This window comes from Leptothrix toolikensis (SeqCode), from assembly GCF_057922285.1.
Genome location: NZ_JBYSVC010000011.1, coordinates 1 through 47,560, shown reverse-complemented (window position 1 = coordinate 47,560; position 47,560 = coordinate 1). Strand labels below are relative to the sequence as shown.

Annotated in this window: 52 protein-coding genes and 1 tRNA gene; 38 read left to right on the top strand and 15 right to left on the bottom strand. The window is 58.3% G+C overall.

The annotated features are described in order from the left end of the window. Positions 1-165 precede the first annotated feature (165 nt). The 3 genes from AC3VI7_RS03355 to AC3VI7_RS03345 form a co-directional block, all read right to left on the bottom strand. Positions 166-360, bottom strand: coding sequence for a hypothetical protein (locus tag AC3VI7_RS03355; RefSeq protein WP_489669115.1), 195 nt, complete (start codon positions 358-360; stop codon positions 166-168). Between the two features lie 76 nt (positions 361-436). Beyond that, positions 437-1,189 (bottom strand): hypothetical protein, encoded by a 753-nt coding sequence (locus tag AC3VI7_RS03350; RefSeq protein WP_489671391.1) that lies wholly within the window; start codon positions 1,187-1,189, stop codon positions 437-439. Then, positions 1,189-1,971, bottom strand: a complete 783-nt coding sequence (locus AC3VI7_RS03345; RefSeq protein ID WP_489669113.1) for an exodeoxyribonuclease III — start codon at positions 1,969-1,971, stop codon at positions 1,189-1,191. Before AC3VI7_RS03345 ends, AC3VI7_RS03350 begins: the two co-directional genes overlap by 1 nt. A 16-nt stretch (positions 1,972-1,987) precedes the next feature. Here AC3VI7_RS03345 and pyrE point away from each other — a divergent pair, with 16 nt between their 5' ends. From pyrE to AC3VI7_RS03330, 3 genes are all read left to right on the top strand, one after another. Beyond that, the gene (gene pyrE / locus AC3VI7_RS03340) at positions 1,988-2,680 is read left to right on the top strand and encodes an orotate phosphoribosyltransferase (RefSeq protein ID WP_489669112.1); all 693 of its coding nucleotides are present in this window, start codon (positions 1,988-1,990) and stop codon (positions 2,678-2,680) included. 20 nt (positions 2,681-2,700) lie between these two features. Further along, positions 2,701-3,363 carry a DUF4124 domain-containing protein gene (locus tag AC3VI7_RS03335; protein ID WP_489669111.1) on the top strand — a complete coding sequence of 221 codons (663 nt, stop codon included), beginning with the start codon at positions 2,701-2,703 and terminating at the stop codon, positions 3,361-3,363. Between the two features lie 120 nt (positions 3,364-3,483). Beyond that, positions 3,484-4,362 carry a MetQ/NlpA family ABC transporter substrate-binding protein gene (locus AC3VI7_RS03330; protein WP_489671265.1) on the top strand — a complete coding sequence of 293 codons (879 nt, stop codon included), beginning with the start codon at positions 3,484-3,486 and terminating at the stop codon, positions 4,360-4,362. Position 4,363: 1 nt separating this feature from the next. Here AC3VI7_RS03330 and AC3VI7_RS03325 read toward each other — a convergent pair. From AC3VI7_RS03325 to rquA, 3 genes are all read right to left on the bottom strand, one after another. Further along, positions 4,364-4,440, bottom strand: a tRNA-Arg gene (locus tag AC3VI7_RS03325). Further along, entirely contained in the window at positions 4,431-5,270 is an 840-nt protein-coding gene (locus tag AC3VI7_RS03320; protein ID WP_489669109.1) for a M90 family metallopeptidase, read from the bottom strand. Before AC3VI7_RS03320 ends, AC3VI7_RS03325 begins: the two co-directional genes overlap by 10 nt. Positions 5,271-5,287: 17 nt before the next feature. Beyond that, complete coding sequence (rquA, locus tag AC3VI7_RS03315) at positions 5,288-6,007, bottom strand: rhodoquinone biosynthesis methyltransferase RquA (RefSeq protein ID WP_489669108.1); 720 nt, start codon at positions 6,005-6,007, stop codon at positions 5,288-5,290. A 142-nt stretch (positions 6,008-6,149) separates the two neighbouring features. On the opposite strand from rquA, the gene AC3VI7_RS03310 reads away from it, so the two are divergent. From AC3VI7_RS03310 to AC3VI7_RS03295, 4 genes are read left to right on the top strand one after another with little or no spacing between them, the layout of a single operon-like run. Then, the gene (locus AC3VI7_RS03310) at positions 6,150-7,169 is read left to right on the top strand and encodes a sulfate ABC transporter substrate-binding protein (RefSeq protein WP_489669107.1); all 1,020 of its coding nucleotides are present in this window, start codon (positions 6,150-6,152) and stop codon (positions 7,167-7,169) included. Between the two features lie 30 nt (positions 7,170-7,199). Continuing rightward, positions 7,200-8,033 carry a sulfate ABC transporter permease subunit CysT gene (gene cysT, locus AC3VI7_RS03305; RefSeq protein WP_489669106.1) on the top strand — a complete coding sequence of 278 codons (834 nt, stop codon included), beginning with the start codon at positions 7,200-7,202 and terminating at the stop codon, positions 8,031-8,033. Between the two features lie 48 nt (positions 8,034-8,081). Continuing rightward, positions 8,082-8,984: a sulfate ABC transporter permease subunit CysW gene (cysW, locus tag AC3VI7_RS03300; protein WP_489669120.1), complete on the top strand. Its 903-nt coding sequence runs from the start codon at positions 8,082-8,084 to the stop codon at positions 8,982-8,984. 18 nt (positions 8,985-9,002) lie between these two features. Then, positions 9,003-10,085 (top strand): sulfate/molybdate ABC transporter ATP-binding protein, encoded by a 1,083-nt coding sequence (locus tag AC3VI7_RS03295; RefSeq protein ID WP_489669105.1) that lies wholly within the window; start codon positions 9,003-9,005, stop codon positions 10,083-10,085. A gap of 1 nt (position 10,086) precedes the next feature. On the opposite strand, the gene AC3VI7_RS03290 is transcribed toward AC3VI7_RS03295, so the two are convergent. Both AC3VI7_RS03290 and AC3VI7_RS03285 read right to left on the bottom strand, forming a co-directional pair. Next, positions 10,087-11,433, bottom strand: coding sequence for a sensor histidine kinase (locus tag AC3VI7_RS03290; protein WP_489669104.1), 1,347 nt, complete (start codon positions 11,431-11,433; stop codon positions 10,087-10,089). 1 nt (position 11,434) lies between these two features. Next, positions 11,435-12,088, bottom strand: a complete 654-nt coding sequence (locus tag AC3VI7_RS03285; RefSeq protein ID WP_489669103.1) for a response regulator transcription factor — start codon at positions 12,086-12,088, stop codon at positions 11,435-11,437. A gap of 181 nt (positions 12,089-12,269) precedes the next feature. On the opposite strand from AC3VI7_RS03285, the gene AC3VI7_RS03280 reads away from it, so the two are divergent. The 9 genes from AC3VI7_RS03280 to AC3VI7_RS03240 all read left to right on the top strand — a co-directional run bounded on the left by AC3VI7_RS03280 (position 12,270) and on the right by AC3VI7_RS03240 (position 22,933). Beyond that, entirely contained in the window at positions 12,270-13,415 is a 1,146-nt protein-coding gene (locus AC3VI7_RS03280) for an efflux RND transporter periplasmic adaptor subunit (protein WP_489669102.1), read from the top strand. Positions 13,416-13,425: 10 nt separating this feature from the next. Continuing rightward, positions 13,426-16,545: an efflux RND transporter permease subunit gene (locus AC3VI7_RS03275; RefSeq protein ID WP_489669101.1), complete on the top strand. Its 3,120-nt coding sequence runs from the start codon at positions 13,426-13,428 to the stop codon at positions 16,543-16,545. After that, complete coding sequence (locus AC3VI7_RS03270) at positions 16,542-16,877, top strand: DUF3240 family protein (protein ID WP_489669100.1); 336 nt, start codon at positions 16,542-16,544, stop codon at positions 16,875-16,877. Before AC3VI7_RS03275 ends, AC3VI7_RS03270 begins: the two co-directional genes overlap by 4 nt. Continuing rightward, positions 16,874-18,133 carry a TolC family protein gene (locus tag AC3VI7_RS03265; RefSeq protein ID WP_489669099.1) on the top strand — a complete coding sequence of 420 codons (1,260 nt, stop codon included), beginning with the start codon at positions 16,874-16,876 and terminating at the stop codon, positions 18,131-18,133. Before AC3VI7_RS03270 ends, AC3VI7_RS03265 begins: the two co-directional genes overlap by 4 nt. 321 nt (positions 18,134-18,454) lie before the next feature. After that, on the top strand, positions 18,455-19,105 hold the full coding sequence (locus AC3VI7_RS03260) for a CAP domain-containing protein (RefSeq protein ID WP_489669098.1): 651 nt from the start codon (positions 18,455-18,457) through the stop codon (positions 19,103-19,105). 221 nt (positions 19,106-19,326) lie between these two features. Continuing rightward, complete coding sequence (locus AC3VI7_RS03255) at positions 19,327-20,472, top strand: Re/Si-specific NAD(P)(+) transhydrogenase subunit alpha (protein WP_489669097.1); 1,146 nt, start codon at positions 19,327-19,329, stop codon at positions 20,470-20,472. 12 nt (positions 20,473-20,484) lie between these two features. Further along, positions 20,485-20,808, top strand: coding sequence for an NAD(P) transhydrogenase subunit alpha part 2 (locus AC3VI7_RS03250; protein WP_489669096.1), 324 nt, complete (start codon positions 20,485-20,487; stop codon positions 20,806-20,808). Further along, positions 20,808-22,235: an NAD(P)(+) transhydrogenase (Re/Si-specific) subunit beta gene (locus tag AC3VI7_RS03245; protein WP_489669095.1), complete on the top strand. Its 1,428-nt coding sequence runs from the start codon at positions 20,808-20,810 to the stop codon at positions 22,233-22,235. Before AC3VI7_RS03250 ends, AC3VI7_RS03245 begins: the two co-directional genes overlap by 1 nt. 152 nt (positions 22,236-22,387) lie before the next feature. Continuing rightward, a complete protein-coding gene (locus tag AC3VI7_RS03240; RefSeq protein ID WP_489669094.1) occupies positions 22,388-22,933 on the top strand; it encodes a hypothetical protein in 546 nt (181 codons plus the stop codon). On the opposite strand, the gene metW is transcribed toward AC3VI7_RS03240, so the two are convergent. Next, a complete protein-coding gene (metW, locus tag AC3VI7_RS03235; protein WP_489669093.1) occupies positions 22,922-23,527 on the bottom strand; it encodes a methionine biosynthesis protein MetW in 606 nt (201 codons plus the stop codon). The two genes, AC3VI7_RS03240 and metW, sit on opposite strands and share 12 nt — an antisense overlap. 1 nt (position 23,528) lies before the next feature. Then, the gene (gene metX / locus AC3VI7_RS03230; RefSeq protein WP_489669092.1) at positions 23,529-24,665 is read right to left on the bottom strand and encodes a homoserine O-succinyltransferase MetX; all 1,137 of its coding nucleotides are present in this window, start codon (positions 24,663-24,665) and stop codon (positions 23,529-23,531) included. A 164-nt stretch (positions 24,666-24,829) separates the two neighbouring features. On the opposite strand from metX, the gene corA reads away from it, so the two are divergent. Genes corA through AC3VI7_RS03215 form a run of 3 tightly spaced genes read left to right on the top strand, consistent with a single transcriptional unit; the run spans position 24,830 to position 26,979 of the window. Next, positions 24,830-25,792, top strand: coding sequence for a magnesium/cobalt transporter CorA (gene corA, locus AC3VI7_RS03225; protein ID WP_489669091.1), 963 nt, complete (start codon positions 24,830-24,832; stop codon positions 25,790-25,792). A gap of 28 nt (positions 25,793-25,820) precedes the next feature. After that, positions 25,821-26,714 carry an NUDIX hydrolase gene (locus AC3VI7_RS03220; protein WP_489669090.1) on the top strand — a complete coding sequence of 298 codons (894 nt, stop codon included), beginning with the start codon at positions 25,821-25,823 and terminating at the stop codon, positions 26,712-26,714. Beyond that, the gene (locus AC3VI7_RS03215; RefSeq protein WP_489669089.1) at positions 26,707-26,979 is read left to right on the top strand and encodes a hypothetical protein; all 273 of its coding nucleotides are present in this window, start codon (positions 26,707-26,709) and stop codon (positions 26,977-26,979) included. Before AC3VI7_RS03220 ends, AC3VI7_RS03215 begins: the two co-directional genes overlap by 8 nt. 26 nt (positions 26,980-27,005) lie before the next feature. Here the strand turns inward: AC3VI7_RS03215 and AC3VI7_RS03210 are convergent, their stop codons facing one another. Then, positions 27,006-27,881: an NYN domain-containing protein gene (locus AC3VI7_RS03210; RefSeq protein WP_489669088.1), complete on the bottom strand. Its 876-nt coding sequence runs from the start codon at positions 27,879-27,881 to the stop codon at positions 27,006-27,008. 243 nt (positions 27,882-28,124) lie between these two features. Between AC3VI7_RS03210 and hpf the strand changes: the two genes are divergently transcribed. From hpf to hprK, 3 genes are all read left to right on the top strand, one after another. Then, a complete protein-coding gene (hpf, locus tag AC3VI7_RS03205) occupies positions 28,125-28,469 on the top strand; it encodes a ribosome hibernation-promoting factor, HPF/YfiA family (RefSeq protein WP_489669087.1) in 345 nt (114 codons plus the stop codon). Between the two features lie 169 nt (positions 28,470-28,638). Then, positions 28,639-29,109 carry a PTS sugar transporter subunit IIA gene (locus AC3VI7_RS03200; RefSeq protein WP_489669086.1) on the top strand — a complete coding sequence of 157 codons (471 nt, stop codon included), beginning with the start codon at positions 28,639-28,641 and terminating at the stop codon, positions 29,107-29,109. Continuing rightward, positions 29,106-30,065: an HPr(Ser) kinase/phosphatase gene (gene hprK, locus AC3VI7_RS03195; RefSeq protein WP_489669085.1), complete on the top strand. Its 960-nt coding sequence runs from the start codon at positions 29,106-29,108 to the stop codon at positions 30,063-30,065. The genes AC3VI7_RS03200 and hprK overlap by 4 nt, the downstream gene beginning before the upstream one ends. Here hprK and fur read toward each other — a convergent pair. Further along, the gene (gene fur, locus AC3VI7_RS03190; protein ID WP_489669084.1) at positions 30,037-30,522 is read right to left on the bottom strand and encodes a ferric iron uptake transcriptional regulator; all 486 of its coding nucleotides are present in this window, start codon (positions 30,520-30,522) and stop codon (positions 30,037-30,039) included. The genes hprK and fur overlap by 29 nt on opposite strands. 133 nt (positions 30,523-30,655) lie before the next feature. Between fur and AC3VI7_RS03185 the strand changes: the two genes are divergently transcribed. The 10 genes from AC3VI7_RS03185 to AC3VI7_RS03140 are packed head-to-tail and all read left to right on the top strand — an operon-like array spanning position 30,656 to position 38,968. Continuing rightward, entirely contained in the window at positions 30,656-31,210 is a 555-nt protein-coding gene (locus AC3VI7_RS03185; RefSeq protein ID WP_489669119.1) for an outer membrane protein assembly factor BamE, read from the top strand. Then, positions 31,207-32,016 carry a 4-hydroxy-tetrahydrodipicolinate reductase gene (dapB, locus tag AC3VI7_RS03180; RefSeq protein ID WP_489669083.1) on the top strand — a complete coding sequence of 270 codons (810 nt, stop codon included), beginning with the start codon at positions 31,207-31,209 and terminating at the stop codon, positions 32,014-32,016. Before AC3VI7_RS03185 ends, dapB begins: the two co-directional genes overlap by 4 nt. Before the next feature lie 26 nt (positions 32,017-32,042). Then, a complete protein-coding gene (locus AC3VI7_RS03175; protein ID WP_489669082.1) occupies positions 32,043-32,705 on the top strand; it encodes a MotA/TolQ/ExbB proton channel family protein in 663 nt (220 codons plus the stop codon). Next, the gene (locus AC3VI7_RS03170; RefSeq protein ID WP_009453154.1) at positions 32,686-33,126 is read left to right on the top strand and encodes an ExbD/TolR family protein; all 441 of its coding nucleotides are present in this window, start codon (positions 32,686-32,688) and stop codon (positions 33,124-33,126) included. Before AC3VI7_RS03175 ends, AC3VI7_RS03170 begins: the two co-directional genes overlap by 20 nt. Before the next feature lie 38 nt (positions 33,127-33,164). After that, complete coding sequence (leuS, locus tag AC3VI7_RS03165) at positions 33,165-35,852, top strand: leucine--tRNA ligase (RefSeq protein WP_489669118.1); 2,688 nt, start codon at positions 33,165-33,167, stop codon at positions 35,850-35,852. Positions 35,853-35,860: 8 nt separating this feature from the next. Then, the gene (locus AC3VI7_RS03160; protein ID WP_489669117.1) at positions 35,861-36,388 is read left to right on the top strand and encodes an LPS-assembly lipoprotein LptE; all 528 of its coding nucleotides are present in this window, start codon (positions 35,861-35,863) and stop codon (positions 36,386-36,388) included. Then, positions 36,372-37,454, top strand: coding sequence for a DNA polymerase III subunit delta (holA, locus tag AC3VI7_RS03155; RefSeq protein ID WP_489669081.1), 1,083 nt, complete (start codon positions 36,372-36,374; stop codon positions 37,452-37,454). The genes AC3VI7_RS03160 and holA overlap by 17 nt, the downstream gene beginning before the upstream one ends. Further along, positions 37,451-37,990 (top strand): phosphatidylglycerophosphatase A family protein, encoded by a 540-nt coding sequence (locus AC3VI7_RS03150; protein WP_489669080.1) that lies wholly within the window; start codon positions 37,451-37,453, stop codon positions 37,988-37,990. The genes holA and AC3VI7_RS03150 overlap by 4 nt, the downstream gene beginning before the upstream one ends. Next, positions 37,987-38,475 carry a CinA family protein gene (locus AC3VI7_RS03145; protein WP_489671266.1) on the top strand — a complete coding sequence of 163 codons (489 nt, stop codon included), beginning with the start codon at positions 37,987-37,989 and terminating at the stop codon, positions 38,473-38,475. The genes AC3VI7_RS03150 and AC3VI7_RS03145 overlap by 4 nt, the downstream gene beginning before the upstream one ends. 40 nt (positions 38,476-38,515) lie before the next feature. Next, positions 38,516-38,968 carry a four-helix bundle copper-binding protein gene (locus AC3VI7_RS03140; protein WP_489669078.1) on the top strand — a complete coding sequence of 151 codons (453 nt, stop codon included), beginning with the start codon at positions 38,516-38,518 and terminating at the stop codon, positions 38,966-38,968. A gap of 9 nt (positions 38,969-38,977) precedes the next feature. On the opposite strand, the gene AC3VI7_RS03135 is transcribed toward AC3VI7_RS03140, so the two are convergent. Further along, positions 38,978-39,148 (bottom strand): DUF2256 domain-containing protein, encoded by a 171-nt coding sequence (locus AC3VI7_RS03135; RefSeq protein ID WP_489669077.1) that lies wholly within the window; start codon positions 39,146-39,148, stop codon positions 38,978-38,980. Positions 39,149-39,166: 18 nt separating this feature from the next. Continuing rightward, complete coding sequence (thiL, locus tag AC3VI7_RS03130) at positions 39,167-40,162, bottom strand: thiamine-phosphate kinase (RefSeq protein ID WP_489669076.1); 996 nt, start codon at positions 40,160-40,162, stop codon at positions 39,167-39,169. A gap of 100 nt (positions 40,163-40,262) precedes the next feature. Between thiL and AC3VI7_RS03125 the strand changes: the two genes are divergently transcribed. The 3 genes from AC3VI7_RS03125 to AC3VI7_RS03115 all read left to right on the top strand — a co-directional run bounded on the left by AC3VI7_RS03125 (position 40,263) and on the right by AC3VI7_RS03115 (position 43,505). After that, positions 40,263-42,557: an NADP-dependent malic enzyme gene (locus AC3VI7_RS03125; RefSeq protein ID WP_489669075.1), complete on the top strand. Its 2,295-nt coding sequence runs from the start codon at positions 40,263-40,265 to the stop codon at positions 42,555-42,557. Positions 42,558-42,660: 103 nt separating this feature from the next. Further along, positions 42,661-43,074 carry a guanyl-specific ribonuclease gene (locus AC3VI7_RS03120; protein ID WP_489669074.1) on the top strand — a complete coding sequence of 138 codons (414 nt, stop codon included), beginning with the start codon at positions 42,661-42,663 and terminating at the stop codon, positions 43,072-43,074. 35 nt (positions 43,075-43,109) lie between these two features. Next, a complete protein-coding gene (locus tag AC3VI7_RS03115) occupies positions 43,110-43,505 on the top strand; it encodes a barstar family protein (protein ID WP_489669116.1) in 396 nt (131 codons plus the stop codon). A gap of 287 nt (positions 43,506-43,792) precedes the next feature. On the opposite strand, the gene AC3VI7_RS03110 is transcribed toward AC3VI7_RS03115, so the two are convergent. Beyond that, positions 43,793-44,092, bottom strand: a complete 300-nt coding sequence (locus tag AC3VI7_RS03110; RefSeq protein ID WP_489671390.1) for a hypothetical protein — start codon at positions 44,090-44,092, stop codon at positions 43,793-43,795. 48 nt (positions 44,093-44,140) lie between these two features. Here AC3VI7_RS03110 and AC3VI7_RS03105 point away from each other — a divergent pair, with 48 nt between their 5' ends. The 3 genes from AC3VI7_RS03105 to AC3VI7_RS03095 form a co-directional block, all read left to right on the top strand. Beyond that, positions 44,141-44,662, top strand: a complete 522-nt coding sequence (locus AC3VI7_RS03105; protein WP_489671389.1) for a hypothetical protein — start codon at positions 44,141-44,143, stop codon at positions 44,660-44,662. Positions 44,663-44,730: 68 nt separating this feature from the next. Beyond that, positions 44,731-46,623, top strand: a complete 1,893-nt coding sequence (locus AC3VI7_RS03100) for a cytochrome C (RefSeq protein WP_489671388.1) — start codon at positions 44,731-44,733, stop codon at positions 46,621-46,623. Between the two features lie 746 nt (positions 46,624-47,369). Next, a partial coding sequence (locus tag AC3VI7_RS03095) for a hypothetical protein (protein ID WP_489669071.1) occupies positions 47,370-47,560 on the top strand: 191 nt, incomplete at its 3' end.

Genomic DNA, 47,560 nt, shown 5'->3' with positions numbered 1-47,560 from the left:
GTGAAACATCTCAGCGCCGATGATAGTGTGCATTCGCATGTGAAAGTAGGTCATCGTCAGGCACCCCTCTCCAAGATCCAAGAAGAAACACCCAAAGCCCTCCCTGTGAGGGCTTTGGGCTTTTTGCGGTGTGGATTTGATGCGGTTGAGCCATGAAATGCTCATTCATCGCTGCGAATCGGTAAATTCCGAACAAAAAAGCGTCTGCATCAATTCGGGGGGCAGATCGTGCTCCGTGATCTCCAGGCCCTCCACCCATTGCTGTTGATCTGCGATGGATAGCGTAGTTGGTACGTAGGTTTGCTGCATTGATGGCTGTGATGTCGCCGACCTTGGCAGGCTGTACAGTGACTGGCCCATGGGCTACTCCTTCGCTGGCTTCGACACAGTGATTTTTGCCAGTCTTGTGATCAAAAGCTACCCACCTTTGGGTGGGTCATGGGGGTGTCGTACCAAAAGTTGCATCAAAGTCTTTGGGGGCGACGTACTGCAAAAGATCGCGACCTTTTGCATTCAACGAAATAACCACTCCTTTTGAGGGGAATTTCCATTCAACTAAATCTGCGTTGATGTTTTGTCGATAACCATCATTGCCAAAACGTGTCTGAATAACAGACTCATCAAGTTTTGCACCAGGTATGTACGTTAAACCTACGATTACGGCGTGTCGAGCAATCATCATATCTTCTGATGATAAGGAATCGAGATGCGCACCCGTGTCAGATTTTTGATGTCTGACACTACGCTCTCGCCATGCACCTAAATCTTCTGCCCGAGTTTTTACACTGATAATCAGTCGACCACTCAAAAACTGAGTGCGCATGGGTTCTACATAGGCCTCTAGAGCGCTACTTGGTGGTGGTATAGCCGCTGATGTTTCATTGGGCACAGCCAAGGGTGTGACGATGGCAATTTGTAATGATTCACCCATCTGGTCTATGGCGTCACCCAACGTCGATTGACCCAGCGTGATGCCGAAAACACGCGAAAAACCACCGTTCACAGGATCTACTTCCCACGGCATGCCTGTTTTTGCTATTTTTGTATTTGGATCTCGACTGCCAAATGTCATGGTAAGAATCAGGGTGCCACTGATGATGATCAGTGTTGCGGCAAGAGCTCTGAATAACATAGATTGAAAAATGATTTTTATCATGATGGATATGTTTTTTTGTTTATTTATATGCATTACACCGAAAAGTCATAATCGGTGATAACTGGGGCATGATCACTGAACATCTGATCAGTGTAAACACGACTTGTTGTTGCTGTTGAGCCAATAATCGGGGTTGAAATTTGATAGTCAATTCTCCAGCCTACATTATTTTTACGAGCTTGACCACGCTGACTCCACCAAGTATATTGCTCTTTGGTTGGGTATAAAGATCTGTAGACATCTATGAGCCCAAGTGGGCCAAATAGATGATCCATCCAGGCTCGTTCTTCGGGTAAAAAGCCACTGTTTTTAGTATTGCCTTTCCAATTTTTAATGTCAATATTCTGATGGGCGATATTGATATCACCCATCAGAATAAATTCTCGCTCTGATTTCATCTGCACTAAAATGGGTAAGATGCTATTCAAAAAACGCCATTTGGCTTGTTGCCGTTCCTCACCGGAGGAGCCACTTGGAAAGTATGCACTCACAAACGATAGTTTTCTGGAAAGGGTATCGAATCGCGCTTCCAGCCAGCGACCCTCGGCATCAAACTCCGCATCACCAAAGCCTAAGCGAAGGTCACTAGGCTCATGTATGGAATACAGACCGACGCCGGCATATCCCTTCTTTTGAGCGCAGTGGAAGTAGCCCTTCATTCCTCCAAGCGTGTCAAATCGCGTCGATATGTCACTCGGTTGGGCACGAATCTCTTGGACGCCCATACAATCTGGCCTGACGGATTCGACCCATTCAGCTAAACCTTTGCTAGAAGCTGATCGGATGCCGTTGAGATTCAAACTGATTAAACGCACTCTGTAGTTTCCTGAAATGACCGTCAATAATTTGCCAACGCACCGTGATAGCCTAGCACTGGATTTCGTGACATTTGCAGTGTCCTCCGGCGTCTTGCGATTTGGTCAGTTCAAGACCAAGGCTGGGCGGACATCGCCGTATTTTTTCAATGCTGGCTTGTTTGATGACGGTGCCAAGTTGGGGCGTTTGGCGGGATTTTATGCACGTCGTCTTCTAGAGTCGGGTGTGGCGTTCGACATGATCTTTGGTCCCGCCTACAAGGGCATCACTTTGGCCTCGGCGGTGGCCGTCGAGTTGGCGCGTTTAGGCGTCAATGTGCCTTATGCCTACAACCGCAAGGAAGCCAAAGATCATGGTGAAGGCGGTACGTTGGTGGGTGCGCCTATGCGTGGTCGGGTTCTGATCATCGACGATGTCATCTCGGCGGGGACCTCGGTGCGTGAGTCGATCACCTTGATTCAAGCCACAGGAGCTCAGCCCTGTGCCGTCTCGATTGCCCTTGATCGACAAGAGACCGCCTGTTTGGCTGGGGTGGATGGCACACAATCAGCCGTGCAATCCGTGCAAAACGAACTCGGATTGCCGGTCATCGCTATCGTGACCCTGACGGATTTGTTGCAGTATCTGGCCCAGCAGAGTGACCCTGCTCTTGCTGCTTACCTTCCCTTGGTGGAGGCGTACCGTGAACGCTATGGAGTGCATGGGTGAAAGGTTCAAGACACGTTGAAATGAAGCTGCGTCCTGTTTGGATGCTGGTGTGTGCTTGGGTGCTTCCAGCCATGGCGGTCGCACAGAGCAACATTTTTACGTGTACCGACAGCAAGGGCCGACGTGTCACCTCAGATCGGCCGATTGCTGAATGCACTGATCGTGAGCAAAGAGTCCTCAACAGTGATGGCTCGACCCGTCAAGTGGTGGGTCCGACTCAAACTGCCGAAGAAAAAGCGATTGCCGATGAAGTACAACGGCGTCGCCAAGCCTTGGAGACCGCCCGCAAGGATGCGATTCGGCATGATCGAAACCTGCTCAATCGCTACGCCAATGAGCGAGCCCATCAAAAAGCCCGCGAAGGCGCACTTGAGACGATGCGCAAGGTTTTGAAATCGAGCGAAGCACGCTTGGCTGAACTTGAGCGTGAGCGCAAGACCTTGCAAGATGAGGCGGAGTTCTACAAAGGCCGGGAGTTGCCTGCCAAGTTGACGGGGCGATTTGATTACAACCAATCAGCGGCCGAAGCCCAGCGCACCTTGGTGCAAAACCATCGTGCCGAAGTCAGTCGCATTGATGCCATCTATGACGATGAGTTGGCACGGCTGCGCAAACTCTGGGCCGGCGCTCAGCCAGGCTCCATGCCCTTGCCTTCCACGGCAGCATCTGCGGGTTTTCCATAATAGATGGTCAGAATGTGAAATGCATGGCATGTCGTTGTAACGGTTGAAAGGCCTGAGCAAGGGCGGTCGATTCCAGTACATGGGTGCGCTGAGCTTCGCTACGGAGCGCAAGTGCAGTTGATGTCACGAAAGGAATCCATGCAGTACTTCCGTCGTTCGATGGTGTGGGTCACCCTGATCTTGGGGGTGTGTGCCGGTGTTGGTGTACAGGCCCAAGAACAAGAGTTTGTTGATGCCATCTTGGGGGATCAGTCGGTTCAGGCTCGTTCACCCAGCCAGCGTAATGCCGCTAAAAAAGAACTGGTGATTGGCGTCACCAGCAATGCCTACGGTGATCAGATCAGCATGGGCATTCGACCCGTCCTTGAGAAGCGTGGCTATAAGGTGAAAGTGGTCGAATTGACCCAGCCGAATTCAGCCTTGGCGCAAGGCACGTTGGATGCCAATGTTTTCCAGAACGAGGCCCAACTCAGCCGTGTCTTGGCTGATGGCAAGTTGAAGTTGTCGGAAGTGATCAAGCTGCCGACGGCACCTCTTGGGATTTACAGCCGAAAAAATAAGGGCTTGGTGGATATCCGTGAAGGCGCTTCAGTGGTTATTCCTTCGGATCCTACTCACCAGGCTCGAGTCCTGCATTGGTTGTCGCAACTGGGTTGGTTGCGCCTGCGCGATGGTGCGGAGGCTACACGGGCTACCGAGCGAGATATTGCGACAAATATCAAAAAGATTCGGTTGATTCCTGCTGATGGTCCCGCCTTGGTCAAGGCTTTGGATACCGCTGACTTTGCTGTGATCGACGGTGGGGCGGGCTGGTCTGCTGGGTTGAAGCTCAGCGATGCTCTTGCACTGGATAAAACCCCGGCGGCTCAACAAATCGTGCTTGTCGTTCGCACTGAAGACAAAGACAAGCCGTGGGTCAAGGATCTGATGGAAGCTTACCGTTCGCGGGACTTCCAAGCGACGACCGAGCGTTACTTTGCTGGTTTCGTGAAGCCCTGATTGGCCTGCCCGGAGGGACTCGAACCCCCGACCTGCTGCTTAGAAGGCAGCTGCTCTATCCAGTTGAGCTACGGGCAGACAAGGGGGCGGATTGTCGCATTTGTCGCTTCGGCTGGGGCGAAGCGGTGTGGTTCTTGGTCGTAAAAGCGACTTAACAGAGCGTAGAAAGCGGGCTGCTCTTGGCGTAGAGCATGGGGCGCGACAAAGAACGCTTCGCTGGCGACGGTAAAAAACTCCTCTGGTCCTGTACAGGCGTAGGGATCCAAGAAGGTGGCCTGACCCGCCTCAAGGCGGCTTTGCAAGGCTTGGCGCGCTTGATCCAAGACCACGCGCCATCGTGCTCGCTGGGTGATATCCGGCAACTGAGGTATCCCATCCGCTTGGCCGTCGTGCATGTCGATGACATGCACCAGTTCATGAATCACGACGTTGTAGCCCTCTTTGGCGCTGGTGTGTGCATGCCACACATCGGGCCAAGATAGCATCACCGGACCATCAAGCATGGCTTCTCCGGTCAGCCATTCATCGCTTTCATGCACCACCCCGGTGGTTTCATCGACCCATATCCGGTGCGCAACGACTTCATCCGGTTGCAAGACGATGCCGATGAAACGGGCATACCAAGCCAAATCACCCTTTAAACCAAGGATGGGTACACACGCTTGGACGGCGACCGCCACAGCCATTTCATCGGTCAGCGCCATGTCCTCCGTGGTGGTGAATTCCTTGGTCGCCAGAAACAAGGCACTGAGCTCGCGCAAGCGCTGCATCTGGGCTGCGGGTCGGTAGCTGAGAAATGGGTACCGATCCAGCATCTGCTGCCACAAGAGGTCGGGAATCCAGTGGCGCTGGATCAGCTGATCTCGGTGGGCTTGCTGGCGATCCTTCCACCATTGGCGAAGATGCATAGCTTGTTGGGAGGACGTCAGTGGGGTTTGGGCGGATCGCGGTGCAATTCACACAGCTGATAAAGCCCCCCAAACCAGGTTTCATGCCGCACGACGTGGGCCGGGATATCCGCAGGCAGCCAGTGCGTCAGGGGATGACGCCACAGGTCCATGGCGAAGGGCTCCAGCTGATGCAGGATCAGTTTCATGGGGCCGTAGAGCGGGTGGATGATCCGTGGCCGGTGATAGTCCACCAGCACGATGCGTCCTCCCGGTTTAAGGACGCGCAGGGCCTCGGCCAGCGTGGCGCGCCGGACTTCTTCAGGCTGCTCGTGCAGCAAAAAGAACAGCAAGATCTGATCCATGCTGCCGCTGGCCAAGGGCATGGCGCTGCAATCGGCTTGGATCAGCTCGACCCGATCCGGGTCAGTCAGTTTGTGGCGTAGGTTCTCCAACTGAATGGGCAACACATCGACGACGGTCAAGCTGCCGTCTGGGGCGATATGTTGGGTCAGTTTGGGGGTCAGATCACCGTAAACGCAGGCCATCTGGAGTGTTTTGCCACTCAGGCTTGGCCCAAGCCATTGAAGAGCGGCATCGCGTAGATGCCCAAATTGACCCCAAAGAATCAGATTGATGAGCCAAGGCCGCTCGAAAACGGTCACGGCGCGTGGATGAACATAGGCCCAGTTGTAGACGGTGGTCAAGTACGACGGGATGGCAGCCGGTGGGCTGGATGTGTTGAGACGGATACCCATGTGGCGAGCTTAGAGCGCAAGTCTTTGGCTTGGCTTGCGTGGAGTCTTATTCGTTTTTCTCATAAGCAGAGAAAGAAAGAATCGTTCCATTTAGATAGTGAGCTTCTTAGGATGCACGCCATTGTCATGTTGAGTGTGTTGCATGTCCCAGATCGGTTTTTCTTCTCTTCGTCGGTGTGTCTTGGCCTTGGGCGCGCTTGCGCTCATGGGGATGGCTCAAGCGGGTACCACCTTGCTCAATGTCAGCTACGACGTAACGCGTGAGTTTTACAAGGACTACAACGCTGCTTTTGCCAAGCACTGGAAGACAACTTCCGGTGAAGATTTGACACTCAACCAATCGCACGGTGGCTCCAGCAAGCAAGCGCGCAGTGTGGTGGATGGCTTGGACGCGGATGTCATCACCATGAATCAAGCCAATGACATCGACATCTTGGCCGAGCGCGGTAAGTTGATTCCGCAAGACTGGGCCAAGCGCTTGCCCAACAACAGCGCGCCCACCACCTCGGTGTCGGTGATCTTGGTGCGTAAAGGCAATCCGAAAGCACTCAAAGATTGGGCGGATCTGGCCCGCAGCGGGGTTTCGGTGGTGATTCCGAACCCGAAGACCTCGGGCAACGGGCGCTATACCTATCTGGCGGCGTGGGGCAGTGTGCTCAAGAGCGGCGGCCATGCCGCCCAAGCGCGTGATCTGGTGACCAAGATTTTTGCCAACGTGCCGGTTTTTGACGGCGGTGGACGCGCTGCAACAACGACCTTTGCGCAACGCGGTATCGGTGACGCTCTGGTGACTTTTGAGAGCGAAGTGGACCTGATTTTGGGTGAGTTTGGCCGGGACTTTGAGGTCATCTACCCCAAGAGCACCGTGCTGGCCGAGAACCCCGTGAGCGTGGTTGATAAGGTGGTGGATCGCAAGGGCACACGCAAACAAGCCGAGGCCTATTTGAACTACCTCTGGTCCGACGCGGGCCAAGAGATCGCGGCCAAGCATCATTTGCGGCCGCGCAACGACAAGGTGCTGGCCAAACACGCCGCCGAGTTCCCGAAGCTGATCACGTTCACGGTGGACGAACTCTTTGGTGGCTGGAAGAAGGCCCAGAAGGAACACTTCGACGATGGCGGCCTCTATGACCAAGTGATCGCTGCGGCCAAGGCGCGCTGAGCTGCTTGCGTGTTCTACAGAGGGGTTGCGATGTTTTTCACCCGAACGCTGCTCAAGCGCCATACCGTTTTGCCGGGCTTTGATCTGGCCCTTGGGTTCACGCTGCTCTATGTGAGCCTGATCGTGTTGTTGCCGCTGTCGGCGGCCTTTCTCAAAACCTTCACCCTGACATGGGCGCAGTTCTGGGATGCGGTCACATCACCCCGGGTGATGGCTTCTTATCGGCTTACCTTCGGGGCGTCTTTGGTGGCCGCCCTGATCAATGCCTTTTTTGGTCTGATCGTGACGTGGGTGTTGGTGCGCTATCGCTTCTTCGGTCGCCGCTTTGTGGATGCGCTGGTTGATCTGCCGTTTGCTTTGCCCACAGCGGTAGCGGGCATTGCCCTGACTGCGATTTACGCCCAGAACGGTTGGATCGGTCAGTGGTTGCCGTTCAAGGTCAGCTTTACCCCGGTGGGGGTGTTTGTGGCCTTGGTGTTCATCGGTTTTCCCTTTGTGGTGCGTACCTTGCAGCCCGTTTTGGAAGACGTGAACCGTGAGCTTGAAGAGGCTGCGGCCACTTTGGGCGCGACCCGCTGGCAAACCTTTCGCCACGTGATCTTTCCGGTGCTCACACCGGCCTTGCTGACCGGCTTTGCCTTGGCGTTTGCACGCGCGCTGGGCGAGTACGGTTCGGTGATTTTCATCGCCGGCAACATGCCCATGGTCAGCGAGATCACGCCGCTTTTGATCATCACCAAGCTGGAGCAGTACGACGTGGCCGGTGCGACGGCGATTGCGGTGGTGATGTTGATCACTGCGTTTACGTTGCTGCTCTTCATCAATATGTTGCAAGCTTGGGCGCGCAAGCGTCAAGGCATGTAAGAGGCTGCTGCCATGTCATCTGCGGTCATGAACCCGCCCCCGATCCCGATGGATGCTTACCCGGATTTGCCCCCTTCCGCTGTCCAAGGTGTGGCCCCGCCCCATCGTGTTAATGCCACGGCCGAGCCGGTCTGGGTGCGTCGCAGCCTGATCGCGGTGGCCTTGTTGTTCATGGGTCTGTTTTTGTTCGTACCTTTGGCCACGGTGTTCATCGAAGCCTTCAAGAAAGGGCTTGGTGTTTATTGGGCGGCAATTTCCGATCCGGATGCCTTGTCAGCCCTCAAGTTGACCCTGATCGCGGCAGCGATTGCTGTGCCGCTCAATCTGGTGTTCGGGGTTGCGGCGGCTTGGACGATTGCCAAGTTTGAGTTCCGGGGAAAAAGCGTGTTGCTCACCTTGATCGACTTGCCGTTTTCGGTCAGCCCGGTGATCTCGGGGCTGATTTATGTGCTGGTCTTTGGTCTGCAAGGCTGGTTGGGTGAATCGCTGCGGGACCACGATCTGAAGGTGATTTTTGCCGTCCCTGGCATCGTCTTGGCCACCGTGTTTGTGACCTTCCCCTTTGTGGCGCGCGAGCTGATTCCGCTCATGCAAGTGCAAGGCTTGGAACAAGAAGAAGCCGCGCGGGTGCTGGGAGCCAGTGGTTGGCAGATCTTCAGCCGGGTCACGCTGCCCAACATCCGGTGGGCGCTGCTTTATGGCGTGATCTTGTGCAATGCCCGTGCCTTTGGTGAGTTTGGGGCCGTGAGCGTGGTTTCAGGCCACATTCGGGGCGAGACCAACACCCTGCCGCTGCACATCGAGATCCTCTACAACGAATACCAATTTGCCGCCGCCTTTGCGGTGGCCTCGCTGCTGGCCGTGCTGGCCTTGGTGACCTTGGTGCTGAAGTACGCCGTCGAGCAGCACGTCAAGGCCCAGATGCGTAGCGCATCGTCCGATCCAGCTTGATTTGCGGAAAGACCCATCATGAGCATCCAGATTCGTAACCTCGTCAAGCGCTTCGGCTCCCTAGCGGTCTGCGACAACCTCAATCTTGATTTGCCGGCGGGTGAGTTGGTCGCTTTGCTGGGCCCCTCGGGCTCGGGCAAGACCACTTTGCTGCGCATGATCGCGGGGCTGGAGCGCCCGGACTCGGGCAGCGTGCTGTTTCACGGCGAGGACGCCACTTTTGCCGATGTGCGCGAGCGCAACGTGGGCTTTGTGTTTCAGCACTACGCCCTGTTCGGCCACATGACGATCTTCGAGAACGTCGCTTTTGGCCTGCGTGTGCGGCCCAAGGACACCCGCCCGAGTGAGGTGCAGATTCGGGCCAAGGTCAACGATTTGCTCAAACTGGTGCAGCTTGACTGGATCGCTGACCGCTACCCGCACCAGCTCTCCGGTGGTCAGCGTCAGCGGATCGCTCTGGCTAGAGCGCTGGCGGTTGAACCGAAGGTGTTGTTGCTCGACGAGCCCTTCGGCGCGTTGGATGCCAAGGTGCGCAAAGAACTGCGCCGCTGGCTGCGCCGCCTGCACGACGAGATGCACGTCACCAGCGTGTTCGTCACCCACGATCAAGAAGAAGCCATGGAAGTGGCGGATCGCATCGTGGTGATGAACCAAGGTCGCATCGAGCAGCAAGGCAGCCCCGACGAGGTCTATGACCGCCCGGCCACGCCGTTTGTCTTGCAGTTTTTGGGCGATGTGAACCTGTTCCACGGTCGGCGCGACCATGCTCCAGGCCTGAGTGCGAGCGCCACGGACCCCTCCGCCGTGAGCTATGTGCGGCCGCACGAGTTGGATGTGGTGACCCAAGCCGGCCCAGATACGTGGGAAGTGACCTTGGCCCATGTGTTGACGGTCGGACCCAACACCCGGTTGGAGTTCCGCCGGCGTGACGACGAAAGCTTGGTCGATGTCGAGCTGTCACGCGATGCTTGGACGGCGCTGCGGGAGCGCTTGGGCTTGCGACCGGGTAGCCAAGCGCATCTGCGTCCGCGCCGCGTCACGCGTTTTGGGGCCGCCGAAGCTTGCTCCGAGTTTCTCGAAGACCCGGCGGCGGCGATCTGAATCAGGGGCTCGGGGCGGCGACGTCCTTGAGCTGAATCAGCACGGTGAATCCGGCCCCTGGGGTGGATTCAACCCTTGCCCGCCCACCGTGGGCCCTGGCCACCAAATCCGTCAAGGTCAGCCCCAGGCCGATAAGGGGGTAGTCCTGTCGGTCGAGCACTCCGAGCAGGTGCGCTAGGCGTTCCGCCGAAACGCCGGGGCCGTTGTCGGTGAACTTCAGGATCTTGCTGTCGGCTTCACAGCAGCAATCATTCGCGCTGCTGGCGCTATTTTCTGGGCACATCAGCGCCACGTTCATGCGGGTGGCCCCGTAACGCACGGCGTTGTCGAGGATGTTGAGCAAGGCAGCGGCCAGCAAATCCGGGTCGGCATGTACTGAGCCCGTGTTGAGCAGGGTGACTTCCAAGCCATCGACCGGGATTTGCTGAATCATGCTGGCCAGATCGACCGGCCGTGGATGTGGGTCGGTACCGGCGCGAAACATACTGAGCAAGGCCGTCACCACCCGGCGCAAGCGCTCGGTGGCTTGGCGTGCCTTGACCAAGCGGGGTTTACTTTCTGGCGAGCTTTCTTTCAGGGCGACCGCCAGTTGGGCATCAATGCCAGCCAGCGGCGTGCGCAAGGCGTGTGCGGCGTGGGCACTGAAAGCACGCTCGTTGGCCAAGCGTTGTGCCAGCCTTGTGGTGAGCTCCATCACCGCTTCACGGATCGGAATCAGCTCTTCCCGGGTTACGGCCGGTAGGGCTGCTGCCGGCAGGTGGGTGGAGGGCCCCCATTCGTAGTTGCGCAGGGTTTGTGAGAGCTCAACCACATGGTGCGTCTCATCCGCAACGCGGCGTCTCAGCCACCAAGCGGCCAGCAACCCAATCAGCAAAGCGGTGCCGGAAGCCATTGCCATGGCTCCGAAGCGCGCTGCTTCGCGTTGCTCACGACTTTGGGCCACATGCAGAATCAGCTGGCGGCTGTCCAAACGCATCGAATAGACCCGCCAGCGGGCATGAACCGCTTCATTTGAAAAACCGTTGGCACTGGCGGAACCCAGCGGTGCCGGAGGAGCCCGGTGCGAGCGCATGCGCACCAACCCTTGAGCATCGACGAGCTGCCAGATCAGGCCTTCTTCATGGGGCGGGGCGGGCAAAATCTCATCGCTCGGGTCTGTGCGATCAACGTGACGCGCCATCAAGCCAAACAAGATTTCGGCCGACTCCTGCAAGGCCCCATCCAGCAATCGATCCACCGCCGACTGCACCACCGCGCCGACCACCAAGGCGACGGCCACACACCATATCAAGGTGACGACCAAGACCGAGCGGGCTAGGCGAGAGCGAATCGACGGAAGCGCTGTCATTTCAGGTTGGGACGCGATAGCCCAAGCCGCGCACGGTTTCGATCAGCTCCTTGGTGAGCTTGCGGCGCAGGGCCGAAATGTGGACTTCGAGCACATTGCTGGTGACATCGCCATCGAAGCCATGGATCAGTTGGCTCAGATCGGCCTTGGTAACGATGCGCCCAGCGCGCAGCACCAAGGCTTCCAGCACTGCCCATTCGCGCGCTGTCAGATCAACCGCAACGTCATCAAGCCAAGATTGGCGCGCGGTGAGGCTCACTTCAACATGGCCGAAACGCCGCCGCTCCAACACGGCCGAAGCATTGCGCCGGGCCAAGGCGCGCAGCCGGGCCGAGAGTTCTTCGGGTGCAAAGGGTTTGACAAGGTAGTCATCGGCACCGCTGTCCAGGCCTTGAATCCGATCAGCAAGGCGATCCCGAGCGGTCAGCATGATGACGGGCACCGATTGGTCGGTGCGGCGCAGTGTGCGGATCCAGTCGATCCCCGTGCCGTCCGGCAAGGACCAGTCCACCAAGAGCGCATCAAAAGGCTCACCATTCATGCCTTGGACTTCGGCAAGATGGGTGAACCACTCCACCACGTGGCCCTCGCTGCGCAGGTAATCGCGCAGGCCTTCACCCAGAATCGAATCGTCTTCCAGCAGTAGCAGTCGCATGCGTTGGGGTCTCCAAGTTCGGAGGGCGATTTTCGCCTGCTGCGCTGTGTTTTAGGGTGGGTTGATCAAGCCTGTTTGGCTTTGTTCAGCCGCCTGTAAGAACTTTTAACTTAAGGTTCATATGAATAGACAATGCTGGGCAGATATTCTTGGCAGCCTTGTCAAGGTGAGGGCAGTGCAGATGAGATTCAGTGGTTTGGCCGGACGGATGATGGGTTCACGTGGGTGGCTGCGGTTGCTGGGGTATGGCGCGTTTTTGCTCGGAGTGCAAACCAGCATGGCGCAAGGCTTGAAAGCCGATGCAACGCAACTGCGCCAGCTTGGGGTCACCACGGTGGAGGTGCGGGCGGCTGCGCAGTCGGGGGTGGCGCGTTATCCGGCGCAGATCCAGATTCCCTTGGCGCAGCAGCGGGTGGTTTCGGCCCCTGTACCCGGTGGTGTGGATGCGCTGTGGGTCGTGCAAGGCCAGATGGTGCGTGCCGGCATGCCTTTGGTGCGGCTGCGTAGTCAGCAAGTGGCCGAGTGGCAGCGCGATTGGCAACAGCTCAAGGCTCAACTTGATCTGATGCAACGCACCATGGCTCGCGATGAGCAGCTCTACAGCGAAGGCCTGATTGCCTTGTCGCGCCTAGAAGCCAGCCGTGCCCAAGTCCAGCAGCAGCGTGTGTTGGTGGAAGAGCGGGGGCAAAGCCTGACCGCTGCGGGTGCCAAGCCTGAGGGCATCGGCGGTGAGCTGGTGCTCACGGCCCCGATGTCTGGACAAGTGCTCGAAGTGAGTGTCACGCCCGGGCAACGTGTGGATGCTGTCACTCCGCTGATTCGTTTGGCCTCGTCGGGTTCCTTGTGGGCCGAGTTGTCGGTGCCGGTGTCGCAGGCTGCGCAGTTGCGCTTGGGTGACCGGGTGCGCGGTATCGGTGTGGCGGTGGAAGGAACGATTGCGGCTTTCGCCCCGGCGGTTCAGGGCGGCAGCCAGACCACGGTGGTGCGCGCTGATTTGCGCGGCGCGGGTTTGCGCCAGTTGCGCGCCGGTCAGGCCATCGAACTTGAAGTGCAGCGTCATGAACCCGGGGTGGTGCAAGTCCCTGCGGGTGCCGTGATGGAAGACGCACGCGGTGCTGCGGTCTATGTGCAGCGTTCGGCGGGCCAGTTTGAACGGCGCTCGGTGCGTGTGATGGGTCGCTCGGGTGCTGATGGCTCGGTGAGTGTCAGTGGGCTGTCTGCCGGTGATCGCGTTGCGGCCACGGGTACGGCCGCACTCAAGGCGGTTGAAGGTGAGGGCTTTGGCCCTGAGGCCGTGCCGGCCGCCGCCTCTGCGGTCAAGTCTTGAGGCCCCCGCGATGCTGCATGGTTTGATTGCTTTTGCGCTGCGTCAGCGCCTCTTTGTGGGTGTGCTGACGGTGGTCTTTGCCGCCGCTGGCATGGTGGCCTACTTGGGCTTGCCCATTGACGCTTTTCCCGATGTCTCGGTGCCGCAGGTCAAGCTGATCTTGAAGGCTCCGGGCATGACGCCCGAAGAAGTTGAAGCACGTATCACGGTGCCGGTCGAGCAAGAGTTGCTGGGTATCCCCAAGCAAAAGATGCTGCGCTCGACCTCCAAGTACGCCTTGGCCGATATCACGCTCGATTTTGACGACGGCACCGATGTGTATTGGGCGCGTCAGCAGGTGAGCGAGCGCTTTGCCAATGTGCTGCGTGACTTGCCTGCGGGCACCACCGGCGGCTTGGCTCCGGTGACGACGCCCTTGGGTGAAATGTTCATGTTCACGGTCGATGGGCCGCAGCCGCTGGAGCAGCGCCGTGCCGTGCTCGACTGGGTGATTCGGCCCGCCCTGCGCCCGCTGCCAGGTGTGGCGGATGTGAATAGCTTGGGTGGACGGGTGCGCTCCTTCGAAGTGGTGCCCGATCCCGCCGCCTTGGCAGCGCGTGGCGTGTCGCTTGATCAGCTTGAAAAAGCCTTGGCGTTCAACAATCGCAACGATGGTGCCGGTCGGCTGTCACAGGGCGAAGAGGCCTTGATCGTGCGCGTCGAAGGTGCGCTGCATGGCATGGAAGACATCCGTCAGACGGTGCTGCGCAGCGATGTGGGTGGTGCTGCTGCCGGCCCCGTGGCGGGCTCAGTGGTGCGGGTTGGGGATGTGGCCGAAGTGCGTGCGGGTGAGATGACACGCTACGGTGCTGTAACCATGGACGGCCAAGGTGAAGTCGTCGAAGGTTTGGTGCTGGGTCTCAAGGGGGCCAATGCCCGTGAGGTGGTGGCGCGGGTCAAGGCTCGTTTGGTCGAATTGCAGCCGGTCTTGCCCAAGGGCATGAGCATCAAGCCGTTCTATGACCGCTCTGAGTTGGTCAATCGCGCGGTTCACACGGTGGTCAAAGCCCTGGGCGAAGCGGTGGTGCTGGTGGTGGTGCTGCTTTTGGCCTTTTTGGGCAATGTGCGTGCGGCGGTGGTCGTGGCGGCGATGCTGCCTTTGGCCGCGTTGGGCACTTTTTTGCTGATGGGTCAGTTCGGGTTGTCGGCCAATCTGATGAGCTTGGGCGGTTTGGCCATCGCCATCGGCATGCTGGTCGATGGTGCGGTGGTGATGGTGGAGAACATCGAAACCGAGCTTTCGACCGCCGCATCCTCAGGCTCGCGCATTCCCACCCTGCATCTGGTATTGCGCGCCTGCCGATCAGTCGCCACGCCGGTCGCTTCGGGGATCGCCATCATCGTGATTGTCTTTTTGCCCTTGCTGAGCCTCGAAGGCTTGGAAGGCAAGCTCTTTGCGCCGGTGGCGCTGACCATCGTTTATGCCTTGACGGTGTCGCTGGTGTTGTCCCTTACGGTGGTGCCGGTGCTGGCCTCTTGGATGTTGCAGCGCCTGCCGGCGCATGAGCCTTGGCTGATGCGCCAATGCGCCCGCATCTACGACCAGCTTTTGACCAAGGCGCTGGCGTATCCGCGCACCATGACGCTCATGGCGCTGGGTGCTTTGGTGGTCGCAGCCGCTGTGTTCATGTTTGTTGGCAAGACTTTTATGCCGACCTTGGACGAGGGCGACTTGATCATGCAGCTCGAAAAGCTGCCTTCCATCGGTTTGGATACGACCGTAACGACAGATTTGCGTATCCAGCAAGCGGTGATGGCCAAGGTGCCTGAAGTGCAGTCCATCGTGGCGCGCAGTGGCTCCGACGAGTTGGGCTTGGACCCGATGGGGCTCAATCAGACCGACACGTTCTTGGTGCTCAAACCCCGCGAGCAGTGGCGGCATCCCGACAAAGAGTGGCTGACTGAAGAGTTGCGCAAGGTCATGGAAGGTTTCCCTGGGATTGAATCAAGCTTCACCCAGCCGATCGACATGCGGGTTTCGGAGATGTTGACGGGGGTGCGTGGCGATGTCGCTATCAAGATCGTCGGCTCTGATTTGGGTGAGTTGAACCGTTTGGCCTTGGCCATCGAAGCGACCGTCAAGACGGTGAACGGGGCTACGGATACGTTCACGCTGCAAAACGGCGGGGTGCAGTACCTCAATATCAAGGTGGATCGTCTGGCTGCGGGGCGGCTTGGCTTGGCGGGTGATGAGGTGCAAGCCGATCTGCGCCGTTGGGTCGAAGGCCAGCAAGTGGGCGTGGTGCAAGAAGGTGGACGCCGTATTCCGCTGGTGGTGCGCGGCAGCGATGCGCTGCGCGCTTCGGCCGACGATCTGGCAGCGGTGCGCATCACCAACATGGCCGGGGTGGCGGTGCCTTTGTCGCAGGTGGCGCAGTTGCAGCGCTTGGATGGCCCCGTCAAAGTGGATCGCGAATTAGCGCAGCGTTACCGCGTGGTGCAAACCAATGTGCGTGGCCGTGATCTGGTGGGTTTTGTCGAGGAGATCAAGGCGTTGGTGGCGACCAAGGTGCCGCTACCGCAGGGCTACCAGATCCAGTGGGGGGGGCAGTTTGAGAATCAGCAACGCGCTGCCGCACGCTTGAGTCTGGTGGTGCCCATCGCGATTGCTCTGATCTTTTTCATCCTCTTTTCCACCTTTGGTTCGGTGCGCCAAGCCGTGTTGGTGTTGGTGAACATTCCGCTGGCCTTGGTCGGTGGGGTGCTGGCGCTGGCCTTGGCGCAGGAATATCTCTCGGTGCCGGCTTCCGTCGGGTTCATCGCCTTGCTGGGGATTGCGGTGCTCAACGGCGTGGTGCTGGTGAGCTACTTCAACGAGTTGTTGGCGCGCGGCATGCCTTTGGCACAGGTGGTGGTTGAAGGTGCGCGGCGCCGGCTGCGGCCGGTGCTCATGACGGCTTCGATCACGGCAGGGGGCTTGGTGCCGTTGCTCTTTGCCACCGGGCCGGGTTCGGAGATTCAGCGACCGTTGGCGATTGTGGTGATCGGCGGCTTGGTCTCTTCGACGCTGTTGACCCTGCTGTTGCTGCCGGTGCTGTTCCGTCGTTTTGGGGTTGAGCCGGTGCGTGTGGCTCAAGGAGATCAGGCATGAGTGCCACAACATCGTCTTCCGTGTGCTTGACCTTGGTCTTGCCTTTGACCATGCAGGATGCTGTGGTGGATTGGTTGCTGGGACATCCCGCCCTGCAAGTCGAGTTCAGCCAGCATGTGGTTTCGGCGCGCGGGCCGTGGGTTCGGCTCGCACCAGGGGAAGAAGAAGTGCAAGGCTCAGCGATGCGGGTGCAGATCCAGTTGATCGTTGAGCGCTCGCTGGCGCAGAGCATCACCGACGAGATGGAGCGTTTGTTCCGGGGGGCGGACGGTGGCTATTGGTTGACGCCCGTGGAGCGCATGGGTGCTTTTCGGCGCGAGGGACAGGTATGAAGCCGAGTGTGTGGTTGGCTTGCGCAGCTTTGGTGTGGGGCGTGGGGGGGCAGGCGATTGCAGCGGTCTCATCGGGGGCCTTGACGGGGTTGCCGCAAGAGTCGGTGCTGCGTGAGCGTTTGTTGGCAAGCCCTTCGGTGCGTTCGGCGATGGCGCTTTTGCAAGCTGAGCAGGCCACAGCCCAAGTTGAAAAGAAGTCGCCGGTAGCTTGGTCGATTTCGGGTGGCGTGGGGTATCGGACCTTCTCGGATGACCCCAATCATGCGCCGGGTGAAACCGAGCTGACCTTGCAGCGCCCTTGGCGTTCGGGCAACAAGGAGCAGGCGCAGCAACAATGGTTCGAGCAGCGTGAGCGCTGGGCCCAGGCCCAGATTCGCATGACGGCTCGGACCACGTTGCGCGACTGGTTAGACGGTTTATCGGTCTGGTTGCGCGAGGAAGGTGCCGCACGGCTATGGGTTGAGCAGTTGACCTTGTCGCGCAAGCAGGCCCAAGCGGTGGGCCGACGGCATGAATTGGGCGATGTCTCGCGTGCTGAGCGTGATCTTGCGGAGGCCGCCCAAGTGCAGGTGGAGGCACAGGCCACCCAGGCACAGGCTCGGGCCAAGGCTGCTCGGGCCCGCCTGAGCGTGCTTTTGCCGGCTTGGTCCGATGTTGATTTGGCGGCCTTGTTGAGCAGTGAGCCCCCTGCGATCCCTGCGGATGCAGCGGGTGACGGTGCGCCCCTTGAGGACAGTCTGGAGTTGCAACTGGTGCAGGCTGAAGCGGTCTCGGCGACCGCAGCGGCGCAGTTCGAGGTGACACAGCGTCGCGCTGACCCGACCGTGGGAGTGAGGGTCGGCACGGCGAAAGGGCCCGATGAAAAATTCGTCGGCCTCGTGTTCAGCGTGCCCTTGGATGGTTCGGCCCGTGAGAGTGGTGCTCAAGCAGCGGCGTACCGTGCTGCCAATGTGGCTGCACGGGTGGAGGTGGAGCGCCAACGGATCGCGGCTGATCGGGCGGCCCGAGCCATTGAGGCCGCCAACAGCGTGATCGTCTGGCGGCAGTTGACCGATGCTGCCACGCGCTTCGACGCCCATGCCCGCACCACCGAGCGCGCATGGCAACTGGGTCAAGCCGCCTTGACCGACGTGGTCGTGGCGCAGCGCTTGGCCCTTGAGCAGCGTTTGGCGGCCCAACAAGCGCGGGCCGATGCGTTGTTTCGTCATTGGTTGTGGGTGCTTGATCAGCAACCCACGCTGGCTGCGCCGATCTGAGGTCTGCACGCGGCAGGCTCTTTGTCGTCTGTGTGGTGTGTGTGGTGCATGTAAGTCGAGTATCTATGCTCGACTTACATCGACAATAAAGCGTGAAAATATAACAGTTGACGCTTATGGTCACGCTTTAGACCTATGGTTTCATATAGATCGTATGTTGCTCATAAATGACAACCAATGATATAAGCTGTCTTTATGGCTTTGCAGTGAAAACTGCCCGTGATGATAATCACACCTTCATGATAAGTGCCGTGCATACGGGCTACTCTGCGTCAACAATCCATTCGTCCCCTGGTCGAATCTTGCTGCGGAGTACTGGTCATGAATCAACCTTCGATCTCTCAAACCTCACCGGCGCGTGGCTCTTTATTTCTGATGTCTCTGTGTGGCCTCCTTTCAGCTGTTTTGCTGAGTGGCTGCGGTACGAGTCCGAAATCCCATACGCAGACGCAGACACGAGGGGAGGGCGTTGCAGAGGCTTCGCAGAGCATGCGCAATCAGCGGGTACCGATGCAGCAAACAGCAAGTAGCTCTGAATGTGGCTCGGGGAGTCCCCAGCGCGAGGCATTGATGCGCGAAATCAATCGGATTCGGTATACCGGCGCACGTTGTGGCAGCAAGGGCTCTTTTTCACCCGCAGGGGCACTGACTTGGAATGCCAAGCTCGAATCAGCATCCGCCGTGCATGCCCGCTCCATGGCCAGCTATGATTATTTCTCACATACAGGCGTGGATGGCAGCAGCGGTGGTATCCGCGCCAGAAATAGCGGTTACGACTGGTCCAAGTGGGCGGAAAATATTGGTGGTGGCCAGCAATCTATTCGTGATCTTGTGAATGATTGGGTCAAAAGTGATGGGCATTGTGCAAACTTGATGAATCCGGGTATGCGTGAAATGGGCCTTGCTTGTGTCAGGTCCAATCATGCGCATTACGACACGTATTGGGTGCTTGTCATGGGTGCAGCGCGTTGATGGGCCCCGATATATTCGTATCCATAAGCTGCCAATAAGATTTTTACATCCCTGAGTAGGCTGTGCTTATACGGGTTTGCGACAAGCTGGGTATGCATCGGTTTTCACGCGTTTGTCAGGATCCGAGGAGGGGTTATCGGTGACAATGGCGGCCTCACACGGCGCAGCGCAGCCCGTGTGTTCGTTCCCAAGTTCGCCGCGCCATAACAGAGGAGATAACCATGCACATTGGTGTGCCGCGTGAAACCGCCGCAGGTGAAACGCGTGTGGCTGTCACGCCCGAGACAGCTAAAAAACTTCAAGCCCAGGGTCACACGATCCGCATCGAATCCGGTGCGGGTGTGGCTGCCAGTGCGCCTGATGCGGCCTATGCCGCTGTCGGTGCCGAGATCACCGATGCCGCAGGTGCTGCGGGCTGTGATCTGGTGCTGCGTGTGCGCGCGCCGTCTGAAGCTGAGTTGACGCTGATGAAGCCGGGCTCCACCGTGGTGGGGATGCTCAATCCGTTTGATCGGGAAGGTCTGGAACGTATCGCTGCTGCTGGCTTGACGGGCTTTGCCCTCGAAGCCGCTCCACGGACCACGCGTGCGCAAAGCATGGATGTGCTCTCTAGCCAAGCGAACATCGCTGGCTACAAGGCCATCATCGTGGCCGCTGAGCGCTATCAACGCTTTTTCCCGATGCTCATGACCGCAGCCGGCACCGTCAAAGCGGCGCGGGTGGTGATTCTTGGCGTGGGTGTAGCTGGGTTGCAGGCCATTGCCACCGCCAAGCGTTTGGGGGCCGTGATTGAGGCTTCTGACGTGCGTCCTTCGGTGAAGGAACAGGTCGAATCGCTGGGTGCCAAGTTCATTGACGTGCCCTACGAGACCCAAGAAGAAAAAGACGCTGCCGTCGGTGTGGGCGGCTACGCCCGTCCGATGCCACCGAGCTGGTTGGCGCGTCAAAAAGTCGAAGTGGCCAAGCGTGTTGCCCAAGCCGACATCGTGGTCTCGACCGCGTTGATTCCGGGGCGGCCTGCGCCGACCTTGGTGACGGCTGAAATGGTCGCTTCGATGAAGCCGGGTTCGGTGATCATCGACTTGGCTGCGGGTCGCGGGCCGGACATGAACGGTGGTCTGACGGGCGGCAATTGTCCCCTGACCGAAGCTGGGGCGACGGTGATGCGTCATGGCGTGACCATCGTGGGCGAAACCAATCTGCCGGCCTTGGTGGCTGCGGACGCCAGCGCGCTTTATGCCCGTAACGTGCTCGACTTCCTGAAGTTGGTCTTGACCAAGGAAGGCACCCTGAGCGTCAACATGGACGACGATATCGTCGCCGCCTGCCTGATGACTCAAGGCGGCACCGTCAAGAAAGCGGCCTGAAGAGGATCCCCGATGGAAACCGTTTCCCCTACCCTGATCAATCTGATCATCTTCGTGCTGGCGATTTATGTCGGCTACCACGTCGTTTGGACCGTGACACCGGCTCTGCACACGCCTTTGATGGCGGTGACCAACGCGATCTCGGCCATCATCATCGTCGGTGCCATGTTGGCTGCTGGCCTGACTGAAACCACCTTGGGCCGTTCCATGGGCGTGCTCGCCGTGGCTTTGGCGGCAGTGAATGTGTTCGGGGGCTTCCTTGTGACCCGACGCATGCTGGAAATGTTCAAGAAGAAGGACAAGAAGGCTGTGCCTACCAAGAAGGAGGGTGCGTAATGAGCCTCAATCTCGTCACACTGCTTTATTTGGTGGCTAGCGTCTGCTTCATTCAGGCGCTCAAGGGCTTGTCGCATCCGACCACGTCGATTCGCGGCAATTTCTTCGGCATGACCGGCATGACCATCGCGGTGGTCACCACCGCTGCGTTGATCGTCAAGTTGGCCGATGGTCATATGGCGGGTCTGGCTTGGGTGTTGTTGGGCTTGGTGGCTGGCGGTGGCTACGGTGCTTGGCGTGCCAAGACGGTCGAAATGACCAAGATGCCCGAACTGGTGGCCTTCTTCCACAGCATGATCGGTTTGGCCGCAGTGTTTATCGCTGTGGCTGCCGTGGCTGAGCCGATGGCTTTCGGGATCGTGCATAGCGCCGATGAGCCGATTCCAGCGGGTAACCGTTTGGAGTTGTTCTTGGGTGCTGCGATTGGTGCGATCACCTTCAGCGGCTCGGTCATCGCCTTCGGCAAGCTGTCGGGCACCTACAAGTTCCGCTTGTTCAAGGGTGCGCCGGTGGTGTTTGCCGGTCAGCACATGCTGAATTTGGTGCTCGGTCTGACCATGTTGGGGTTGGGCTTGGCGTTCATGGCCACCGGCAGCTGGACAGCCTTCTTCGGCATGCTGGCCCTGAGTTTTATCTTGGGCGTGCTGATCATCATCCCAATTGGCGGTGCTGATATGCCGGTGGTGGTGTCGATGCTGAACAGCTATTCAGGCTGGGCAGCAGCGGGCATTGGCTTCTCGCTGAACAACTCGATGTTGATCATTGCCGGCTCCTTGGTGGGCTCTTCGGGCGCGATCCTGAGCTACATCATGTGCAAGGCGATGAACCGTGCGTTCATCAACGTGATCTTGGGTGGCTTTGGTGGTGAAGCTACGGCTGCCGCCACAGGCGACACTCCGCAGCGCACCGCCAAGAGCGGCAGCTCCGATGACGCCGCATTCATCTTGGGCAATGCCGAGAGCGTGATCATCGTGCCGGGCTACGGTTTGGCGGTGGCGCGGGCTCAGCATGCAGTCAAGGAACTGGCGCACAAGCTGACCGAACGGGGTGTGAGCGTGAAGTACGCGATTCACCCGGTGGCGGGTCGGATGCCGGGTCACATGAACGTGTTGCTGGCTGAGGCTGAAGTGCCTTATGACCAAGTCTTCGAAATGGAAGACATCAACGCTGAGTTTGGTCAGGCCGATGTGGCCATCATCTTGGGTGCCAATGACGTGGTGAACCCTGCGGCCCACATCAAAGGCAGCCCGATCTACGGCATGCCCATCTTGGAGGCTTACAAGGCCAAGACCATCATCGTCAATAAGCGTTCGATGGCGGCTGGCTATGCGGGTTTGGACAACGAACTGTTCTATCTGGATAAAACCATGATGGTGTTCGGTGATGCCAAGAAGGTCGTGGAAGACATGGTCAAAGCGATCGAATGATCTTCTTTTCCTTCCTGTGAGGATTAACGGAAGGGGGTTGGGTTTGCTCGGCCCCCTTCTGTTGTGAGACAGAGTGGTGAGAGATCGTGAACGACTTGATCCGTTGATGCGGTGAAATCCCTACACTCACGGTTTCGTATGAGGCGCAGGTGATGGCAGAACGGTATTCCAAGACAGAAAAGGGACGAATCGAGATCCGCACGCGTGCGCAGACCTTGTCACGCACGGCGCGCAATCTTTTACTCATCATCGATTCATCCCGGTCTCTGCCTGAGTGGCTGGCCATGGTTCAGGGCTCGACAGCCCAAGACGGTGCCGCGTTGATCGAGGCCGGTTTGATCGAATCTGCCACCCGAAAGGTGGTGGGCGATAGGGGGGTGGGTCGGGCTGTGACGGCACCTGCTGCGGTTGAATCGGACGCCGCGCCCTTGTCGTCAGTGTCTGAGCTGCCGATCTCACCCGCATCGACTCCAGCCTCAGCATCGACAGGACTCGGTTATGTGGAGCTGTACGACGGTCTCAATGCCTTGGTCAAGGAAACCTTGGGACTGTTCAAGGGCTACCGCTTCAGCCTAGAAATTGAGCGCGCGCGGGATTTGCAAGAGTTGCAGGTCGTGGCGCAGCGTTTTGTCGATGAAGTTGCCAAAACCCGGGGCGAGAGTGTCGCGCGGGTGGTTCGACGGGCTTTAGGGCTGTGAAGCCTTGTGGCTGCGCACGACCTTGAAGACCGCCGTGCTGCCCAGCAAGTTGGCCCAAAAAGGCGAGACCAGCTTGCCATGATGAAGACCGAAGGATTCGACCACGTCTAAGCCACAGGCGCGGGCAAGGTGGCCGAAATCACGGTAAGTGCCCACCCGGATGTTGGGTGTGTTGAACCATTGATAAGGCAGCACCTTGGTGACAGGCATAGCACCCTTCAGGACCGAAATTCGGTTTGGCCAGTGGGCAAAATTAGGGAAACTGATGATGCCCATCCGTCCGACACGCACCGTTTCCTTGAGCATCTGTTCGGTATTACGGATGTTTTGCAGAGTATCGATTTGCAGTACCACATCAAAACTATCATCATCGAAAAGGGATAAACCCTCTTCGAGATTTCTCTGCATCACTGAAACACCTTTTTGAACGCACTCAAGAACCTTGTCATCGTTGAGCTCGATACCATAGCCGCGACAGCCTCTCTCTTGCTGGAGCATGGCTAAGAAACTGCCACCACCACAGCCAAGATCAAGCACACGACTGCCCTGCGGAACCAGGTCCGCAATCACGGATAAGGTGTGGGTTTGGTTCATCTCATGTTTCTGACGATATGCGGTCAAAATAGGCTTCCAAGATACGATGATACCGAGGGTCTTCGAGTAAGAAGGCATCGTGACCATGCGGCGCATCAATCTCAGCATAGGAAACATCACGCGCGTTATCAACCAGCGCTTTGACGATTTCTCTCGACCGCGATGGCGAGAATCGCCAATCGGTCGTGAAGCTGATGACCAAGAATTTACAATGAGTCCGATCAAGCGCTTTGCTTAAGTTGCCATCACAGCTTGCTGCCGGGTCAAAGTAATCGAGAGCCCGTGTGATCAGCAAATAGGTATTGGCGTCGAAGTACTCACTGAATTTGTCGCCTTGATAGCGGAGATAACTTTCTATTTGAAAGTCAACTGCTTGGGTGCTGTAGCTTATTTCTGCGTTACGCAGGGCACGGCCGAACTTCGCATCCATCACATCATCGCTGAGATAAGTGATGTGCCCAATCATGCGCGCGACCCTCAAGCCTCTGCGCGGAAGGGTATGGTGAGCGTAGAAATGACCGCCGTGAAAATCGGGATCGGTAAGAATAGCTTGGCGAGCTACTTCATTGAAGGCAATATTTTGCGCTGAAAGATTCGGTGCGCTGGCGATGATGATTGAATGGCGTAGCCGCTCGGGATATTGAATCGACCAGCTCAAGGCTTGCATCCCACCCAGACTGCCGCCGATCACGGCAGCGAGTTGTTCAATGCCCAAGACATCCAGTAGGCGGGCTTGAGCATCGACCCAGTCTTCCACGGTGACGACCGGAAAATCCGCGCCGTAGGGCGTGCCAGCGACGGCGGCATCTGGGTTCGGATGCGTCGGTCCTGTGGAGCCAAAACAGGAGCCGAGGTTGTTGATACCGATGACAAAGAAGCGGTTGGTATCCAGCGGCTTGCCCGGACCGACGAGGTTGTCCCACCAGCCTTCACTGCGAGCTTGATCCGCGTAAGTGCCTGCGACATGGTGGCTGGCATTGAGCGCATGACAGACCAACACAGCATTGCGGCGATCTGCGGCCAGCGTACCGTAGGTCTCATAGAAAAGGGTGTAATCCCGCAGCTGGGCACCACTTCTAAGTGGAAGCGCATCGACGAAATGATGTGACTGAGGAGAAACGATGCCGACCGAACCCATGGGTGCCCGTGATGAGATTGCTGCCAAGAATGGAGGTGATCTGAGGCTGGCGAGTATATCGGTACGCCTTCTTGCCGGTGGGATAATGCACAAGTCGGTCGCTTTCGCCCTTCATCTTTCTCCCACCTTTGGTGCGTGTATGCACCGACTTCGCAGGGGCTTGCATGCTCAATGTGTTCCGGCTGTCGAACGGCCGCTTGTTTCAGGAAGAGATCGAAACCCATGCGATTCCGACCCAAATTCAGCCGGTTTGGGTTGATCTTGAAGCGCCGACTCCAGAAGAAAAAGAGTGGATCCGAGCGCGTTTCGGCATTGTGATTCCGGACAACATCGTCGATGACGATTTGGAGGAGTCCGCTCGTTTTTATGAAGAAGACAATGGTGAGTTACATATTCGATCTGACTTTTTGATTGAAGATGGTGAAACGTCACGCAATGTCCGTGTCGCTTTTATTCTTCATTCGGGTATTCTTTTCTCTGTTCATACAGAAGACCTACCTGTTTTTAGACTGTTGCGTTTACGGGCGCGCCGCATACCTGCATTAATCGAGGATGCCAAGGATGTTCTCTTGAAGCTGTACGATGCTGATGCTGAATATTCTGCTGACACACTAGAGGGTATCTATGACTCCCTTGAAAAAGTGAGTCATCGCGTTCTCAAGCAAGGTGTTGACGATCATGCTGCGGGTGAAGCCTTGACAGCGATTGCTCGTGAAGAGGATTTAAATGGGCGTATTCGACGCAATGTCATGGATACGCGCAGAGCCTTAAGTTTTATGATGCGCAGCCGTATGCTCAACGCGGAGCAATTTGAGGAGGCTCGTCAAATTATGCGAGATATTGACTCACTTGACTCACACACGGCTTTTTTGTTCGACAAGATCAATTTCTTGATGGATGCTACGGTCGGCTTCATCAATATTAATCAGAATAAGATCATCAAGATATTTTCGGTGGCATCGGTCGCTTTGTTGCCACCGACATTGATTGCGAGTATCTACGGCATGAATTTCAAAGCGATGCCGGAGTTAGATCAACCTTGGGGGTATCCATTCGCTCTATGTTTGATGGTGGCTTCTGTGGCTGCCCCTTTTATCTATTTTCGGCGCAAGGGTTGGTTAAGATAAATTGGGTGCTCAGAAGATTGAGTCCGATGTGATATCGATAAGACTTGAAATCCAAATCGACGCGCGTATCTTCGTAATTGGATGGGTCGATGCTTGGCGTCGCCACGCATTGCTTGCTTGTTCGGTCTCGTGGGCGCAAGGTGAATCTGTCGGCGGGTCAGCGTCTTTATGTTTGTTGTGCGGAGGCGATTCACCCGACGCTGTTTTAGCGCGGTTGGCACAAGACCTACGACAGGCGGGTCATATCGGTTGGCGTGGCGAGATGTACGCCGTCCGTGAGGAGGTTTGTGGCCGTAAGGTGGCTTTGATGGAACGTGCGGCTGCCAAGTTTCTGGGTTTGTTGACGGTTGGCGCGCATTGCAATGGTTTTGTGCGGGATCAACAAGGCCGGCCCCATCATCTTTGGATTGCTCAGCGGGCCTTGACCAAAGCAAGTGATCCGGGGCGATTGGATAACTTGGTGGGTTGCGGTGTGCCGTGGCCCGAGACGCCCCACAGTGCTTTGCGCCGTGAAGGTTGGGAAGAGGCAGGGTTTTTGCCTGCAACCATGGATCAAGCGGCGTTACAAAACGTATATCGACTGAGCCGACCTGAATCTGGCGGTTGGCATCGGCAAAGTCTGCATGTGTACGACTTGGCTGTGCCGCCGGAGCTTGAGCCTAAGAACTTGGATGGCGAAGTAGCGTCCTACCGCTTGTTATCGATTCAAGCCGTCTTGGCGCATCTAAGGGCCGACCACTTCACCGCAGAGGCGGCGGTGGTGACGCTGGACTTTCTGTCTCGGTACCAGCTTCTTGACGAGCTGGCGCAAAAAGAAGGGCGCTACGCCGAGCTTTGGCGTCAATCAGTAGGTCTGGGAGGGGCCACTGAAACGGTCGGTGTAGGCAAAAACCGGCTGCTTGCGCCGTACCCGTATGGCTGACAGTGCGGCACTCCCGCTGAGTGCAACGATCAGCGCAGGCGCAACGATCAGGGCGAACAAGAAACCCGCAGCAGCAGCAGGGATGGTCAAGGCAATCAAAAAGGCCTTGAGCAGACTGGAGAACCAATCGAAATTGCTTGCTGCTGCCAGTGATTTCGTGTTCATGGATGCGCCTTCAGTCAAGTCGTTTACGGTGACGGTGACGAAAGGTAGCGTGAAAAAGTCACTGTGTGTGAATTTCCTCGTCGATTTTTGTTACCAATGAATTATTTGTTGATTAAATACAACCCTTCATGGCGTCGGTAGAACGAGTGGCGTGATGCCACGTGCTCGAACCAAACGGACAAAAACGCCACGAATGCGCCGCATGTCCTCACCTGAAAACTGTCGGCCAAGCAACCTAGATGTCTTGGCAATGAGCTTGCGATCAAACTCGGGTGGCACGACCTGATTGAACTGGAAGTGCGCCTGGAGGGGCGGGAGTTGTTCGGGAGTGGCATTCAGCAACTCCTCGGTGATGATTTCGGCAGCGTCCTCCAAAAGCATCGATTCACTGCCATGACTGCTGGCTGCCTCGGATGAGTTGCCATAAGCCCCCGTCTCTAACGGTGCGCTTTCTTGGGGTTCATGACGATGCAGGTGCTGCGCCAACCATTCGGCGGACAGGCTGGTGACGGAATCCGCGTCCATCTGAATCGAGGGGCTGACGTTCTTGGTCGGATCGCCTGCGGCCAAGATGTGAACGCGCACCCCAAAAGACTGGGCGAGCTGAACCGCGATATGCAGATCCTCATCGCCTGAGACGAGAACGGCGTCAGCAATCGCGCCATTGCGAGCGAGCTCGATGAGATCGGTCACGATCATGGCATCGACGCCTTTTTGCTCCCCTGAGCAGTTGAGGGCACCCAGTCTCAATTTGACGCCCGGCAGCATGGCCAGCGTGTTTTGCTCCAGAGACAACCGGGGTCCTGGCATGGCGTCGTACCAATAGATGCGCAACAAAGGCAGACCGTCGGCGGCTTGGGTGGTGCGCTTGATCAGCGCTGCGACCATTTCGCCTGGGTTGAGAATCGACAAGTACTTGCGCGGTACTTGGGAGCCAAAGGCGGCTTGCGCGCCTGCGGCGATCAGGTATCCAGCATCGACAAAAACAGCATAACGGTCCATGAACACTCCATAAGTGGTCCCTCACTTGTAAATGGGGATCGGGGGTAGGCCGCGCAGTCCCGTGCTACGACGCTGAGTCGGGGATGGCGGCGATGGATTCGAGTATAAGCGGCGTATTTTTGGCTTTGAAGGGGTTCCCGGCTTGTCATCCAGAGATGAAGCCGTCACACTCCCCAACGGGGGGTTCTCCGGAATCCCATCCATCCATAAGATCTCCAACTAAACCTCTTGAAAGGAGGCACCATGAACCTGACGATCAGTGGCCATCATCTGGAAGTGACCCCGTCTCTGAGGGAGTACGTTCTCACCAAGCTCGACCGTGTGACGCGACACTTTGATCAAGTGGTTGATGTCAACGTCTTGCTGACGGTTGAGAAGCAGAAAGAAAAAGAAAAACGTCAACGTGCTGAGGTGACCTTGCATGCCAAAGGCAAGGACATCTTCGTAGAAAGCTCCCACGAGGATCTTTACGCAGCCATTGATCAGACTATGGACAAACTGGATCGCCAAGTGGTCCGGCATAAGGATCGGGTTCAAGACCATCATCACGAGTCGCACAAGCGTACCGTGGCTGGTGATCTAGCCTGATGCGGCTATAGGCACTGTTTGGCCTGCTTGGCCGAGGTGCTTGTCCGCAGCGCAGCCCCACGGGGCTGCGTACATTTTGAGTGGGTGCCGTGCGGGATTTCTATAATGAGCTTCCCCTACGTTGCCGTAGCGTTCAATCGGTCCTTGACCGGTGTAACCATCGAAATCGATGAACCGTCTTGCTGCCATTCTGCCGGCCTCCAATGTTGTCGTGAACGTGGATGCCACGAGCAAGAAGCGTGCGTTTGAGCAGGCTGGCCTGTTGTTTGAGAACCGGCACGCTGTTGCGCGTGCAACAGTGGCGGACAATTTATTTGCGCGTGAGCGACTCGGTTCGACAGGACTGGGTCATGGCGTGGCCATTCCCCATGGACGGATCAAAGGGTTGAAGAATCCGCTTGCGGCCGTCTTGCGCTTGTCTCATCCGATCCCTTTTGAGGCCCCCGATGACGAGCCGGTCAGCTTGTTGATTTTTCTTTTGGTGCCAGAGGCTGCAACACAGCGTCATCTGGAGATCCTCTCGGCCATCGCTGAGCTGTTGTCGGATCGAGACTTGCGGGAACGGCTTAAAACTGAACCCGATGCTGCCAAGGTGCATGACTTGATCTTGCGCTGGGAACCTTTGAAGTCGGTCGCTTGAAACCTACCGTCATCAGTGCTGAGGCACTTTTTGAGGTCCATCGGACGACTTTGCGTCTGGAATGGATTGCCGGGCACGCTTACCCAGAACGTCGTTTTGATGACGAGGCCATTCGCAACGCTCAGTCTGCTGCGGATTTGGTGGGTTACCTGAACTACATCCATCCATATCGGGTGCAGATCTTTGGGGCTCGCGAAACAGCATACCTCCAGCTGGCCGATGCTGAAACGCAAGAAAAACGCATTTCTCGCATCGTCACCCTAGAGCCGCCAGCGATTGTGGTGGCCGATGGTTGTGTGCCGGCAGACAGGTTGGTCGCGATGTGCGAGCGGGCTGAAATCCCGTTGTTCGTGACCCGTGAATCAGCTGGACATGTCATTGATGTGCTCCGAGGCTACCTCGCGCAGCATTTTGCCGAGCGCATCTCTCGGCACGGCGTGTTCATTGACATTCTTGGTTTGGGCGTTTTGCTCACCGGCGAGTCGGGTTTGGGCAAAAGCGAGCTGGGATTGGAACTGATCTCCCGTGGACATGGGCTGATCGCTGACGATGTGGTGGATTTCTATCGTGTCTCGCAATCGTCCGTAGAGGGGCGTTGTCCCGAGCTCTTGGCCAATTTGCTTGAAGTGCGTGGCATCGGCTTGCTCGACATCAAGGCGATTTTTGGTGAAACGGCGGTGCGTCGCAAGATGCGGCTCAAGCTGATCGTGCATCTGGTCCGTAAGGACACCCTTGAGCGCGATTTCGAGCGTCTACCGTATGAGCCGCTTTACGAGAATGTCTTGGATATTCCGGTACGGAAGGTCGTGATTGCGGTGGATGCGGGTCGCAATCTTGCTGTGTTGGTCGAAGCGGCGGTGCGCAACACCATCTTGCAGCTGCGTGGCATCGACACCTACCGTGATTTCGTCGAACGGCACCGTTTGCTCATGGAGCAAGGGGATCCTGGGCTTTGATCGCAAGGCCGTTCTCGTCCTTGTGCAGAAAATCAAGGCGGTGGCGGCAGGACGGTCGGCGGCAATGGGCGTAAAGCGCGAGCGAGTGTTCCTGTAGCGCATAGCCGCGTTCTTGAGTAATCACACGCTGCCGAGCCTCAATCTCGGCGTCGTAAAACTCCTCAACATGGCCGCAATCCAAGCAAACGAGATGGTCGTGATGCTGGCCCTCGTTGAGTTCAAAGACGGACTTGCCGCTTTCAAAATGGTTGCGTACCAAAATGCCAGCTTGTTCAAACTGGAGCAGGACGCGGTAGATGGTGGCCAAGCCGATCTCAGTGCCTTCGGCCAGCAAGATTTTAAAAATGTCTTCCGCTGCCAAGTGGCGTTGATGAGCGCTTTGGAATACTTCGAGGATCTTGATGCGGGGCAGGGTGGCTTTGAGGCCGGTGCTCTTGATTTCTTCCGCTTTGGTCATGGTCGGGGCGCGTCAAGGGATCCGAAGTGATCTGTGAGGAGGGGGCGATGGGGGCTATGAGCGACACCGCTAGAATGCCCGGATCATATCGGCCCCCGTTTATCGCGTTCTGGCCTTCTTTTATCTGGTGCTCATGATTCCATTGCGGCCATTCAGTAGCTGGTTTTTTCTCTTCATCAGTGTCTCTTGTCTTGCCGCATGCACCACCCCAGCGAGCGGGGAGTCGCCATGGTGGCGGCTCACGCCCTATCGTGCCGATGTGGTGCAAGGCAATGTGGTCACCCAAGAGATGCTTGCTCAGCTGCGCGCTGGGTTGAGTCGTGATCAAGTGCGTATGTTGCTTGGTTCGCCGTTGCTGGCGGATGCCTTTCATGGGGATCGCTGGGATTACGTCTTCAGCCTACGGCACCAAGGTGCAGCGACACAGCAGCGCCATGTGACGGTGTACTTTGACAAGGACCGAGTGAGTCGCTTCGATGCGGATCCTCTGCCGACCGAGCAAGCCTTTGTGGCCGCGATTGATGTCAAAAAACCCGATAAACGTGAGCGATCACTGGCTTTAAGCGCCGCTGAAATCGCGGCTTTGCCGCTGCCCGTCGTGGCTGAGCCAGTCAAGCCGCCGTTGGATGCCGCAAGTGCTCCTGTGCGCAACTACCCACCCCTTGAACCTTTGACAACGACGCGATGAGCGCTATGCACAAAATTGCTGTGGCTGGTTGTACCGGCCGCATGGGTCACATGTTGATCGAGGCCGTGTTGGCCGCTGATGACTGCCAGCTCACTGGTGCCTTGGACCGCGAGGGCAGTCCGGCCTTGGGTGCCGATGCCTCGGCTTTTCTGGGTAAAAGCAGCGGTGTGATCACCCAGTCCGAGTTGCGAGCAGGACTGAGCAACGCGGAATACCTGATTGATTTCACCCGTCCCGAGGGCACGATGGCGCACTTGGCGGTGTGCCGTGAGCTGGGCGTGAAGCTCATCATTGGTACCACAGGCTTTAGCGCTGAGCAAAAGGCGGAGATCGAAGCGGCGTCGAAGGACATCGCCATCGTCATGGCCCCGAACATGAGCGTTGGCGTCAATGTGGTGCTGCGCTTGCTTGACATGGCGGCGCGTGCGCTCAGCCAAGGCTACGACATCGAGATCGTTGAAGCGCATCACCGCCACAAGGTCGATGCGCCCAGCGGCACCGCGCTGAAGATGGGCGAGGTGGTGGCCGAGGCGCTTGGGCGTGATCTGAAGGCCTGCGCTGTTTATGGCCGCGAAGGCGTGACCGGCGAGCGCGACCCAAGCACCATCGGCTTTGCCACCGTGCGCGGCGGCGACGTGGTCGGTGACCACACCGTGATGTTCATGGGCACGGGTGAGCGTATCGAGGTGACGCACAAGTCCAGCAGCCGCGCGACCTACGCGCAGGGCAGCTTGCGCGCGGTGCGCTTCCTTGCCACGCCATCCAGCGGCCTGTACGGCATGGACGACGTGCTCGGCCTGCGCTGAACCTGAACCGCGAAGGCGACAGCTCCATGGGAAGTTTTTGGCAGATTTGGTCCGAGGGTGACGCCATCCACCGGGTGGTCGCTTCAGTGCTGCTCTTGATGTCGATTTCGGCGTGGGTCTTGATTCTTTGGAAGAGCTGGATCTTGGTTCGCGCTCGTCGGGATCTGGCCTTGGCGGTACCGGCTTTTTGGGCCGCCCCCGATTGGGTGGCGGCGCGCTTGCAGATGCAAGCGCTGGACCGCGAGCAAGTCGCGTTGCCGCTGCTCGACGCGGCACTGCAAACACCGCCTGTGGGCACCTTGGAAGCTGCGGGCGACGTGGGTGCGCAGCTCACGCGCCGTCTGCGCGATGCTTTGCATGGGGTCTTGACCCAGCTCCAGTTCGGCCAAGTGTTGTTGGCCTCGATTGGGGCCACCGCGCCGTTCATCGGTCTTTTTGGCACCGTGTGGGGGATTTACCACGCGCTGCTGGGCATTTCGGCCTCGGGCTCGATGGGCATCGACAAGGTGGCCGGCCCTGTCGGTGAAGCGCTGATCATGACCGCTGCGGGCTTGGCGGTGGCGATTCCAGCGGTGCTGGCCTACAACGTCTTTGGCAAATGGGTCGGGGCGTGCGAGGCGGAGCTCGAAGGCTTCGCGCACGATCTGCGTGAAATGGTGTTGCAAGACCATGGCCTTCGGTCGGCTTGAACGCACCCGGGCACCGCAGCCCATGAGCGACATCAACATGACGCCGCTGATCGACGTCATGTTGGTGCTGTTGGTGATCTTCATGATCACCGCGCCTTTGATGACCGCCAGCTTGAAGCTTGATCTGCCCAAAGCCGACGCCCCCGCTGTCACCGAAGCCACCCCAGCTTTCATTGCGCTGGCTTTGGCTGCTGACGGTGCCAGTTACCTTGGTGAAGAAAAAATCCTGCCCACCCAGATGGCGGCCCGGCTGGCCGACAAAGCCCGCCAGATGCCGGATGCCGAAGTGCAACTGCGCGCTGACCGAGCCGTGCCCTATGGCCGCGTGGCCGAGTTGATCGGCCAGTTGCAAAAAGTGGGCTTGAACCGCATAGCGTTTGTGGCAGAGCCGGGCGGCGTGGCTGCCTCGGCTGCGCCTTGAACCCCGATCAGTGATTAGTCGTCCGTCTCCATATGTCGATTTCAGAAAAATACGAACCCACCGCCCTTGAATCGGCGGCCCAATCGGCTTGGCGTGCTGCCGATGCCTACCGCGTCACCGAGGATGCACGCGACGCCCAAGGCAACCCAAAACCGAAGTTCTACGCCTGCTCGATGCTGCCCTACCCCTCGGGCAAGCTGCACATGGGCCATGTGCGCAACTACACCATCAACGACATGCTGACGCGTCAGCTGCGCATGCGCGGCTACAACGTCTTGATGCCGATGGGTTGGGATGCCTTCGGTCTGCCGGCCGAAAACGCTGCGCTGAAAAACGCCGTGCCGCCCGAGCAGTGGACGCGCGAGAACATCGCCTATATGAAGGGCCAGATGCAGGCCATGGGCCTGGCCATCGACTGGTCGCGCGAGGTCGCCACGTGCGATCCCGAGTACTACAAGTGGAACCAGTGGCTGTTCCTGAAGATGCTCGAAGCCGGTATCGCCGAGCGCCGCACCCAGGTGGTGAATTGGGATCCGGTCGATCAGACCGTGCTGGCCAACGAGCAGGTCATCGACGGGCGCGGCTGGAGAAGCGGCGCTTTGGTTGAAAAGCGCGAGATCCCCGGCTATTACTTCAACATCGTCAAGTACGCCGATGAGTTGCTTGCAGCGGTGGCCGATCCGCAAGACCCGAACTATCTCAGCGGCTGGCCGGAGCGCGTGCGCCTGATGCAGGAAAACTGGATCGGCAAGAGCGAGGGCGTGCGCTTCGCCTTCCCGCACCAAATCGCGGGCGCTGACGGCGCGCTGATCCAGGGCGGCAAGCTCTTTGTGTTCACGACGCGTGCCGACACCATCATGGGCGTGACCTTCTGCGCCGTGGCCCCCGAGCATCCGCTGGCTGCGCACGCTGCCGCGAGCCATCCGGCGTTGGCGGCTTTTATCGCTGAATGCGCCCACGGCGGCACCACCGAGGCCGAACTGGCGACGCAGGAAAAGAAGGGCGTGCCGACGGGTCTGTTCGTCACGCATCCATTGACCGGCGCGCAAGTCGAAGTTTGGGTCGGCAACTACGTGCTCATGAGCTACGGCGATGGCGCGGTGATGGGTGTGCCGGCGCATGACGAGCGCGATTTCGCTTTCGCCAAAAAGTACGGCATCGAGATCAAGCAAGTGGTGCAGGCCGGCGACGACGTGTTCTCGCTCGAAGGCTGGGCGGACGGGTACGGCGACAAGCAACGCGCCGTGTGCGTCAACTCCGGCGTCGGATTCGAGTTTCTGGACGGCCTCGGCTACAAGGACGCGGTGAGCAAGGTCGCTGAACTTGTCGGCGCACTTGGCCTCGGCGAAAAGAAAACCACCTGGCGTCTGCGCGACTGGGGCATCAGCCGTCAGCGCTACTGGGGCACGCCGATCCCGATCATCCACTGTGACGCGTGCGGTGCCGTGCCGGTGCCAGCCGCTGATCTGCCGGTGGTGCTGCCGATCGACTGCGTGCCGGACGGCTCGGGCAATCCGCTCAAAAAACGCACGGACTTCCTGAACGTTGCTTGCCCGTGTTGCGGCAAGCCCGCGCAGCGCGAGACCGACACGATGGACACTTTCGTCGATTCGTCGTGGTACTTCATGCGCTATTGCGACGCGCAAAACAGCGACGCGATGGTGGCCGGTGGCACCGATTACTGGATGCCGATGGACCAGTACATCGGTGGCATCGAGCACGCCATCTTGCACTTGCTCTACGCGCGTTTTTGGACCAAGGTGATGCGCGATCTGGGCTTGGTCAAGGTCAATGAGCCCTTCACCAAGCTGCTCACCCAAGGCATGGTGCTGAACCACATTTACTCGCGCCGCACCGACAAAGGCGGCATCGAGTACTTCTGGCCGCATGAGATCGAGAACGTGGTCGATGCCCACGGCAAGATCGTGGGGGCCACGCTCAAGAGCGACGGCTCGGCGGTGGACTACGGCGGCATCGGCACGATGTCCAAGTCGAAGAACAACGGCGTCGATCCGCAGGATCTGATCAATCAGTACGGCGCGGACACGGCGCGCCTCTTTGTGATGTTTGCCAGCCCGCCAGAGCAGACGTTGGAGTGGAACGACGCTGGCGTGGAAGGTGCGCACCGCTTCATCAAGCGGGTCTGGGCTTTCGGGGCCAAGAACGAGGCGCTGCTGCAAGGCGCAAGCGCCTTGGCCGGCGAGCTGCCGGCGGGGTTGTCAAGCCAAGCCAAGGCGTTGCGCCGTGAGGTCCATCTGGTGCTGCGTCAAATCAGCCATGACTTTGAGCGCATGCAATACAACACCGTGGTGTCGGGCGGCATGAAGCTGCTCAACGCGCTCGAAGGCTACAAGCACGACGGCAGCGAGGCATCCGCCGCCGTGTTGCGCGAGGGCTACTCGGTGCTGCTGCGTTGCCTCTACCCGGCCTGCCCGCACATCACGTGGACGCTCTGGGCTGATCTGGGTTACGCCGCCGCTCAAGGTGATCTGCTCGACGCGCCTTGGCCGCAGGTCGATGAAGCAGCCTTGGTGCAAGACGAGATTGAGCTGGTTTTGCAGGTCAACGGCAAGACGCGGGGCTCGATCACGGTGCCGGCGGGTGCGGACAAAGCAGCCATCGAAGCGGTGGCTGCGGCCAGCGCTGAGGTGGCACGGTTTGCTGAGGGCCGGGCACCGAAGAAGATCATCGTTGTGCCGGGTCGCCTTGTGAACGTGGTGGTCTGAACGTGGCCATGAAGCTGGCGCGACGCGGGGCCTTGAACCAACTGCTCGGGCTGGTGGCTGCGGGCGGCGCAGTTTGGCTGAGCGGCTGCGGCTTTGCGCTCAAGCGCCCGCCCGAGTTGCCTTTCAAGCGCATCTACTTGGCCGGTTTTGCGCCGCTTTCGCCCATGGCGGACGAACTGCGTCGCCAGTTGCGCCTCAGTCCGGGCGTCCAGGTGGTCGAGGAAGCGGGTCAGGCCGATGCGATTTTGGAGTCGCTGGTCGATGCCCAAGAGCAAGGGGTGGTGGCCTCGACCACCGCAGGCCAAGTGCTTGAACTGACGCTGCGCGCGCGTTTTCGCTTTCGGGTGCGTGCCATGGCGGGCAAGGAATTGATCCCGGAAACCGAATTGGTCCTGAGCCGCGACATGAGCTACAGCGAAACCTTGGCGCTGGCCAAGGAAGCCGAGAAAAACCTCATTCACCGCACTTTGCAAAGCGATATCGCCCATCAAGTGTTGCGTCGCTTGGCGGTGCTGCCCCATGCAGATTCGCACTGATCAGCTCGCGGCGGCGCTGAAGCGGGCGCCGCAGCAGCGCATGGTGGTGCTGCACGGCGATGAGCCTTTATTGCATCAAGAAGCGGCTGATGCTGTGCGTGCTTGGGCCCGCCAAGCTGGGTTTACGGAGCGCCAAGTACACACCGTGAGCGGCGCGCATTTCGACTGGAGCAGCCTCTTGGGCGCGGCCAGCGAGATGAGCCTGTTTGCCGCACAGCAGCTGATCGAGATTCGCCTGCCTTCCGGTAAACCCGGCAAGGATGGCTCGGAGGCCTTGCAGCGCTACGCCCGGTTTGCCCGCGAGCGCAGCGACGATTTGTTCACCTTGGTGCTGCTACCGCGCTTGGATCGCACCCAGCTGAGCAGCGCTTGGATGACGGCGCTCGACGAAGTGGCGCTTTGTGTGCGCATTGACCCGATTGAGCGCCGAGCCTTGCCGGCTTGGCTCGCGCAGCGCTTGGCGGTGCAAGGCCAGCGGGTCGAAGACGCTGAAGCCGGGCAGCAGGCGCTGGCCTTTTTTGCGGATCGGGTTGAAGGCAATTTGCTGGCGGCGCACCAAGAAATCAGCAAGCTTGGCCTACTGCATCCCCCTGGGGTGCTGAGCTTGGCGCAGATCAGCCAAGCGGTGTTGAATGTGGCGCGCTACGACGTCTTCAAGCTCAGTGAGGCGGTGCTGGGCGGTCAAGTCGGGCGGGCGCTGCGCATGCTCGAAGGCTTGGAGGCCGAAGGCGAAGCGGCGGTGCTGGTCCATTGGGCGCTGGCGGATGATCTGCGCATGCTCTTGCGCGTCCACACTGCCGTTGCGGCCGGCCAACCCTTGGCCATGGTGCTGCGCGAGGCGCGGGTTTGGGGCGTGAAAGAAAAGCAAGTCGAGCGCTTGATGCCGCGCCTGAAAGGGCCGGTCTTGGTCGAATTGATCCAAGCGGCCCGCATCTGCGATGGCTTGGTCAAGGGCATCGTGCATCCCGCTTGGCCGCGTGAGCCTTGGCAGGCGTTGCGTCGGCTGATGCTGATGACGATGGAAGGATTGAGTGTGGCCCCCACCATGGTTTTGAAGACGCTATGACTTCGACTGACGCCTCTGCGGCCCCTGTGGCGCGCCCCGATGGCGCATTCCTGTTCAGCCATGTCGCCCATTTCATCGCCTTGGGCGCGGGCAGTGGCCTGAGTCGCATCGCGCCGGGCACGGTGGGTACGCTTTGGGGTTGGGCCAGTTTTTTGCTGCTGGATCGGTGGCTACATGCACCCGGTTGGGCGTTGGTTTTGGTGCTCAGTACCGGCATCGGTTGGTGGGCCTGCACCCGCACGGCGGAAGACGCGCGCATCGCCGACCCCGGCTTCATCGTCTGGGACGAAATCCTCGCTTTTTGGTTGATCCTGTGGCTGGTGATGCCCGCGCCGTTTTGGGTTCAAGCGCTGGCGTTTGGGCTGTTCCGTTACTTCGATGCCGCCAAACCGGGGCCGGTGGGCTGGGCTGATCAAGCCTTCAAGGGCGGCGGTTGGCGGGGTGGTTTCGGTATTCTTTTCGATGATTTGGTGGCCGCCCTGTGTACCTTGCTGGTGATGGCCGTGGGCGTGCGATGCCTCGGGCCTTGGACATGACGGCCGCTGCCTTGAGGGGTTTATCGGCCGTTTTAGTGCAACGCGGCTGGATGATCGCTTGTGCCGAGAGCTGCACCGGCGGGCTGATCGCGGCCTGCTGCACTGATCAGCCCGGATCAAGCGCTTGGTTTGACCGGGGATTTGTGACCTACAGCAATCAAGCCAAGGTCGAGATGCTGGGCGTGCCGCTGGCACTGATCGAGCAGCATGGGGCCGTGAGTGCTGCGGTGGCCGAGGCGATGGTGCGCGGTGCCTTGCAGCATTCGCACGCCGAATGGGCTGTGGCGGTGACCGGCATTGCTGGGCCTGGGGGCGGAACGCCCGACAAGCCGGTTGGCACGGTGTGGTTGGCTTTTGTCCAGCGCGATCAAGCCGCCAAGGTGGTTTGCCTCCATGCCTCGGGCAGTCGATCTGAGATCCGGGCGCAAGCGGTGCGCTTTGCGCTTGATCATCTTGGGTATCTCGTGGGTTCAGCCACGGCCTGATTCGGCCTATAGTGACCGACATCATTCACAAGGAGAACCTATGGAACGACGTCATCTTATGCAAGGTTTGGGCGGCCTGACTTTGGCTGCCTTGTCGGCTTCCGTGTTGGCGGCTGAAGAGCATGCTCACCATCATCACGCAGCAGCCAGCGCTGGTGGCAAGCCGACCCGCTCCCTGATTGCAGCGGCCAGCGATTGCACCGTCAAGGGTGAAGCCTGCTTGGCGCATTGCTTGCAACTGTTGGGCGATGGCGACAAAGAGATGGCCGCCTGTGCGCAGTCGGTCAATCAAATGCTGCCGGTTTGTACGGCGCTGCAAAAGCTCGCCAGCCAAGACTCGAAGTACCTCAAGGCCTATGCCGCCTTGGCCGCTCAGGTTTGTGAAGACTGCGAAAAAGAGTGCCGCAAGCACGAGAAGAAGCACGACGAATGCAAGGCTTGCGCCGAGTCCTGCGCGGCTTGCCTCAAGGAATGCAAGGCCTACGCGGCCTGAAGGTTGAGGTCACGACCGCTTTTCTGCGGAGGCGGACTTCTTGGCGCGGCAAGCATCCGAGCAGTACCGTACTGCGTCCCAGTTTTTGGCCCAAGCTTTGCGCCAAGTCATGGTGCGGCCGCACACGGTGCAAAGTTTGCTAGGCAGGGACTGTTTGTTGCCTTTGAAGTCGGTTTTCATAGGGGAATTTGTCACCCATCAGGCCGTGAAGTGATCGAAGGATGTCCACGGGGTGCTGAGCGGCATCCCTTGGGCGTCCAAAACCCGGATCAAAGCTTCATCGGTGCTAGTCGTCGTGGTCGCGGCTTCCATTCGGCCGATGCAGCTCACCGGCGTGTCGCTTTGTGCGGCCGCCGCCAAGACTTGAGCGCGCTTGGCGGGTTCGGCGGTGAAGAGCAATTCATAGTCATCGCCGCCGCTCATCAGACAAAGGTGCTGCCGGGTGCGGCTTTGGTGGCGCAGTGCGCTACTTCGGGGCAATGCGTCGATGTGTAGCGTGGCGCGGATGGGTGCATGGCTGGCGCTGCGCGCCAAGATGTGCCTCAAATCGCCCACCAAGCCATCTGAAAGATCCATGGCGCTGCTGGCCACGCCGCGCAAAGCTAGACCCAAGGCCACCCGTGGGGTCGGGCATTCAAGCGCTTTGCGGGCATGGATGAAATCGGCTTTGGACAAGGCCACGGTGCCGCGCAAGGCTTCCAAGCCCAGCCGGGCATCGCCCAGTTGACCACTGACCCAAATCTCGTCACCAGCGCGGGCCCCGCTGCGCAGCAAGGCTTGGCCGCGTGGCACTTCGCCGAAGACTGTGATGCAGATGTTGAGCGGCCCGGCGGTGGTATCGCCGCCGACCAATTCGATGCCGTGCTCATCGGCCAAGCGGTGCAGGCCTTGGGCAAAGCCTGCCAAGAACGTCGCATCCATGCGTGGCAAGGCCAAAGCGAGGGTGTAGGCCATCGGTTGGGCACCGCATGCCGCCAGATCGGACAAATTCACCGCCAAAGCCTTGTGCCCGAGGTGCTCTGGGGCCACGGTGGACAGAAAGTGCCGGCCCTCGACCAGCATGTCGCTCGACACCGCCAGATGCATACCGGCTTGAGGGGCGAGCAGGGCGCAATCGTCGCCGACGCCCAAAGGTTGGCGGCGTGTGGGGCGGGTGAAATAGCGCGCAATCAGATCAAATTCGCCGGAAGACATGGCATGAAAGAGACGGGTGAGAGGGCGGGTCGATGGGGTGATGGCTTCCGAATTAGACTCGGGGGAGTCGATGTCACGTCAAAGAAATCCGGAAACCATCATGTCGAATATTGAAGATAAGAAGAGCCAATTCCGCCGCAGCGCGCTGGAGTATCACGAGTTTCCCACGCCGGGCAAGGTGGCCATCGCGGCCACCAAGCAGATGATCAATCAGCGCGACTTGGCCTTGGCCTATTCGCCGGGGGTGGCTGCGGCGTGCGAAGAGATCGTGATTGATCCGGACAACGCGTTCCGCTACACCTCGCGCGGCAACTTGGTGGCGGTGATCACCAACGGCACGGCGGTGCTGGGGCTGGGGGACATTGGTCCCTTGGCGGCCAAGCCGGTGATGGAGGGCAAGGCGGTTTTGTTCAAGAAATTTGCCGGCATCGACGTTTTCGACTTGGAAATCAACGAGCGCAACCTCGACCGTTTGGTGGACATGATTGCCGCGCTGGAGCCGACCTTTGGCGGTGTGAATCTGGAAGACATCAAGGCCCCGGATTGCTTCTACGTCGAGCGTCGTTTGCGCGAGCGCATGAACATCCCGGTGTTCCACGACGATCAGCATGGCACGGCGATTGTGGTGGGTGCCGCCCTGCTCAACGGCCTCAAGGTGCTGGGCAAGGATATTCGGCAGGTGAAGCTGGTGTCTTCCGGGGCGGGTGCCGCCGCATTGGCGTGCCTGAATTTGCTGGTCAAGTTGGGCATGCCGCGCGAAAACATCTGGGTCACCGATCTGGCGGGGGTGGTTTACACGGGGCGCCAGGAGTTGATGGACCCCGACAAGGCTGAGTTTGCGCAGGACACCGCGCTGCGCACCTTGACCGAAGCGATTGACGGTGCGGACGTTTTCTTGGGTTTGTCCGCAGGTGGGGTTTTCAAGCAGGACATGGCCCGCAAGATGGCCGCCAACCCGATCATCTTCGCGCTGGCCAATCCGACTCCGGAAATCATGCCCGAGGAAGTCAAAGCGGTGCGTGATGACGCCATCATCGCCACTGGGCGGACGGATTACCCGAATCAAGTCAACAACGTTTTGTGCTTTCCCTACATCTTCCGGGGTGCTCTGGACTGCGGTGCGACCACCATCACCGATGAGATGGAAATCGCGGCGGTGCGCGCCTTGGCTGAGCTGGCGCAGGCGGAACAAAGCGAAGTGGTCGCGGCGGCCTATGCCGGGGTCAATTTGAGCTTCGGCCCGGAATACTTGATTCCCAAACCCTTTGATCCTCGCTTGATGATCAAGATCGCTCCGGCCGTAGCGCGGGCGGCGGCCGAGTCCGGTGTGGCGCGGCGGCCCATCAAGGATTTCGAAGCCTATGGCGAAAAGCTGCAAAGCTTTGTCTACGCCTCCGGCACCGTGATGAAGCCGATTTTCCAGCTGGCCAAGCGGGCGCAGGCCAAGCGTGTGGCGTATGCGGAAGGTGAGGATGAACGTGTCTTGCGCGCCGTTCAGGTCGTGGTGGATGAAGGGCTGGCTCGGCCCACCCTGATCGGTCGGCCGCAGATCATCGCGCAGCGGGTTGAGAAGTTTGGCCTGCGGCTTGAACAGGGCCGTGACTATGACGTGGTCAACACCGATTTCGACCCGCGCTATCGCGACTATTGGCAGACCTACCACCGCATGACCGAGCGCAAGGGCGTGACGCAGCAGCTGGCCAAGATCGAAATGCGTCGGCGGCTCACGCTGATCGGTTCGATGCTGCTGCACAAGGGCGATGTGGATGGCATGGTCTGCGGTACGTGGGGCAGCACAGCCAATCATCTGACCTACATTGATCAAGTCATTGGCCGCCGCCCGGGTGTGAACACCTATGCCTGCATGAACGGGTTGGTGTTGCCCGGTCGGCAGGTGTTCGTGGTCGATACCCACGTTAACTACGATCCGACGGCGGAGCAGCTCGCTGAGATCACGATCTTGGCGGCCGAAGAGCTGATGCGTTTTGGCATTCAACCCAAGGCGGCCTTGCTGTCCCACTCCAACTTTGGCTCCAGCCCTCATCCCTCCGCCTTAAAGATGGCCGAAGCGCTGAGGTTGATCAAGGCCAAGGCACCTTGGCTCGAAGTGGATGGGGAAATGCACGGTGACACGGCGCTTGATCCCGCCTATCGCTCTGAGTTGATGCCTCACACTACCCTATCGGGCGAGGCGAACTTGCTGGTCATGCCGAACATTGATGCCGCCAACATCAGCTACAACCTGCTCAAAACAGCGGCTGGCGGTGGGATTGCCATCGGTCCCGTGTTGCTCGGTGCTGCTAAGCCCGTGCATGTCCTGACACCCTCTGCCACGGTTCGGCGGATCGTCAATATGACGGCTATGACGGTGGCGGATGCCAATGCAGCGCGTTGATTGCTAAGTGGGGCGTCACTTTGCTGTATTCTTAGCAGTTTGACGCCTATATTTTTGGCACAATCTTGAGCTTTGTGCGCCATTTCTGTACCATGGGAGACTCATGGATCAGAATAAACCCTTGTTGGTGGCTATGGCGCGCTTGTCGCTTCGACTTTTTGTTTGTGTAGCGGCGCTTTTGGGCTTGCTTTGGGGAAGTGTCTCGCTGGCAAAAAGCGACGCTTCTTTGGCGTCGCTGACGCTGTCAAGCATGTCCGGCCATGCGCAGGGAGTCTACAAACTCATCCTTGCCGGGGGTCCGTTCCCCTACGAAAAAGACGGTGTCATTTTTGCGAATCGGGAAAGAATTTTGCCCCGTCAGGCCCGTGGTTATTACCGTGAGTACACGGTGCCCGTGCCAGGGGTTCAGGGTCGGGGAGCACAGCGCATTGTTTGCGGTGGTGCTCAGCCGAAAGCCCCTGATATCTGTTATTTCACGCAGGATCACTACGCTAGTTTTTCTCGGATCTTGCCGTGAAGCCCATGAATACTGAGGATTATCAAGGGACCGTCATGCTGCTGCAGTCTGTGCGTCCAAACATTGTTCAGTCGATCCGCGCTTTTCGGGTGGACGATCTGATGAAGTCTGCGGAGGAAATGGGCCACCATTTTCTTTATGCCAACCTTTCTAAGACCCAATCGAAGCAAGAAGTGCTTGATGGGATCGCTGAGGCTTTTCTCTTCCCTGCCCATTTCGGCAAGAACTACGATGCCTTGCACGACTGCATGACTGATTTGGTTCACAAATCAGGGGCGCAGTCTGGGTTTATCGTCGTGCTTGAGCAGTTGCCTGATGGACCTCGTTTTGATCGTGAGGCCCGTGAGCAGTTGCTGGATGTTTTTCGTGATGCTGCTGATTTTTGGGCGGATCGGAAAGTGCCCTTCAGATGTTTCTATTCTTTTCGGTAGCCCGCTCTCAGGAAAATGGGCAATGGGAGCGGGCTGAAGTGGCTCAAAGCAGTGTGCCGGCCAAGCAAGGCAAGCATGTGGCACCAGCGTTTGCGCCGCATATGCCTTTGATGAGCAGTGCATTCGATACCTCGTCTTTGCTGATCGTCGCGTAGTTTTGTTGTTTTTCGATCCGATGCGAGGCCTGCCATTCGGTGGGCTTTCGTCTTTGTGGGTTACGACAAAGCACCTAGGGTGAAGTCAGGCGTCAGCGCATGTTGCAGTCGGTAACTTCGGTCAATATGGGATTATTTCCCATATTTTGTGATAGGCTGCCCCGATTCTGATGGAGTTTGGATGCGATGTTGTATGTGCTGATTACCGCGCTTGTTCTCGGTGTCTGGAAGATCAGTTCTATCGGCTTGTTCAAAGCCGGGGACGATCTGGGGTATTGGCTCGGAGTAGCGGGCGGCGTGATGATGCTGTTCATTTTTCTCTATCCCCTGAGAAAGCATGTCCGTTTTTTGCATCAACTCGGTCAGATGAAGGGCTGGTTGGTGGTTCACATGGCCTTGGGCTTGGGTGGGCCGCTGCTTATTCTTGCGCATTCGACCTTTCATATCGGTTCGCTCAATGCCGCCGTGGCGCTCTACAGCATGTTGATCGTTGCCGGTAGCGGCATCATTGGCCGCTTTGTCTATGTCCGGATCACCCGTGGTCTGCAAGGCGAAAAAAATCAACTGCGTGATTGGCGTGACCGAGCAGGTTGGGACAAAGGTGATATGCGCTCTTTGTTCAAGCTCGTCCCGATTTTGGAAACCCGTCTTGTTGAGTTCGAATCGTTTGCTTTAAAAGAAGATCCGGGTTGGCACGGTGTGATTTCCCGGCTTTTTATCTTGCCTTGGGCCGAGTGGCGTATTTATCGCACTTGTCTGGTGGATCTGCATGAGCCCATGCGCGCTCTTGCAGAGAAGAACCATTGGAATGCCTACGACCGTTTGCGGCGTAATCGCAACGCCCGGCTGTTGGTTCGTAAAGACATGGACGCTGTCCTGCGGCTGGCGCAAGTCTCAGCTTATGAGCGTTTGTTTGCACTTTGGCACGTGGCGCACATCCCTTTCGTTTATCTTCTGATCATCAGTGCCATCGTCCATGTGATTGCTGTGCATGCTTATTGAGTGAGGTTGCGTTGAAATTGAGTGCGTGGTGGTTGCGGATCCTGCAAAGCTGGGGCCGATGGTGGCTGGTGCTGCTGTTGGCTTCAGTGGTTTTGCCGTCTGCTGCGCAGGGGCTCAAGTCCGTTTTGGCCCCAGGTAAGCTGGTCAACGCGCACGTCAAATGGGAGGGCGAGTGTGCTCGCTGCCACGTGGCGTTTGAACGCAATGCGCAAGACAGCCGTTGTGCCGATTGCCACAAGGACATCGCGCAAGACTTGGTCGGTAAGACGGGCTATCACGGTCGCATGAAGCCACAGATGTGTCGTTCTTGTCACACCGATCACAAGGGTCGAGGTGCCCAGATCGTCAATCTCGACAAGAAAAGCTTTGACCACACCAAGACCGACTTTCAGTTGTTTGGCAAGCACGTCAAGGTGACTTGCGATAAGTGCCATGAGCCGTCCAAGAAATGGGCTCAGGCGGCGACAACGTGTCTCGGATGTCACCGCAAGGACGATGTTCACAAGGGCTCTTTGGGCCTTAAATGCGCGGATTGTCACAACGAGAAAAGTTGGAAAGACACCGATTTCGATCATGCTGAAACCAAATTTCCGCTGCTGGGAAAGCATGTAGACGTGAAGTGCGCGACCTGCCACAAGGATGCGCGCTACAAGGAGACACCACGCGCGTGCGTTGGATGTCACCGCAAGGATGACGATCAAAAGGGTCACAAGGGCCATTTTGGAGACAAGTGCGAGTCGTGCCACGGTGCCAAGTCTTGGAAGACGATAGCGTTCAATCACGACACCGATACCAAGTACTCGCTTAAAGGGAAGCATCGCACCACGGGTTGTAATGACTGTCACACCGGCCCGATTTACAAAGTTAAATTGGCCTCAGATTGCTGGTCGTGTCACAAGAAAGATGACAAGCACAAAACGATGCTGGGTCGTGACTGCAACACGTGTCATACGGAAAGCAGTTGGAAACAGATGGCCAGCAAGATGGCTGATCGTGATCAACGCTTTGATCACAGCAAATCAAGTTTCCCGCTTGAAGGCCAGCATGCTCAAGCTGAGTGCAGTGATTGCCATAAAACCGCCGTTTATAAAGACGTGCCCAAAGATTGCTGGGGCTGTCACAAGCAAGACGACGATAAAACGCACAAGGGCACGCTGGGTAAGGCGTGTGTGACTTGTCATACCGAGCGGGTCTGGAAAAACACCTTGGGCCGCTTTGATCACGACAAGCTCAAATTTCCTTTACGCAACGCGCACGCCAATCCAAAAATTGGCTGCAAGGCCTGCCATGCCAACGCCAGTAGCTTGCGCAATACACCCATTGATTGCTACAGCTGCCACAAGAAAGATGACAAGCACGAGGGCACACTCACCACCCGTTGCGAGGGTTGCCACTCCGATAAGTCATGGAAGGTGTCAGTGTTTGATCACACTCGGACCCGGTTTGCTTTGGTGGGTAAGCATGTGAGCGTGGCTTGCAAGGACTGCCACACCACGCTGCGCCACCGGGATACACCGCAGGAGTGTGTTGCGTGCCACAAGAAAGATGACCGCCACAAGCTGAAATTTGGTGTGCGTTGTGAGGCTTGCCATAACGCTCGTGTTTGGAGCATTTGGGACTTTGACCATGATCGGCGCACCTCCTACAAGCTGGAGGGGGGTCATCGCAAGCCCGCCTGTGATGCTTGCCATCGCAAACCGGCCCCAGCCAACAAGGCCACCGATCCGGTGGGAACTGTCTGTATCAGTTGCCACCGCAACGATGATCGCCACGATGGCCAATTTGGTGCCCGTTGCGATCAGTGTCATGGTGTGGAGAACTGGACAAAAGTGATTCAACCTGGAACACGCAAGGGTGCTTCACAAGGTTTTCATCAGATTGATCACACAGCATTGCAACGTCTTGCCGATTCCCGTGCCACAAGCCGGTCTTACGCATTCGAAACTGGAGGAATGAAATGAACAGAAATGGCCCATCCCGAACCGTGAGTCAGCGGTTGCTGGGACAGTCTCCATGGCTGTCTTTTCTTTTCATGTTTCTTTTGATGCTGGGGTGGTCGGGTGCTCACGCACAAATCCGTAAGGCCGAAGACCACGGTAAGACCGGCTATTCGCTGTCCGGGGTGCATGCCACCGCGAAGTGCGAGTCCTGTCACATCAATGGGGTGTTCAAGGGAACGCCACGGGATTGCGCTTCTTGCCACACTTCGGGGGCCCCTTATGCGCGCTCCAATGTGGTTAAACCGCCCAACCACTTGCCAACCCAGAACGCCTGCGACACCTGTCACATCCCCCGCGCCTTCAGTGCGGCCCGTTTTAGCCATTCGGGCGTACAGGCCGGTACATGCGCCACATGTCACAACGGCATCCACACCAACGGCAAGCCGCAAGGCCACTTGTCAACGCAAGCCTCATGTGACACGTGTCACAAGCCCACAGGTTGGCGTCCAGCCTCGGGTTTCGATCACTCGAATGTGGTTCCGGGCAGCTGCGCGACATGTCATAACGGTGTTACAGCAACCGCTAAGCATGCGCAGCATATTCCGGTCGCGGTCGCCTCGACGTGCGATAGCTGCCACCGCAGTACTTCGGCGTGGAAGCCCACGGCGTGGAATCACAGCCAGTTGGTGGTGTCGGGGCAATGCGCGACCTGTCACTCGGGGGCGTATCCGCCAGCGGATGGTCGGCCTAGCAACCATATTCCGTACATGTCCTTGACGGGCGTCACGGTAGGCAACTGCGACACCTGCCACAAGGGCGGCTATGGCTCTTGGGCTTCGGGGTTGTTCCACAGCTCGGTGTCGGTGAGCAGCCAATGTGCGACTTGCCACACCGGCAGCTACCTTGCTGCGGTGGGTAAGCCAAGCACGGCCACACACGCCAGCGTGACGGGCAACTG

Excerpts from the sequence above, each read along its gene's own strand:
- AC3VI7_RS03355 (WP_489669115.1), bottom strand. The coding sequence starts at position 360 with ATGGGCCAGTCACTGTACAGCCTGCCAAGGTCGGCGACATCACAGCCA.
- AC3VI7_RS03350 (WP_489671391.1), bottom strand. The coding sequence starts at position 1,189 with ATGCATATAAATAAACAAAAAAACATATCCATCATGATAAAAATCATT.
- pyrE (WP_489669112.1), top strand. The coding sequence starts at position 1,988 with ATGACCGTCAATAATTTGCCAACGCACCGTGATAGCCTAGCACTGGAT.
- AC3VI7_RS03335 (WP_489669111.1), top strand. The coding sequence starts at position 2,701 with ATGAAGCTGCGTCCTGTTTGGATGCTGGTGTGTGCTTGGGTGCTTCCA.
- AC3VI7_RS03330 (WP_489671265.1), top strand. The coding sequence starts at position 3,484 with ATGTCACGAAAGGAATCCATGCAGTACTTCCGTCGTTCGATGGTGTGG.
- AC3VI7_RS03320 (WP_489669109.1), bottom strand. The coding sequence starts at position 5,270 with ATGCATCTTCGCCAATGGTGGAAGGATCGCCAGCAAGCCCACCGAGAT.
- rquA (WP_489669108.1), bottom strand. The coding sequence starts at position 6,007 with ATGGGTATCCGTCTCAACACATCCAGCCCACCGGCTGCCATCCCGTCG.
- AC3VI7_RS03310 (WP_489669107.1), top strand. The coding sequence starts at position 6,150 with ATGTCCCAGATCGGTTTTTCTTCTCTTCGTCGGTGTGTCTTGGCCTTG.
- cysT (WP_489669106.1), top strand. The coding sequence starts at position 7,200 with ATGTTTTTCACCCGAACGCTGCTCAAGCGCCATACCGTTTTGCCGGGC.
- cysW (WP_489669120.1), top strand. The coding sequence starts at position 8,082 with ATGGATGCTTACCCGGATTTGCCCCCTTCCGCTGTCCAAGGTGTGGCC.
- AC3VI7_RS03295 (WP_489669105.1), top strand. The coding sequence starts at position 9,003 with ATGAGCATCCAGATTCGTAACCTCGTCAAGCGCTTCGGCTCCCTAGCG.
- AC3VI7_RS03290 (WP_489669104.1), bottom strand. The coding sequence starts at position 11,433 with ATGACAGCGCTTCCGTCGATTCGCTCTCGCCTAGCCCGCTCGGTCTTG.
- AC3VI7_RS03285 (WP_489669103.1), bottom strand. The coding sequence starts at position 12,088 with ATGCGACTGCTACTGCTGGAAGACGATTCGATTCTGGGTGAAGGCCTG.
- AC3VI7_RS03280 (WP_489669102.1), top strand. The coding sequence starts at position 12,270 with ATGAGATTCAGTGGTTTGGCCGGACGGATGATGGGTTCACGTGGGTGG.
- AC3VI7_RS03275 (WP_489669101.1), top strand. The coding sequence starts at position 13,426 with ATGCTGCATGGTTTGATTGCTTTTGCGCTGCGTCAGCGCCTCTTTGTG.
- AC3VI7_RS03270 (WP_489669100.1), top strand. The coding sequence starts at position 16,542 with ATGAGTGCCACAACATCGTCTTCCGTGTGCTTGACCTTGGTCTTGCCT.
- AC3VI7_RS03265 (WP_489669099.1), top strand. The coding sequence starts at position 16,874 with ATGAAGCCGAGTGTGTGGTTGGCTTGCGCAGCTTTGGTGTGGGGCGTG.
- AC3VI7_RS03260 (WP_489669098.1), top strand. The coding sequence starts at position 18,455 with ATGAATCAACCTTCGATCTCTCAAACCTCACCGGCGCGTGGCTCTTTA.
- AC3VI7_RS03255 (WP_489669097.1), top strand. The coding sequence starts at position 19,327 with ATGCACATTGGTGTGCCGCGTGAAACCGCCGCAGGTGAAACGCGTGTG.
- AC3VI7_RS03250 (WP_489669096.1), top strand. The coding sequence starts at position 20,485 with ATGGAAACCGTTTCCCCTACCCTGATCAATCTGATCATCTTCGTGCTG.
- AC3VI7_RS03245 (WP_489669095.1), top strand. The coding sequence starts at position 20,808 with ATGAGCCTCAATCTCGTCACACTGCTTTATTTGGTGGCTAGCGTCTGC.
- AC3VI7_RS03240 (WP_489669094.1), top strand. The coding sequence starts at position 22,388 with ATGGCAGAACGGTATTCCAAGACAGAAAAGGGACGAATCGAGATCCGC.
- metW (WP_489669093.1), bottom strand. The coding sequence starts at position 23,527 with ATGAACCAAACCCACACCTTATCCGTGATTGCGGACCTGGTTCCGCAG.
- metX (WP_489669092.1), bottom strand. The coding sequence starts at position 24,665 with ATGGGTTCGGTCGGCATCGTTTCTCCTCAGTCACATCATTTCGTCGAT.
- corA (WP_489669091.1), top strand. The coding sequence starts at position 24,830 with ATGCTCAATGTGTTCCGGCTGTCGAACGGCCGCTTGTTTCAGGAAGAG.
- AC3VI7_RS03215 (WP_489669089.1), top strand. The coding sequence starts at position 26,707 with ATGGCTGACAGTGCGGCACTCCCGCTGAGTGCAACGATCAGCGCAGGC.
- AC3VI7_RS03210 (WP_489669088.1), bottom strand. The coding sequence starts at position 27,881 with ATGGACCGTTATGCTGTTTTTGTCGATGCTGGATACCTGATCGCCGCA.
- hpf (WP_489669087.1), top strand. The coding sequence starts at position 28,125 with ATGAACCTGACGATCAGTGGCCATCATCTGGAAGTGACCCCGTCTCTG.
- AC3VI7_RS03200 (WP_489669086.1), top strand. The coding sequence starts at position 28,639 with ATGAACCGTCTTGCTGCCATTCTGCCGGCCTCCAATGTTGTCGTGAAC.
- fur (WP_489669084.1), bottom strand. The coding sequence starts at position 30,522 with ATGACCAAAGCGGAAGAAATCAAGAGCACCGGCCTCAAAGCCACCCTG.
- AC3VI7_RS03185 (WP_489669119.1), top strand. The coding sequence starts at position 30,656 with ATGATTCCATTGCGGCCATTCAGTAGCTGGTTTTTTCTCTTCATCAGT.
- dapB (WP_489669083.1), top strand. The coding sequence starts at position 31,207 with ATGAGCGCTATGCACAAAATTGCTGTGGCTGGTTGTACCGGCCGCATG.
- AC3VI7_RS03175 (WP_489669082.1), top strand. The coding sequence starts at position 32,043 with ATGGGAAGTTTTTGGCAGATTTGGTCCGAGGGTGACGCCATCCACCGG.
- AC3VI7_RS03170 (WP_009453154.1), top strand. The coding sequence starts at position 32,686 with ATGGCCTTCGGTCGGCTTGAACGCACCCGGGCACCGCAGCCCATGAGC.
- AC3VI7_RS03160 (WP_489669117.1), top strand. The coding sequence starts at position 35,861 with ATGAAGCTGGCGCGACGCGGGGCCTTGAACCAACTGCTCGGGCTGGTG.
- holA (WP_489669081.1), top strand. The coding sequence starts at position 36,372 with ATGCAGATTCGCACTGATCAGCTCGCGGCGGCGCTGAAGCGGGCGCCG.
- AC3VI7_RS03150 (WP_489669080.1), top strand. The coding sequence starts at position 37,451 with ATGACTTCGACTGACGCCTCTGCGGCCCCTGTGGCGCGCCCCGATGGC.
- AC3VI7_RS03145 (WP_489671266.1), top strand. The coding sequence starts at position 37,987 with ATGACGGCCGCTGCCTTGAGGGGTTTATCGGCCGTTTTAGTGCAACGC.
- AC3VI7_RS03140 (WP_489669078.1), top strand. The coding sequence starts at position 38,516 with ATGGAACGACGTCATCTTATGCAAGGTTTGGGCGGCCTGACTTTGGCT.
- AC3VI7_RS03135 (WP_489669077.1), bottom strand. The coding sequence starts at position 39,148 with ATGAAAACCGACTTCAAAGGCAACAAACAGTCCCTGCCTAGCAAACTT.
- thiL (WP_489669076.1), bottom strand. The coding sequence starts at position 40,162 with ATGTCTTCCGGCGAATTTGATCTGATTGCGCGCTATTTCACCCGCCCC.
- AC3VI7_RS03125 (WP_489669075.1), top strand. The coding sequence starts at position 40,263 with ATGTCGAATATTGAAGATAAGAAGAGCCAATTCCGCCGCAGCGCGCTG.
- AC3VI7_RS03120 (WP_489669074.1), top strand. The coding sequence starts at position 42,661 with ATGGATCAGAATAAACCCTTGTTGGTGGCTATGGCGCGCTTGTCGCTT.
- AC3VI7_RS03115 (WP_489669116.1), top strand. The coding sequence starts at position 43,110 with ATGCTGCTGCAGTCTGTGCGTCCAAACATTGTTCAGTCGATCCGCGCT.
- AC3VI7_RS03110 (WP_489671390.1), bottom strand. The coding sequence starts at position 44,092 with ATGCGCAAGAATAAGCAGCGGCCCACCCAAGCCCAAGGCCATGTGAAC.
- AC3VI7_RS03105 (WP_489671389.1), top strand. The coding sequence starts at position 44,141 with ATGTTGATCGTTGCCGGTAGCGGCATCATTGGCCGCTTTGTCTATGTC.